This is a genomic window from Pseudomonas sp. A-B-19, from assembly GCF_019947515.1.
Taxonomy (GTDB): Bacteria; Pseudomonadota; Gammaproteobacteria; order Pseudomonadales; family Pseudomonadaceae; genus Aquipseudomonas.
In genome coordinates, this window is sequence record NZ_JAGYGN010000011.1 from 1 (window position 1) to 57194 (window position 57194).

The following is a 57194-nucleotide window of genomic DNA, read 5'->3' on the forward strand; positions in this document are numbered from 1 at the left end:
GACTGTGGACGCCGCAGGACTTCGCCTCAGCCCCTTGCTGAGCTGTTCAACCGCCGGATGCGGAAAACCGCACGTCCGGTGGTGTGGGAGGGGTAACGGGCGCAAGCCCGTTGCCTCCACCCAATCAGTTGTTTCTGGTGGCCTTAAGTTTTGTACGCATCCAGATAGATCCTGTCATTTCCCGTTTTTTTCACATCCGGTCTGGATAATTTCAGGGCTGTTGGCCTCTGAGCGGGCCCCAAATTGTGCTATTACCCCTAGCCTGAATTTCTGGAACGCATCCCTGATGGCCACTTCTCCGCTTTCCACGCTTGAACCTGTCCGCCGCTCACGCTTCGCCCTGCGTTGGCAAATCTGGCTGCTGCTGGTGGTCGTTGTCGCCTACGGCGTTGCGTTTGCCATGCACTGGGATGCGCGGGGCGTGCTCTGGGTGAAAGAGCAGTTCAAGAGCCCGGCCGAGCGTCAAGCCAGTATCTGGCTTCCCGACTATCGGGCGGTGATCGATGCCAAGCCGTTGCCGGGCATGGAGAAGGATGAAGCGTCGGACCTGGCCTACGACCCCCGGACCAAGACCCTGTTTTCGGTCATGGGCAAGAACCCGTTTCTGGTCGAATTGAACTTGCAGGGCGATGTTCTGCGCAAAATGCCGTTGGTCGGCTGGAGCAACCCTGAGGGCGTCACCGTGCTGGGCGACGGCCGACTGGCTATTGTCGATGAGCGCAACCACCTGATCGCCATCGTCAAGGTCAATGCCGACACTCGCGAGCTGAACATCACCGATTTCCCGACATACGACCTCGGGCCTTCCAAAGACCAGAACAAGGCTTTCGAGGGTGTCACCTGGGATTCGCGCAATCAGCAGTTGCTGCTGGGCGAAGAGCGCCCGCCGGCATTGTTTGCCTGGAAAGGTGACAGCAAGGTCCTTACCGGCGACAAGGTGAAGCTGGCCAGTCATGCGCTGGACATACGCAACCTGTCGGCGCTGGCGATTGACCCGCGCACTGGCCACATGCTGGTGCTGTCCGCCGACTCGCACCTGTTGCTGGAGATGGACAATAAGGGTGGGCAGGTCAGTTTCATTACTTTGCTGCGTGGCTTCAACGGCCTGAAAAATACCATTCCCCGTGCCGAAGGCGTGACCATGGATGAAGCGGGCACACTGTATATGGTGAGTGAGCCGAACCTGTTCTATCGCTTCGAAAAACAGAGATAGTGCCTCTGTGCAGGAGCTGCCGATGGCTGCGATCTTTAGTGATCTGGTTGACGCCAGAGTCAAGAGATCGCAACCTGCGGCAGCTCCTACGCTGATTGCGTATGCGTAAAAGGCTCACGGCCATTAAGCTGCAGTTCAGGCGGGCGTGATATTCCATCCGCCTGTCTTGACCCCGAGCCCACCCGAATGCGTCGATTTGCCCGCCTCAAATCCCTGATTCTGATCCTGTCGGTGGTCTCGCTGATTGCGTTGATTGCGCTTGGTCAGTACCAGCGCCTGTTCGAGCGTGCCTGGTTCAATCTGCAGACGCTGTGGCAGCCGGTGAGTTCCCGGTCCATGGGCCTGGACCAATATCAGGTCGTGACCGAAGCGCAGGTGATCGATAGCCAGGTTGACAACGTTTCCGCATTGACCTACGACCCGGTGCGCAAAAGCCTGTTCACCGTTACCAACAAGCGAAGCGAGTTGATCGAGTTGTCCCTCGACGGCAGGATCTTGCGCCGTGTGGCACTGGTCGGTTTCGGTGATCCTGAGGCGGTGGAGTTCATCAGCGAGAACACCTACGTGGTCACTGACGAAAGCCAGCAGCGGCTGATCAAGATCCGTCTGGAGCAAGGCACCACCTTCGTCGATGCGGCAGACGCCGAGCAGATGACCGTTGGCATACACAGGGGTGACAACAAGGGTTTCGAGGGCCTGGCTTACGATTCGGTGGGCAAGCGCCTGTTCGTCGCCAAGGAGCGCGACCCGATGCTGATCTACGAGGTGTACGGTTTTCCGCGATTCAATCCTGAAGAATCCTGGTCGGTGCACGTGGTCAACGACCCCAAGCGTGATGCCGGGATGTTTGTGCGCGACCTGTCGGGTTTGCAATACGACGAGCGCAGCAGGCATTTGCTGGCGCTATCGGATGAGTCGCGATTGATTCTGGAGCTGGATGTGGATGGGCGTCCGCTGAGCACGATGTCATTGAGCAAGGGGCAGCACGGCTTGCAGAAGAACGTACCGCAAGCGGAAGGGATCGCCATGGATGACGACGGTACGCTGTACCTCGTCAGTGAGCCAAACCTGTTTTACGTTTTCAAGAAACCGGCACAACCCTGAAGCTTGCCCTGCTTGTGTAGGAGCTGGCTTGCCAGCGAAAGCGATGTAACGGCCAACGTCGATGTTGAATGTTATGGCCTCTTCGCTGGCAAGCCAGCTCCTACAGAGTGCAAAAGGTGGTGTGTGGCTTACTGCGCGCGCAGTGCTTTTACACCTTCGCTGGTACCCAGCAGCAGTAGGTCCGCCGGGCGCGCCGCGAACAGACCATTGGTGACCACGCCGACGATCGCATTGATCTGCGTCTCCAGCTCCACCGGATTGGTGATCTGCATGTTGAACACGTCGAGGATGATGTTGCCGTTGTCGGTCAGTACGCCTTCGCGGTAAACCGGGTCGCCGCCGAGCTTCACCAGCTCGCGGGCCACGTGGCTGCGGGCCATCGGGATCACTTCCACCGGCAATGGGAAAGTGCCGAGGACCGGCACCAGTTTGCTGGCGTCGGCGATGCAGATGAAGGTCTTGGCCACGGCCGCGACAATCTTCTCGCGGGTCAGGGCGGCGCCACCGCCCTTGATCAGGTTCAGGTGCTCGTCGGTTTCATCGGCACCATCGACGTAGAACTCCAGGTCGCTGACGGTGTTCAGTTCGTACACCGGAATCCCGTGGCCCTTGAGGCGCGCGGCGGTGGCTTCGGAGCTGGCGACGGCGCCGTCGAACGCGCCTTTGTGCTGGGCCAGGGCATCGATGAAGCAGTTGGCGGTGGAGCCGGTGCCGACGCCGACGATGCTCTTGTCGTCGAGTTTCGGAAGGATGAAGTCGACGGCGGCCTGAGCTACTGCCTGTTTGAGTTGATCCTGGTTCATGCGGGCTCCGGGGTGCCGAGGAGGGAACGAAAGGCCGGCATTATAGGCTTCGGGACGGGGAAGGTCATTGCCCGATTGGCAGAGAGCAGGAGTATTGGCGCTGGATTGCTTTTGTGGCGAGGGAGCTTGCTCCCGCTCGGCTGCGAAGCGGTCGCAAAACCTGCTTGCACGGTGGGTCAGAAAAAATGCAGGGGAGCGCTTCGCACTCCAGCGGGAGCAAGCTCCCTCGCCACAGGGCTGTATCAGATCTTAAAACCACCGGTTTAGTGTGGTCGTGTGGCTAAAAGCCGGGTTAGACTCCGTGGTCCTGCCCAACCCGCTCAGTGATGCTTTCCGATGCTTGAACAGTACGTCAAAAAGATCCTCACCTCGCGCGTTTATGACGTTGCCGTAGAAACCCCGTTGCAGACTGCCCGCCAGCTCTCCGAGCGGCTGGGCAACAGCATTTGGCTCAAACGCGAAGACTTGCAGCCGGTGTTCTCGTTCAAGATTCGCGGCGCCTACAACAAGTTGACCCAGTTGAGCGAAGAAGAACGCGCTCGCGGCGTGGTCACCGCGTCGGCGGGCAACCATGCCCAAGGCCTGGCCCTGGCGGCGAAGGTGTTGGGCGTGAAAGCGACCATCGTCATGCCCAAGACCACCCCGGAGATCAAGGTCGAAGGTGTGCGCTCCCGTGGCGGCAAGGTGGTGCTGCACGGTGATTCCTTCCCGGAAGCCCTGGCTTACTCGCTGAAACTGGTCGACGAAAAAGGCTATGTCTACATTCACCCTTACGACGATCCCCACACCATTGCCGGGCAGGGCACCGTGGCGATGGAAATCCTGCGCCAGCACCCGCAGCCACTGGACGCGATTTTCGTCCCGGTGGGCGGCGGCGGCCTGATTGCCGGCATCGCGGCGTACGTGAAGTATCTGCGCCCGGACATCAAGGTCATCGGTGTCGAGCCGGATGATTCCAATTGCCTGCAAGCCGCCATGGCAGCCGGCGAGCGTGTAGTGCTGCCGACCGTGGGGCTCTTTGCCGATGGCGTGGCGGTTGCGCAGATCGGCCAGCATACCTTCGATATCTGCAAGGACTACGTAGACGAAGTCATCACTGTCAGCACCGACGAGATCTGTGCTGCAATCAAGGATATCTACGACGATACCCGCTCGATCACCGAACCTGCCGGCGCCTTGGGCGTGGCCGGGATCAAGAAATATGTCGAGCAGCGCGGCGTCAGCGGCCAGACCTTCGTGGCCATCGACTCCGGGGCCAACGTCAACTTCGACCGCCTGCGCCACGTTGCCGAGCGTGCGGAGCTGGGGGAGGGTCGCGAGGCTATCATCGCCGTGACCATTCCCGAAAAGCCGGGCAGCTTCAAGGCGTTCTGCGAGGCTATCGGCAAGCGCCAGATCACCGAGTTCAACTACCGCTACAACACCGGCAGCGAAGCGCACATCTTTGTCGGTGTGCAGACGCACCCGGAAAGCGACCCGCGCAGCGCGTTGATCGCAAGCCTTGGCGAGCAGGGTTTCCCTGTGCTGGACCTGACCGACAACGAACTGGCCAAGCTGCACATCCGCCATATGGTGGGTGGGCGTGCGGCGCATGTGGTCGATGAAGTGATTCTGCGCTTCGAATTCCCGGAGCGTCCGGGCGCGCTGTTCAACTTCCTCAACAAGCTTGGCGGGCGCTGGAACATCTCAATGTTCCATTACCGCAACCATGGCGCGGCGGACGGCCGGGTCGTCGCGGGCCTGCAAGTGCCCCACGACGAGCGTCACCTGGTGCCGGCGGCGCTGGAAGAAATCGGCTACCCGTACTGGGACGAAAGCGACAACCCGGCCTATCAGCTGTTTCTTGGCTGAACGGCTACGCTGACGGGCAGGCAATAAGGAAATCTGACAATGGAAACGTTAACTGCCCTGAAAATGGCGCACATGGTGGCAACTGTTGTACTGCTGGCCTGTGCGCTGGGTCTGGGCGTCTGGGTTTTGCTTGCGCGGCGCAAGGGTGATGCGACGGCGGGAAGCCGCACCCTGCAACGGCCACGTGTATTTGTCTGGCTGTTGATGGGGGTGGCGCTGCTGAGCATGCCGTTTACCGGCTGGTGGATGGTGCATCTGGTGGGCTGGCCGTTGGGGCAGACCTGGTTGCTGGCGTCCAGTGTGCTGTACACCGTGGCGGCGCTGGCTTGGTTCTGGTTGCTGGTGCGGCTCAATAAACTGCGCAAAGCGCCAGCGAGCGTGGGGAAATTCACCTTTGCCCTGGCGTTGTTCAGTTTTGTCTGTCTTGTGGCCATTTCCGGGTTGATGGGCGCCAAGCCTGTTTAAGGCTTGAGACTGCTTTCGCTGGCAAGCCAGCTCCTACAGGATAGCGTTGCCTTTGTAGGAGCTGGCTTGCCAGCGAAGGCGTAATCAGCCGCGCAGACTGATCACCGGCCAACCCCGCTTCTCGGCCTCGGCTCGCAGGTTCGGATCCGGATCGACTGCTACCGGATGGGTCACCTGCTCCAGCAACGGAAAATCATTCATCGAGTCGCTATAGAAGTAGCTGTCTTCCAGCGTATACCCGGTTTCCTTCAGCCAGCGATTCAAGCGCGTCACCTTGCCTTCGCGGAAGCACGGCACATCGGTGCTGCGCCCGGTGTAGCGGCCGTCGACCATTTCGCATTCGGTGGCGATCAGGGTTTCGACGCCCAGGCGCACGGCAATCGGCCCGGTAACGAAGCGGTTGGTCGCGGTGATGATCACCAGTTTGTCGCCGGCTGCGCGGTGTTTGGCCAAAAGGTCGATGGCCTTGGGCAGCACGATCGGTTCGATGCAGTCACGCATGTAATCGCTGTGCCACTGATCCAGCGTGGCCATTTCGGTGCGGCCGAGAACCTCCAGGCAGAAGTTCAGATAAGCGGCATTATCGAGTTTGCCGGCCAGGTAATCCTGGTAGAAAGCATCGTTGCGAGCCTTGTAGGCGACGGCGTCGAGAAAGCCGCGTTCGCACAGGTAATCGCCCCAAGCGTGATCGCTGTCACCGCCCAGAAGGGTGTTGTCCAAATCGAATAAAGCCAGGCGCATCGCAGTTACCCGCTGAAAAGTCAGTAAAAAGGCGACAAGAATACGGTCTTTTCACAAGAGTGCACATAAGGTAGGAACCTTCGTTGCCGCCTTCACAACCTTTGTGGAACAATGCGGCGACATGCGTTTGCGAGGTTGTTGCCGTGATCGACCCCGATGGTTTTCGCCCCAATGTCGGGATCATTCTGACGAATGACGCCGGCCAGGTGCTATGGGCTCGCCGAATCAATCAAGATGCCTGGCAATTTCCGCAGGGGGGAATCAACCCCGAAGAGACGCCGGAAGACGCCTTGTACCGCGAGCTGAACGAAGAAGTGGGCCTTGAGCGCGAAGATGTTGAAATTCTTGCCTGCACCCGGGGCTGGTTGCGCTATCGTTTGCCGCAACGTTTGGTACGTACCCACAGCCAGCCGCTGTGCATCGGCCAGAAGCAGAAATGGTTTCTCCTGCGCCTGATCTCCAACGAGCAGCGGGTGCGGATGGATTTGACCGGTAAACCGGAGTTCGATGGCTGGCGCTGGGTCAGCTATTGGTATCCGTTGGGCCAGGTGGTGACATTCAAGCGCGAGGTGTATCGACGCGCTCTCAAAGAGCTTGCCCCGCGCCTTTTAGCGCGCGACTGACGACGGAGTTCGACCCCGAGCCATGCTCAATACGCTGCGCAAGATCGTCCAGGAAGTTAACTCCGCCAAGGATCTCAAGGCGGCGTTGGGGATTATTGTGTTGCGCGTCAAAGAGGCCATGGGCAGCCAGGTCTGCTCGGTCTACCTGCTTGACCCCGAGACCAACCGCTTCGTGCTGATGGCCACCGAGGGCTTGAACAAGCGCTCGATCGGTAAAGTCAGCATGGCACCCAACGAAGGTCTGGTTGGCCTGGTCGGTACGCGCGAAGAACCCCTGAACCTCGAAAACGCTGCGGATCATCCGCGCTACCGCTACTTCGCCGAGACCGGTGAAGAGCGCTTCGCCTCATTCCTCGGGGCACCGATCATTCACCACCGCCGTGTTGTCGGCGTGTTGGTCATCCAGCAAAAAGAACGTCGCCAGTTCGATGAAGGTGAAGAAGCCTTCCTCGTGACCATGAGCGCGCAGCTTGCCGGTGTTATCGCCCACGCCGAGGCCACCGGTTCGATCCGTGGCCTGGGCCGTCAGGGTAAAGGCATTCAGGAGGCCAAGTTCATCGGTGTTCCGGGGTCGCCGGGTGCGGCAGTCGGTACGGCGGTGGTCATGCTTCCGCCCGCCGATCTGGACGTGGTGCCGGACAAGAACATCACCGACATCGACGCCGAACTCGGTTTGTTCAAGACCGCCATCGAAGGCGTGCGCGCCGACATGCGCACCTTGTCCGCCAAACTCGCCACGCAGCTGCGCCCTGAAGAGCGGGCCTTGTTCGACGTCTACCTGATGATGCTCGACGATGCCGCGCTGGGCAGCGAAGTGACCACCGTGATCAAGACCGGCCAATGGGCCCAGGGCGCGTTGCGCCAGGTGGTCACCGATCACGTCAACCGTTTCGAATTGATGGACGACGCCTACCTGCGCGAGCGGGCCTCGGACGTCAAGGACCTCGGCCGGCGATTGCTGGCTTACTTGCAGGAAGAGCGTCAGCAAACCCTGGTCTATCCCGACAACACCATTCTGGTCAGCGAAGAACTGACGCCGGCGATGCTCGGCGAGGTGCCGGAAGGCAAGCTGGTCGGCCTGGTGTCGGTGCTCGGTTCCGGCAACTCCCACGTCGCCATCCTGGCCCGCGCCATGGGCATTCCGACCGTTATGGGCCTGGTCGACCTGCCGTACTCCAAGGTCGACGGCATCCAGATGATCGTCGATGGCTTCCACGGCGAGGTCTACACCAACCCGAGTGAAGTGCTGCGCAAGCAGTTCGCCGAGGTGGTCGAGGAAGAGAAACAACTGGCCCTGGGGCTGGATGCGCTGCGCGATCTGCCGTGTGTGACGGTCGATGGCCACCGCATGCCACTGTGGGTCAACACCGGCCTGCTGGCGGATGTGGCAAGGGCGCAGAAGCGCGGCGCCGAAGGCGTGGGCCTGTATCGCACCGAAGTGCCGTTCATGATCAACCAGCGTTTCCCGAGTGAAAAGGAACAACTGGCGATCTACCGCGAACAGCTCGCCGCGTTCCATCCGCAACCGGTGACCATGCGCACCCTGGACATTGGTGGCGACAAGTCACTGTCATACTTCCCGATCAAGGAAGACAACCCGTTCCTCGGCTGGCGCGGCATTCGCGTCACCCTCGACCACCCGGAAATCTTCCTGGTGCAGACCCGCGCCATGCTCAAGGCCAGCGAAGGCCTGAACAACCTGCGCATCCTGCTGCCGATGATCTCCGGCACTCACGAACTGGAAGAAGCCTTGCACCTGATCCACCGCGCCTGGGGCGAAGTCCGCGACGAAGGCTGCGACGTGCCAATGCCGCCGGTTGGCGTGATGATCGAGATTCCGGCCGCCGTTTATCAGACCAAGGAGCTGGCGCGACAAGTCGATTTCCTTTCGGTCGGTTCCAACGACCTGACCCAGTACCTGCTGGCCGTGGACCGCAACAACCCTCGGGTGGCCGATCTTTACGACTACCTGCACCCGGCAGTGCTGCAAGCGTTGCAAACCGTTGTGCGCGACGCCCATGCCGAAGGCAAGCCGGTGAGCATCTGCGGCGAAATGGCCGGTGATCCGGCGGCGGCCGTGCTGTTGATGGCGATGGGTTTCGATAGCCTGTCGATGAACGCCACCAACTTGCCGAAAGTGAAGTGGATGCTGCGCCAGATCAATCTGAGCAAGGCCAGGGAGTTGTTGGCCGAGCTGATGACCATCGACAACCCGCAAGTGATTCACAGCTCGTTGCAACTGGCGCTGAAGAACCTTGGGCTGGCGCGGATGATCAATCCGGCGGCGATCAAGCCCCTCTGAAAGGCGGATGGCCTCTTCGCTGGCAAGCCAGCTCCTACAGGTTTCGTGGTGTTCGCAAAATACGCGAACGACTCGATTCCGTAGGAGCTGGCTTGCCAGCGAAGGGGGCGGTCCAGGCAACACACAACTAAAGCCTGATCTCCACTTCTCCAAGATGCCCACCAAGCGGCCCGAAACTCCTTTCGACCATATGTAACGTCCCATCCGCCTGCACAATCAACGCCGTACTCGCCCGCGTTCCATAACTCTGACTGGCAATGAATACGCTCGACAGCAACGTCTCGGTGGCCAGCCCCACGCCGGTATCCGGCAATTCGGCAAGCGGAGCGGTCTGCGCATCGCTCAATAACGCCAACAGTGCCTGGGGTTGCGGATCATCCAGCACCTCACTCAATGCCGCCTTGGCTTTGAGCAGTTTCGGCCACGGCGTATCCAGCCCTGCATTGGATAACCCGTAGATTCCCGGGGCCAACATCGCCGCTGCCGGTTCCCGGGCATTGAAGTGCCAGAGTTCATTGGCGTTGCCGACCAACAGGTTAAAACCGCCATATTCCTGCGAATGGTCGACAACGTCGGCTAAGTAGTCGTCAATTGGCATTTCCCCGGTTAGAAATCGCGCCACCAGTTCCCCTCGAGACTTGCGCCCTGGCGGTCGATCGGGATCCCGGATATTCGTCAGCGCCGCAAAACGTCCGTTGGCACCAATACCGAGCCAGGTGCCACCGGCCTCGAGGTCGCGTCCCGCATGTACGTGCGGCGCTTCGGGCCATGGCGCCAGAGGCAGGCTGGGGCGGGCGTAGAACTCATCGCGATTGGCCGCCACGACCAGCGGCTGGGCATGACCCGGGCGCCAGGCAAAAACAATCAGGCACATAAGGTTGTCCTTGTGTGTTTTTTGCTCACTCTACGCAGACATCGCTCATCGATCCATCGCCTTGCACAGTGGAGATCGAGGCCATGCATCCGTTACCATGCCGCTCCGGTTTTGGGGATGCGGGCGAGACGATCATGGAATTTCTGCTCTATCTGGCGCTCGGCGCCTGTGCAGGTGTACTCGCCGGGCTGTTTGGCGTGGGCGGCGGGATCATCATCGTCCCGGTGCTGGTGTTCAGCTTCAAAGCCCAAGGGTTCGATCCATCGATCCTCACGCACCTGGCAGTGGGTACCTCCCTGGCGACGATCATCTTTACCTCGGTCAACGCGGTACGCGAGCATCACCGCCGTGGCGCCGTGCGTTGGCCGATCTTCATGTGGATGACCGTCGGCATTCTGGTCGGTGCCGGATTCGGCGCGCTGACGGCGGAAGCGATTTCCGGCCCTAACCTGCAGAAGATCATTGGTGTATTCGCCCTGGTGATCGCCGCTCAACTGGCGCTGGAGATCAAACCCAAGGCCAGCCGAACCGTGCCGGGCAAATTCGGTCTGACCGTGGCCGGCAGCGCGATTGGCTGGGCTTCGGCGATTTTCGGCATCGGTGGCGGTTCGCTGACCGTGCCATTCCTGACCTGGCGTAGCGTGCCGATGCAGCAAGCGGTGGCCACTTCATCGGCCTGCGGTCTGCCGATTGCCCTGGCCAGTGCATTAAGTTTCATGATTCTGGGCTGGCACGATCCGTTGCTCCCGGCCCATAGTCTCGGTTTCATTTATTTGCCGGCGTTACTGGGCATAGCCCTGACCAGCATGGTGTTCGCCCGCTTGGGCGCGCGATTGGCCCACAGGTTGTCGCCAAAGTTGCTGAAAAGGCTGTTTGCCGCTTTGCTGTTCTGCGTCGGTCTGAACTTTCTAGTCTGAAGCATCTGCTCTGACGGGCGGCGCAATCCTGGCTTAATCCTGAGGTGGCAGCGTCGCCCGGGAATTCTTAAGATTTGAACTCTAACGAGGAGTCGCAATGCTGCCTTACCCGCAGATCGACCCGGTGGCCCTGGCCATCGGTCCGCTGAAAATCCACTGGTACGGTCTGATGTACCTGATCGGCATCGGCGGCGCCTGGCTGCTGGCGTCCCGCCGCATGAACCGTTTCGACCCGACCTGGACCAAGGAGAAACTCTCCGACATGGTGTTCTGGATGTCGATGGGGGTAATCGTCGGCGGGCGACTGGGTTACGTGCTGTTCTACGATCTGAGCGCTTATCTGGCCAACCCGACGCTGATTTTCGAAGTGTGGAAGGGCGGCATGTCATTCCACGGCGGTTTCATCGGTGTGATGCTGGCGGCGTTGTGGTTCGGTAAAAAGAACAACAAGTCGTTCTTCCAGCTGATGGATTTCGTTGCGCCGATGGTGCCGATTGGCCTGGGTGCCGGGCGTATCGGCAACTTCATCAACGCCGAACTGTGGGGCAAGCCGACCGACGTGCCGTGGGCAATGATCTTCCCGCCGTTCAGCGACCCGGCGCAGTTGCCGCGTCACCCGTCGCAGCTGTATCAGTTCGCCCTTGAAGGTGTGGCGCTGTTCCTGATCCTCTGGCTGTTCTCGCGCAAGCCACGGCCGACCATGGCGGTCTCGGGGATGTTCGCGCTGTTCTATGGCATTTTCCGTTTCATCGTCGAGTTCGTCCGCGTACCGGACGCGCAACTGGGCTACCTGGCCTGGAACTGGCTGACCATGGGGCAGGTGCTGTGCGTGCCGATGATCCTCGGTGGGCTGCTCTTGATCTGGCTGGCGTATCGCCGCGCTCCGTCGGCTCCAGCGGCAGCTGTATAAAATTCGAACCCCGCAGCGATGGTTGCGGGTTCAAGGACACAGGTAATTCATGAAGCAATATCTCGAACTGGTCGCCCACGTCATCAAGAACGGCACCAAGCAGGCCAACCGCACTGGCGTGAACACCATCAGTTTCCCTGGTGCGATGCTGCGTTATGACCTGCAGGAAGGCTTTCCGGCGATCACCACGCGCAAGATGGCGTTCAAGTCGGCCATCGGCGAAATGTGCGGATTCCTGCGTGGCGTGAACAACGCAGCCGAATTCCGTGCCCTGGGCTGCAAGGTCTGGGACCAGAACGCCAACGAAAACGCCCAGTGGCTGGCCAACCCGTTCCGCCAGGGCGAAGACGACCTTGGCGAAATCTACGGCGTGCAATGGCGCAAGTGGCCGGCGTACAAGCAGATTCCGCTCAGCAACCCGGCCGCCATCGAGCAGACCCTGAGCCAGGGTTATCGTCAGATCGCCGAGGGCGAAGAGGATGGCCAGGCTTATGTGGTGCTGTACAAGGCGATCGACCAGATCCGCCAGTGCGTCGACACCATCATCAAGGACCCGGGCAGCCGTCGCATCCTCTTTCACGGCTGGAACGTCGCCCAGCTCGATGAAATGGCCCTGCCGCCGTGCCACCTGCTGTACCAGTTCCACCCGAATGTCGAGACCAGGGAGATTTCCCTGACCCTCTACATCCGCTCCAACGACCTGGGCCTGGGCACGCCGTTCAACCTGACTGAAGGTGCTGCGCTGCTGAGCCTGATCGGTCGCCTGACGGGCTACACGCCGCGCTGGTTCACCTATTTCATTGGTGATGCCCACGTCTACGAAAACCACCTGGACATGCTCAACGAACAGCTCAAGCGCGAGCCGTTCCCGATGCCGAAACTGGTGATTTCCGAACGTGTGCCGGAGTTTGCCAAGACGGGTGAGTACCAGCCGGAGTGGCTGGAGTTGGTGGAGCCGGGCGATTTCTCGCTGGAAGGCTACGAGCACCACGCGCCGATGACCGCGCCGATGGCGGTCTGAAACCTGACGCCGCCCCCCTGTAGGAGCGAGCTTGCTCGCGATGGACGTGAACGATGACGCGTATTGTCTGAAAAAATGCGTCGTCCTTGAGTTCATCGCGAGCAAGCTCGCTCCTACAGGGGGTAGGTGGTGTTCTTAGTGGCCGTGACTACGGCCGACATGGGAATGCTCCACCTCCGTCGTCACAACCCCGCCATTCACTTCCAGCCGCTGCAAGATCCCGCATTGATCGATACCCGGCCCCTCGTCGCAGCGTTGGCGCAGGTCGAGCAGTTGTGTCTGCAAGGCCAGCAAGCCGTCGATCCGCGCCCTGACGTGATGGATGTGCTCGTCGATCAGTGCGTTGACGCTTTCGCACTGGTCCTGCGGGCTGTCGCGAAAGGCCAGCAGACTGCGGATTTCCTCAAGCGTCATGTCGAGGGTGCGACAGTTACGGATGAAGGTCAGGCGCTCGGCGTGGGCCTGGGTGTAGAGGCGATAATTGCCATCACTGCGAGCCGGTTCGGGCAGAAGGCTCTCGCGCTCGTAGTAGCGGATCGTTTCCACGGCGCAGTCCGTGAGTTTCGCCAATTCTCCAATTTTCATGACGCCAATCTCCAAAACTCCAGAAAGGGTGCTTGACCCTATAGTGGCTACAGGGTCTTTACTTGGCAACAGGCACTCTTATGGAAGCAACCAATGAGCGATTCCCTGCATTCCCACAAACCCGGGCCTGAACACGGGCACAACCACAAGCTCAAGCCCGTGCAAAAACATGACCACGGCGACTCCTGCTGTTCATCCGGGGCGACGGCGCCCGCGTTGATAAGACTCAGCGAATCGTCGACGCCCGGGGCCCGGCTGAGCAGTTTTCGCATCGAGGCGATGGACTGTCCAACCGAACAGACGCTTATCCAGAACAAGCTAAGCAAACTGACCGGTGTGCAGCAGTTGGAGTTCAATCTTATTAATCGGGTGCTCGGCGTGACCCACGATTTGCCCGATATAGAGCCCATCGTCGAAGCCATCAGGTCCTTGGGCATGCAGGCTGAGCCGATGGACCAGGGTGCTGAAACCCCGACACCGGTGCCCCGGAAAAAGCCATGGTGGCCCTTGGCGCTGTCCGGTGTTGGTGCATTGCTGGCAGAAGTTATCCACTTCACCGGTTCCGCACCGAACTCGGTGGTGGCGATCATCGCACTGATCTCGATCCTCAGCGGTGGCCTCGGTACCTACAAAAAAGGCTGGATCGCCCTTAAAAACCGCAACCTGAACATCAATGCGCTGATGAGCATTGCCGTGACCGGCGCGGTGCTGATCGGCCAGTGGCCGGAAGCGGCAATGGTGATGTTCCTGTTCACCGTGGCCGAGTTGATCGAGGCCAAATCCCTCGACCGTGCACGCAATGCCATAAGCGGCCTGATGCAGATGGCCCCGGACACTGCAACGGTGTTGCAGGCCGACGGCAGCTGGCTTGAGCAGGATGTCAAAAGCATCGGGCTCGGTGCACGTGTACGGGTTCGTCCCGGCGAGCGCATCGGCCTGGATGGCGAAGTGCTGTCCGGTCGCTCAACCATCGATCAGGCGCCGATCACCGGTGAAAGCATGCCGGTGGAGAAAACCGTCGGTGATAAAGTCTTCGCCGGCACCATCAATCAGGCCGGATCCCTGGAATATGAAGTAACCGCTGCGGCCGACAACTCGACCCTGGCACGCATCATCCATGCGGTCGAACAAGCCCAGGGCGCACGGGCGCCGACCCAGCGTTTCGTCGACAGCTTCTCGAAAATCTACACCCCGGCGGTGTTCGCCCTGGCCCTGGCAGTGGCAGTGATCCCGCCATTGTTCATGGGTGCGTTGTGGTTCGACTGGATTTATCGGGCGCTGGTGCTGCTGGTGGTGGCCTGCCCCTGTGCGCTGGTGATTTCCACGCCGGTGACCATCGTCAGTGGCCTCGCGGCGGCGGCGCGCAAAGGCATCCTGGTCAAGGGTGGCGTCTATCTGGAGGGCGGTTACAAGCTCGACTATCTGGCCCTGGACAAGACCGGCACCATCACCCACGGCAAACCGGTGCAGACCGATTACCTGTCACTGGACCCGACCGCCGACGATTCGGCGCCTGCCATTGCCGTCGCGTTGGCCAGGCGTTCGGATCACCCGGTTTCCCAGGCCATTGCCAAAGCGGCTGTGGATAACCAAACCGCGACGCTGGTTGTGGATAACTTCGAAGCACTGGGCGGGCGCGGTGTGCGCGGCGAGATCAACGGCCAGCTCTACCATTTGGGCAACCATCGACTGGTGGAGGATCTGGGTCTGTGCTCGCCAGCGCTGGAAGAGAAACTGTTCGCCCTGGAAAAACAGGGCAAGTCGGTGGTACTGCTGCTTGATCAGTCCGGGCCATTGGCGCTGTTCGCCGTCGCCGATACGGTAAAAGCGTCCAGCCGCGAAGCCATCCGGCAACTGCATGACATGGGCATCAAAACCCTGATGCTCACCGGTGATAACGTCCACACCGCGCAAGCCATTGCCGCGCAAGTCGGCATCGACGAGGCCAGGGGCGACCTGTTGCCGGGCGACAAATTGCAGGCCATCGATGCCCTTTATGCCCAAGGGCATAGGGTCGGCATGGTCGGCGATGGCATCAACGACGCGCCTGCACTTGCGCGTTCCGAGATCGGATTCGCCATGGCCGCCGCAGGCACCGATACTGCCATCGAAACCGCCGATGTCGCCCTGATGGACGACGATCTACGCAAAATCCCCGCATTCATTCGCCTGTCGCGGCAGACATCGAGCATCCTCAAACAGAACATCGCCCTGGCTTTGGTCATCAAGGCGATCTTTCTTGGGGTAACCTTCGCCGGGCTCGCTACCATGTGGATGGCGGTGTTCGCCGACATGGGCGTGAGTCTGCTGGTGGTGTTCAACGGTTTGCGCCTGCTGCGCAAGTAAAGGATGAGGGAAGGTTGTGCTGAGTGCGGAGCTGAAGGCGTTTTACATGGTGGCCCGTCTGGGCAGCATTACCCAGGCGGCCAAAAAGCTCGGCCTGAGCCAGCCGACGGTGACGACGCAGATCCGCAACCTCGAAAGTCAGTATTCGGTCGAGTTGTTCTACCGTGGCGGCCGGCGTCTCAGTGTCAGCGCAGAGGGCGCGCGGCTGCTACCGATGGTCAAGGTGCTGATGCAGCAGGAAGCCGACATCGAGTTTTTCCTGCGTAACTGTGGCCAGGTCCAGGGCGCATTGCGCATAGCCGCCACGGCGCCGTATTACATCCTCGACCTGGTGAAGACCTTTCGCGAGCGTTTGCCGCAGGTGGAGGTGTCGGTGGAAATCGGCAATTCCCAACAGGTGCTTGAAGCGCTGGAGGATTATCGGGTCGATGTCGCTGCGTCGTCACAGTTGCTCGATGACGCGCGGCTGATTCGTCGGGTGCTCGGCAGCGATCCGCTGGTGCTGGCGGTGCATCGCAATCATCCGCTGGCGGTTCACGACCACGTTCCGCTCAGTGCATTGGCCGGGCATACCCTGCTGATGCGCGAACCGGGTTCGACTACCCGTCGCCTGACCGAAGAATTGCTGGCCAGCGCCGGCGTGTGTTTCGGTCCGCTGCTGGAAATCGGCAGCCGCGAATCGATCCGCGAAGCGGTGCTGCGCAATATCGGTATCAGCATCATTGCCCGCCAGGAAGTGCCCCATGATCCGCAGCTGCGGGTGCTGACCATCGAGAATGCGCCGCAGATTCCCGAATACCTGTACTGCCTCAAGGAACGTAAAGGCGCGCGGCTACCGGCGGCGTTTCTGGGGTTGGCGCAGGAAATGGCCCCGGCCTGAATTCTGTGGTGCCTGTCCCGGCCTCATCGCGAGCAAGCTCGCTCCCACAGTGGGTTTGAGGTGAAACACACATTGTGTGAACACCCAAAATCCCTGTGGGAGCGAGCTTGCTCGCGATGAGGCCAGGTCAGGCAACACAGAACTTGAACCCAAATCCTTGAATACCACTATCGGCGGTTTTTGCCTTACTGCCACATGACGGACTCATTACAACCCTAGGATGGCCCCATCTGCCAGATGAGGTCCGTCCATGAATAACCCGATCGCAACTGCCCTGACCAACCCCGGCGCGCCGATGAAGGTGCGCGGTGTACGGAAGCGTTTTGGCGCCTTCACTGCGTTGGACAACGTGTCGCTCGACGTGGCGGCTGGTGAGCTGGTGTGTCTGCTCGGCCCGTCGGGCTGTGGCAAGACCACCTTGCTGCGCTGCATCGCCGGTCTGGAAAAACAGGACAGCGGCGAGTTGTACCTGGGCGATCGCGACGTTTCCCACCTGGCACCCCAGGCGCGGGACTACGGCATTCTGTTCCAGTCCTACGCCTTGTTCCCCAACCTCACCGTCGAAGCGAACATTGCCTATGGCCTCGCCGGCAGCGGTCGCGACGAAGTGCGCCGTCGTGTTGGTCAGATGCTGGAACTGGTCGGCCTGACTGGCAGCGAGAAAAAATACCCGGGCCAGCTGTCGGGCGGTCAGCAGCAACGTGTGGCACTGGCCCGCGCCCTGGCGCCTGCACCTTCGCTGTTGCTGCTGGACGAACCGATGTCGGCCCTCGATGCCCGGGTGCGCGAGCATCTGTGCACCGAATTGCGCCAACTGCAACGCAACCTCGGCATCACCACCCTGATGGTCACTCACAATCAGGACGAGGCCATGCTGATGGCCGACCGTATCGCCGTGATGAACAACGGCAAGGTCGAGCAGTACGCTACGCCGCAGGAAATCTACAACCGTCCGGCCACGCCGTTTGTGGCGGAATTCGTCGGCCAGGGTAACTGGTTGCCGTTCCAGCGCAGCAGCGACAGCCACGCCCAGGTCGGTGGGCTGAACATGCGTCTGGCCGAAGGTAGTGCCAAGACCGCGTCGGGCCGTTTGTTCTGCCGTCCGGAAGCGATCAACATCAACCCGCTGGTGCACGAGGAAAACCTGTTCCCGGCCAAGGTTCGCGAAATCACCTTCCTCGGCAACCGCTGCCGCATGAGCTTCGAACTCGATCAATTGCCGGGCCACGCACTGTTGGCGGAACTGGCGCCGGAAGCCATGCCGCGCCTTGGCGCCCAGCAGATCATGGTCGCCTTGCCGCCGCGCAGCCTGCAGGTGTTTGCCTGATGGGCGCGAACATCGCGCTGCCGCTGCCGCACAAGCAGGTTCGGCAGACCTCCTGCACCGAGATCGGCGACCGGTTGTTCGTGGTCGGCGGCAAAGTCCTCATGTTGGTGTTGTTGGGCGTTGCCGTATTGATGCCGTTGCTGGCGATCTTCTGGCGTGGTTTCAGCGCCGAGGCCGGGCAGGGTGGTGGCTGGGTCGCTGCGAAAGAGCTGATGACCAGCGAGAACTTCCACTGGCTCCTGGGCAATAGCCTGAAAGTTTCCCTCAGCGTCGCGGCCATCGTCGTACCGCTGGCCTACCTGTTTGCCTACGCCCTGCAACGCACTTTGATTCCGGCCAAAGGCATCTGGCGTGGCATTTCGCTTTTACCATTGATGGCGCCGTCGATGCTGCCTGGCATCGCGCTGGTTTACCTGTTCGGCAACCAGGGCATGCTGCGTGGCCTGCTCTCGGACAACATCTACGGTTTCTGGGGCATTGTGCTCGGCGAAGTCATCTACACCTTTCCCCACGCCTTGATGATTCTGCTGTCGGCCTTGTCCCTGGCCGATGCGCGGCTGTTCGATGCCGCCTCCAGCATGGGCGCGAGTCCCGCCAAAGCGTTCCGCAGCATCACCTGGCCGGCGACCCGTCAGGCCGTGTTCGCTGCGTTCTGCCTGGTGTTCACCCTGACCATCACTGATTTCGGTGTACCAGTGGTGGTCGGTGGCGACTATCAAGTGCTGGCGCTGGAGGCCTATAAAGCCGTGGTCGGCCAGCAACAGTTCGGTCGCGGGGCGTTGATCGGCATGGTTCTGCTGCTGCCGGCGCTGTGCAGTTTCGGCGTCGATGCCTGGTTGCGTCGGCGCCACGGCGACTCCATGAGCGGTCGCGCCCAAGTGTTCAAGCCCGCGCCGTCGAAGCTGCGCGACAGCTGCTACCTGGCCATCGTCCTGCTGATCTGCGCCGCGTTGCTGCTGGTGTTCGGCATGGCGGTGTTCTCGTCCCTGGTGACGTTCTGGCCGTACAACCTGTCGCTGTCGCTTAACCATTACCAGTTCAATGAAACCGCTGGCGGTGGCTGGCTTGCCTATGGCAACAGCCTGAAGATGGCTTTGGGCACCGCGTTGATCGGCAGCCTGCTGATTTTCACCGGTGCCTACCTGATGGAAAAAACCAGGGGCCAGCGCGCCCTGAACCTGAGCTTGCGCATGCTCAGTTTCGTACCGATGGCGGTGCCAGGCCTGGTGTTGGGGTTGGGTTACGTCTTCTTTTTCAACCTGACCGGCAACCCGCTGCACGTGCTCTACGGCAGCATGACGCTGCTGATCGTCTGCACCATTGCGCACTATTTGACCACCGCGCAAATGACCGCCACCACCGCGCTGCGTCAACTCGATGCCGAGTTCGAAGCCGCCGCGCTGTCGCTCAAGGCGCCGCTGTACCGCCACTACCTGCGAGTCACCGTGCCGATCTGCCTGCCGGCATTGCTGGACATCGTGCGCTACCTGTTCGTCTCGGCCATGACCACCGTGTCGGCGGCGATCTTCCTCTACAGCCCCGACAGCATCCTCGCGGCAGTGGCGGTGCTGAACATGGACGACGCCGGCAACGTCGGTGGTGCGGCAGCGATGTCGACCCTGATCCTGATTACCTCGGCGGGCGTGTCCCTGCTGCTGGCCTGGGCCTCGCGCGGTTTGCTGCGCCGCTCCCAGGCCTGGCGGCAGACTGCGCCCGGTTATTGAATCTGCACAACCCCTCAACTCAAAACAGGAAAAGATCATGTTCAAGCCTATGGCCCTGGCCGCCGCTGTCCTCACCGCTTTCAGCCTGAACGCCTTTGCGGCGAAAACCGAGTTGACGGTGTACACCGCCCTGGAAGCCGAACAACTGAAAACCTATAAAGAAGCGTTCGAAAAGGCCAACCCGGACGTCGAAATCAAATGGGTGCGTGACTCCACCGGCATCATCACCGCCAAACTGCTGGCCGAAAAAGCCCGTCCACAGGCGGACGCTGTGTGGGGTCTGGCCGCTTCCAGCCTGGCGATCCTCGATCAGCAAGGCATGCTGCAAAGCTATGCACCGAAAGACCTGGCCAAGATCGGCGCCAACTACCGCGACGCTGCCAACCCGCCAGCCTGGGTCGGCATGGACGTCTGGGCTGCGACTATTTGCTTCAACACCGTCGAAGCCGAGAAGCAGGGCCTGACCAAACCCGTGAGCTGGCAAGACCTGACCAAACCTGAGTACAAGGGCAAGATCGTCATGCCGAACCCGGCATCGTCCGGCACCGGTTTCCTCGACGTCAGCGCCTGGCTGCAAACCTTCGGCGAGAAGCAGGGCTGGGCGTACATGGACGGCCTGCACCAGAACATCGGCCAGTACGTTCATTCCGGTTCCAAGCCTTGCAAACTGGCAGCTGCTGGCGAATTCCCGATCGGTATTTCCTTCGAGTACCCAGCTGTTCAACTCAAACGCCAGGGTGCACCGCTGGACATCATCCTGCCGAAGGAAGGCCTGGGCTGGGAGATCGAAGCGACTGCCGTGATCAAGGGCACTGACCACGAAGAAGCGGCGAAGAAACTGGCTGATTTCTCCGCGAGCCCCGAGGCAATGGAGCTCTATAAAGAAAACTTTGCCGTACTCGCCCAGCCTGGCATCGCCAAGCCACAGACCGAACTGCCAGCCGACTACGAACAGCGCCTGATCAAGAACGACTTCGCCTGGGCTTCGAAGAACCGCGACGAGATCCTGACCGAGTGGCGCAAGCGCTATGACGGCAAGTCCGAGAAAGTGGCGGCCAAGTAAGATCTTTATCGGCTGACAGGGCCTCTTCGCTGGCAAGCCAGCTCCTACAGGTCCTGTGGCGGTCACAAAATTTGTGTCCACCACAAATCACTGTGGGAGCGAGCTTGCTCGCGATGGCGGCTTCAAAATCAGGACAAGACTCCATGACGCAACACAACGACATGCTGATCGTCGGCGCCGGCATCCTGGGTTTGTCCCACGCGTATGCCGCCGCCAAGCGCGGTCTGAAAGTCACGGTTTTCGAGCGCAGCGAAACGCCTGTCGGCGCTTCGGTGCGTAACTTCGGCCAGGCTCTTGTCACCGGCCAACCGCCGGGGCCGATGCTGGAACTGGCCCGCGCCAGTCGCGGAATCTGGGGCGACTGGGCACAGCTCGCCGGCCTGCAACTCAAGCGCAATGGCTCGTATTTGTTCGCCCGCACCGAAGCAGAAGAGCAACTGCTGGAAGCCTTCTGCGACGGCCGCGCGGTGGAGCACGGTTACCGTGTCGACCTGCTGCGTGGTGCTGCATTGCACGATTTGTACGGCGGCCAGTTCCGCCATCATCGCGCGGCCTTGCACGGCATGGATGACCAGCAACTGTATTCCCGCGAAGCGATTCCGGCGCTGATCGACTTCCTGCGCCGCGACCTGGGTGTCGAGTTTCACTTCTCCACCCTGGTGCGCGATATTGAACCGGGCCGCTTGCACAGCACCGCCGGCAGCTTCAGTGCCGAGCAGATCATCGTCTGCTCCGGCCATGATTATCAGACGTTGCTGGCCGAACAGATCAGCGAACTCGACCCGCAAATTTGCCGCCTGCAAATGCTCCGCGCCCGACCGCAAATCAACTTGAATCTGCAACATGCTTTGCTCACCGGTTTGAGTTGCGTGCACTACGGCGCCTTCGCCGATTTGCCGGAGGCCGCGGCGGTACAGGCAGAAATCCTGCAGTACGCGCCGCACCTGCATGAAAACGGCATCCACTTGCTGATCAGCCCGACGCCTTATGGCGAGCTGATCATTGGCGATTCGCACCATTACGGCAGCGATCCGTCGCCCTTCAATGCCGAGCAGGTCGATGACTGGATGATCGAACTGGCCGAGCAGACCCTGGGCTGCAAGGTGCAAGTGGTCGAACGCTGGCAAGGTGTCTATGGTTCCCGGGGGCCGGGACCGTTCTCGTTCCTGCGCCCGGCGAAAGGCCTGGGCGTGGCGTTGATGCACACCGGTGTCGGCATGAGCGTCGGGCCGGCGATGGCCGAGCGAAACGTCGCCTCAGTACTGGAGGAAATCTGATGGAGGGCAATAAGCAAGTGATTGCCGAGGTGTTCGGTTTGTACGAGCGCTTTGGCGACAGCGACTACATCGGTGAGCCGGTGTCGCAGATCGAGCACATGTCCCAGGCGGCGCAATTGGCCATGGCCGAAGGCTTCGACGATGAAGTGGTACTGGCGGCGTTCTTCCACGACATCGGGCATATCTGCACTGAAAGCGCGGAGAACATGGGCGGCTTCGGTGTGGTCAGCCATGAACGCCTGGGCGCGGATTATCTGCGCCGCGCCGGCTTCAGCGAACGCATGGCGCGGCTGGTCGAATACCACGTACAGGCCAAGCGTTATCTGACGCTAAAGGAGCCTGGCTACTACGAGCGCCTGAGCGAAGCCAGTCGCCGGACCCTGGAATATCAGGGCGGGGTGATGACGACTGTAGAGGCTGAGGCGTTCGAGCAGGACCCGCTGTGTGCCGTGAGTTTGCGCATGCGCCAGTGGGATGAACTGGCCAAAGAGATGCATGTGCCGGTGATTGATCTGGCGGTGTTGAAGGGCAAAGCGGTGCGGCTGTTGGCTGCATAAAGCCTTTGAACCGAGGCGCGGCCATCGCGAGCAAGCTCGCTCCCACATTGGATCTGTGTCTGGATACGGATTGATGTCCCAGCACAAAACCTTGTGGGAGCGAGCTTGCTCGCGATGGCGTCAGCCCAGGCAACACAAGTACTCCTGCCTCTACAGCTGTTGTGCCAGAACCTCAACCTGTTCCTGCCGCTCCGCCTGATTCAATTTGGGATGAGGATTGAGCGACGACCACTGCGGATGCGCCCGCGCCTTGTTCAAAGCCTCGGGCAGTTTGCCTTCGCGCCAGGTTTTATCCTGTGGCGTGGCCACCTGGATGCTGTCCATCGCCGCATGCCCACGGGCGTTGAGCGCTTGCAGCAATTGCCGCTGACGCAGCGCCAAAAGCCGCAGCACGTTGTCGTCCACCGTCAGTTCGCGCTGGCCCTTGAGCTTGCCGAGCAAGCGACTGCCATAACTGCGGGCGGTTTGCAGGGCGCCGCCAGCAATCGCTCCGGCCAATGCCGCCGCGCCTAAGGTGATGCCACCCACCAGCAGATCGACCCCTGCCCCGGCAGCCGCGCCGGCAGCGATACCTCCACCGACGCGCACGCCCAGTTGCTTGAGGGTTTCCGGATTGAACAGGTCATCACCCCAGCGACCGTCGAGCAGCGGCAAATCACTCGCCGCAGCGTCCTGGACGCGGAAAGCATAAAGCTTGAGCAACGCCTCGACGCAACGCTGCTCTCGTTGACGCACGGCTTTGCGCAGTTCGCTGATGGCTTGCTGTTCTTGCCCGGCATCGTTGACCACGCTACGTCGGCAGGCCGCGCAATCGATCAATAATTCGGCAATCAACCGCGCCGCACTTTGCTGGCGGGCCAGGCGTTGAGCCTGCTGATCAGCAATCAGGCGTTCCAGCTGCGGTCGGGCGTTTTCCAGCAGCAAGGCGAGACTTTCATAGAGCCGGCGTTCGCCATCCTCCGGCGGTGCAACACTGTCGAAGCGCACCAGGGCATGTAAGCCCAGCCGCGCCAGCGCTTCACGCCAGGCCGGTTCGCGGTGGTTGGCGCTGCTGACAAAATTCAGCACCGGCAGCAGCGGTTTGCCACAGCTGGCCAGTACTTCCAGCTCGTCGCGGTACTTGGCCAGCACCGGCTCCCGGGCGTCGATCACATAGAGTCCGGCGTCCGACGCCAGCAACTGGCGCAGCACCTTGGCCTCCTGTTCGAAGCGTTGCCGGGCTTCGCTGCCATCCAGGAAACGCGCCAGCCGCGCCGGACCGTCGAGGCGTTCGCCAGGTCGCTCCAGGCGTTCGAGGTAATCGAGCAGGGCGATGGCGTCTTCCAGTCCGGGGGTGTCATAGAGATCGAGCAACGGCTCGCCGTCCACCGACAACCGTGCGCCCTCGACATGCCGCGTGGTGCTGGGGCGATGGGACACTTCACCGAAGCCGACGTCGCGGGTCAGGGTACGCAGCAACGAGGTTTTGCCGACATTGGTGTGGCCGACCACGGCGAGTTTCAGAGGCTGTTTCCAGGCGTCAGTCATGACCTGTCTCCAGCCAGTTCATCGGTGCACAATCGGCAAATGGCAGCTCAAGCTGTTGCAGCGCCACGTGCCAGTCGCCCAGGCGTTCGGCGTCCAGCGCTTCACCGGGGGGCGCCTGCAACAACCACACGCGGGTGGCGCTGGCGTTGCGGGCCAGTTCGGCAATCAGCGCCAGGCTGCCACGGTCCGGCGAACGCCTTGGGTCGCAGGCGATGGCCAGGCGCGCCAGGGGGAAACGGCTCAATTGTTCGAGCAGTTTGTGTCGCGATTCGCGGCTGTCGAGGATGCCGGCGTCGCTCACGTTTTTCGGCAATTGCGGCGGCCACGGGCGTTGGTCGTCCAGCTCGATGGCGACCAGTAACGCGCCGTCGCTTGGCTGTTCAGTCGCGCCGCTTTCCACGCGATGCAGCTGCGCCGGTGCCATATCGCTGACGCCGAGGCGCTCGCTGGTGGGCATCAAGCGTTCGCGCAATTGTGCGTAGCCGGGCAGGTTCAAGTCCAGGCGCAGCGCCATTTGACCGGTCTTCCAGCGCCACAGACAAAACAGTGCCAGCAGCAGGCGTGGCACAACGCCGTAGACCAGCAAGACGCCGACCAGCCACGCGGCCCAGGCCTGACGGGCACTTTCGATGTTCAGGGCGGCATCGCCACTGGCGCGGATCATTTCCTCAGTCGGCACGCTGAAGCCAAGCAGGGCCGGCAGCACGCCAAGCGCCTGAGTGACGGCGATAAAAGTGTCGGCACTGAGGATCGTGGTTTCCCAGACGAAGCCGTAGCGCCGGGTCGCCATCAACATCAGAAGGAGCACCAGGGCGCTGAGCATCGCCAGTAGCCACAGACTGTTGACCAGCACGCCGATGGCCCAGCGATTGAGCTTCTGCCGTTGCAATAACAGGAGCAGGGCGGGGGCCAGTTGTGCGGCTTTGGCGTCCCGGGCAAGTTTTTCGCTAAGCCACAACCACAAGCGCCCGAGACTGGCGCCGTGTTCGCCGGCAAACATCAGGCCCAGGACCCAGCTCAACAGCAGAATCAGGTTCAGCCCGAGCAGACTGCCCAAAGCCCAGAACACATTTACCGGGGGCTGCCCGTCATTTAACGCAGCAAACGCCAGGCCGGCGCCGCTGATCACGGCCAGCACCGCCATAACGATCAGCGCCAGTCGCGCGCCTTGCAGCCAGTGTTTGAGGGCCGTAGCCAAGCCATCGCGTTCAGCCAGCCACAGGGCCCGGCGTTGAATGCGCGACGGTAAATCGCCGCCGGCGCTGCGGGCCAGTCGGTTGGCTTCAAGGTCTTCCAGGGGGCCGGCATACTCTTCGCGCAGGCGGATGGTTTCTGTCAGCCAGAGGGTATTCAGTTCAGTCACGCGGCATCCCGTCGCTTAATTGAGCTGTGAGCATAACTGCTGTGGCGCTGGTCGGGGTAAGTTGCGGGATGCCGAACCTCTGGTATCCTCACTCGAATGAACAATACTCTTCCTCTATGCCTGATCGCCGCACTTGGTGAAAACCGAGTAATTGGCGTCAACAACAGCATGCCTTGGCACTTGCCGGGTGATTTCAAGTATTTCAAAGAAAAAACGCTTGGCAAACCAATCATAATGGGGCGCAAGACTTGGGATTCTTTGGGGCGTCCGCTACCAGGACGTTTGAACATTGTTGTAAGTCGGCAGGCGGATCTGCACCTCGAGGGGGCAGAGGTTTTTCCCACACTTGAAACAGCCGTGGCTCGGGCGGAGGAGTGGGCGTTAGAACGCGGCGCAGATGAGTTGATGTTGATTGGTGGCGCGCAGTTGTATGCGCAAGCGCTACCACATGCAGATCGTTTGTATTTGACTCGAGTGAATCTAAGGCCAGAGGGTGATGCCTGGTTCCCGGAGTTCAGTCCATTCGACTGGGAGCAGGCTTCTTTCAAGCAAAATGATGCTGACGGTGACAAACCTGCGTACCGTTTCGAGATTTTCGATCGAGCCTAAAAGCATCGCGAGCAAGCTCGCTCCCACAGTGTTTTGAAGTGAATCACAAATTGTGTGAACACCACAGATCCCTGTGGGAGCGAGCTTGCTCGCGATAGCGGTCTCTCAGGTGCCGATCAAACGTGCGCCAACGCCAAATGCTCATCCGCATCCAGCAACGCCTTGTCGGTCTGCTGCATCACCTGACTGGTAATCGCCCCCGCCGTCATCGAACCACTGACATTCAACGCCGTACGCCCCATATCAATCAGCGGCTCGACCGAAATCAGCAACGCTACCAGTGACACCGGCAAGCCCATAGCCGGCAGCACGATCAACGCCGCAAACGTCGCACCGCCGCCAACCCCGGCCACACCGGCCGAGCTCAGCGTGACAATTGCCACCAGCGTCGCGATCCACAGCGGGTCCAGTGGATTGATGCCCACGGTCGGCGCCACCATTACCGCCAACATCGCCGGGTACAGGCCGGCACAACCGTTCTGGCCAATGGTTGCGCCAAACGAAGCGGCGAAGCTGGCGATGGATTGCGGGATGCCCAGGCGGCTGGTCTGGGCCTCGATGCTCAGCGGAATCGTCGCAGCGCTGGATCGGCTGGTGAAGGCAAACGTCAGCACCGGCCAGATCTTGCGGAAGAAACGCAGCGGATTGATCCCGGCAACCGACACCAGCACGCCATGCACCACGAACATCAGGCCCAGGCCGATATAGGACACCACCACGAAACTGCCGAGCTTGATGATGTCTTGCAGGTTGGAACCGGCGACCACTTTAGTCATCAGCGCCAGCACACCGTACGGGGTCAGCTTCATCACCAGGCGCACCAGACGCATCACCCAGGCTTGCAGGGTGTCGATGGCGTTGAGCACTTTCTGACCTTTCTCGGCATCATCCTTGAGCAATTGCAGGGCCGCGACACCCAGGAACGCGGCGAAGATCACCACGCTGATGATCGACGTCGGCTTGGCCCGCGCCAGATCGGCAAACGGGTTCTGCGGGATGAACGACAGCAGCAACTGCGGCACGTTAAGGTCAGCGACCTTGCCGGCGTAATCGGTCTGGATGGTTTGCAGGCGCGCCATTTCCTGGGTGCCGGCCACCAGGCCTTCGGCGGTCAGGCCGAACAGGTTGGTCAGGCCGATGCCGATCAGCGCTGCAATGGCCGTGGTGAACAGCAGCGTGCCGATGGTCAGGAAGCTGATCTTGCCCAGCGACGAGGCGTTGTGCAGACGGGCCACGGCGCTGAGGATCGAGGCGAATACCAGCGGGATCACGATCATTTGCAGTAACTGCACATAACCGTTGCCCACCAGATCGAACCAGCCGATCGAGGCTTTCAGCACCGGGTTGCCGGCACCGTAAACGGTGTGCAGGGCCACGCCGAACGTCACGCCCAGCACCAGTGCGAGCAGGACTTTTTTCGCCAGGCTCCATGTCGTGTGGCGGGTTTGCGCCAGGCCGAAGAGCAGGGCGAGGAACACCAGCAGATTGAGGATCAGCGGCAGATTCATTGGAACTCCCATTAGACTTTTGCCAACTGCCTTCCGGGGCAGCTGCGAACTGGCAAGCCTAACAGCTTGAAAACTAATGAATTAATATCAAAAACGCATGGTATTCGTCGCTTTTGGAATAAGCGGATGTCGCTTTCAGAAATGCAACTGGCGCGAAAGGGACGCAGGCGGTCGCTGACAGGCGAGGACTGTCACACTTATTTGTTAGCGTCGATCTCCTTTGATCAGGGAGATTTGCATATGAAGTTCGCACCGAAGTTTCTTGCCGCAGCACTTTGTCTCGGCCTCGCCGGCCAAGTCCTCGCAACGGATCTGAAACACTGGCCGGCCGATCAGGCCAAGGCGCTGGACGCGATGATCGCCGCCAACGCCAACAAGGGTAACTACGCGGTGTTCGACATGGACAACACCAGTTACCGCTACGACCTGGAAGAGTCGTTGCTGCCGTTCATGGAGAACAAGGGCCTGATCACCCGCGACAAACTCGACCCTTCCCTGAAGCTGATGCCGTTCAAGGACACCGCCGACCATAAGGAAAGCCTGTTCAGCTACTACTACCGCCTCTGCGAAGTCGACGACATGGTTTGCTATCCATGGGTCGCCCAAGTGTTCTCCGGCTTCACGCTCAAGGAACTCAAGGGCTATGTCGACGAGATGATGGCGTCCGGCAAACCGGTGCCGGCCACTTATTACGAAGGCGATGTGGTCAAGAAACTCGACGTCAACCCGCCGAAAATCTTCACCGGCCAGCAAGAGCTGTACAACAAACTGATGGAGAACGGCATCGAGGTCTACGTAATGACCGCTGCCTCCGAAGAACTGGTGCGCATGGTCGCGGCCGATCCGAAGTACGGCTACAACGTCAAACCGCAGAACGTGATCGGCGTGTCGCTGCTGCTCAAGGACCCGAAGACTGGCGAGCTCACCACCGCGCGCAAGCAGGTCACCGCCGGCAAATATGACGAGAAGGCCAACCTCGGCCTGGAACTGACCCCGTACCTGTGGACCCCGGCGACCTGGATGGCCGGCAAGCAGGCGGCAATCCTGACCTACATCGACGAGTGGAAAAAACCGGTGCTGGTGGGCGGCGACACCCCGAGCAGCGATGGTTACATGCTGTTCCACAGTGTTGACGTGGCCAAGGGCGGCATCCACCTGTGGGTCAACCGCAAGGACAAGTACATGACCCAGATCAACGGCATGATGGCCAAGAACGCCGCGGCCCAGACCAAGGAAGGCTTGACCGTAACTGCCGACAAGAACTGGGTGATCGTCAAGCCTGAAGAAATCCAGTAAGACCGGGTGCAACTATTGTAGGAGCGAGCTTGCTCGCGATGGTCGTTTGAACGATGACGCGTGCTTTCTGGTGCAGCGCGTCGTCCTTGCATCCATCGCGAGCAAGCTCGCTCCTACAAAGATCTCGGGTGAAGCACAAATTGTGTGAGCGCTCGGGACCCCTGTGGGAGCGGGCTTGCCCGCGATGGGGCCAATCGGTGCAATGAAAGCCTCCGCTTGAACGACATCTCCTTACAGTCGCAACCTACGCATTCTTGCGTAAGGGACTACGACTACGCCAGAATCCGCCGGCTTGTGCGCCTGGGGGGCGGCTTCTATCGTTTTCGCGTCACTGAATATCAGTGATCGGGTTTGGTAGCCCGTGTTCACCTCGGCGCATTGCGCCACCCTTTGCAGGGGTCGTTTCTGTCTCTGCTCATATGGTGGCCATGCGCAGGGCATCTTCGGACGCGCCGGGTTCCTGGTGACCGGTCTACCAACCTGCGTATGGCCGCCACCCATCGTTTGGTAGCGAGGGTGATGGCTCCTTTTTTCTCACCCGGAGTTCCATCAATGCTGAAAATTACCCCCGATCCCCCAAATACCGACAACCTCTGCGCCCACATCAACACCACCCCGCGCAAACCCAGCCGAACATTCGTCATCGCACCGGGCCTCGACACCGAAACCCTGTTGGCTCACGCCTGCGAATCCCTCGCCTCGGCCAATGTCATGGCCAGCGATTTCGCCGCACTGCTGGAAGGCTCGCAACGCAGCACAATGCTGGGGATTGCGCAGGTCATCATGTTGGGCGAGCTGGCGGTGAATCAGGCACTGGATAACCTCGACCCACAGGATTAACGCTCGCAAAAAATGCCCCGTACTTGGCGGGGCATTTTCATGTTCGACGGTTAACGCCAGCACACCGACGTCCATATCCAGTCTCATTTCAGAATTGACCTACATCAATCAAGGAAGCGTCTGATTTTTCCTTCGCTTCGCCTCTTCTAGCGTGCGTCCTTTCGATCTGAAAAGGACACATTTCGCATGAAGCGTTACTACATCACCGTCGGGGCCAAAACCACCGTCAAGGGAACCGTCGTCAGCGGCTGGCATCGCGGCAGTATCAATGGCCAGGCCATGGTCCGCGAAGGCGATGAGGTCAAATGCCCTGAATGCGACAGCACCGGGACCATTATCTGCATCGGCCCACGCCTGTCGGAGGAGTGGGATGGACGCAAGCCAGCCCTGGACGGCGACCTGTGCAAGTGCAAGTGCGATCCACCGCCCAAGCTGATTGCCAGCCAGACTTTCAGGAGCCAGCGGATAGAAACCGGCAATGTTGCGCCACCTGCCCGAGCTGCCACCCAACCCGCCAAGCCGGCCGAAGCACGACAACCGACAGCCGAACCGCGCCCCTCCAGCTTCACCCCGCCGACGGGCCGTCCTGTAACGAGCTACAACGAGCAGTCTGGAGAGCTCTGCCAGAACCTTTGGCGAAGCTATCAGCAAAGAGCCGAAGCCATCGTGGCGCCAAGCGGCATCCTGATCGCCGACCCAAAGGCGCGTAATCGCGCGATCAATGCGGCGTACGCCCGATTGTGGCTGGAGGATCAGCGTTTCCAATGGGCGGGCCTCGCGGCGTTCGCCTCCAAGCAGGTGGGTTGTGGATTGCTGCATGCGGCTGATTCGATCGACAAGATCCAGACCGAACATGACGCGCAATTACGCTGGAAGGATGCGATCAGGAGAGGATTTTCCGGGTTGTTCGACAAGCGAAGCGAGCATGAACGGCAGCAGAGCGCTCAACGAAGTGAGAAAGCGCGACAAGAATACGAACAAGCCCGCCGCAACAACCCGCTGCCTGGCGGTAAGCGGAACGAGGGTGAGTCGTTGTCGTATGTGCAGAAGCAGCTCCATTACGTGCACGACATGCTGGCGCTTGGTAATACCACGCTGTTTTTGGATGTGTTTCCGCTACACGCTTTTTACAAAGAGCGTGGGTAGTCGGCGCTCAGGACTTGCTTGGGCGCTCGTCAAGATATTTATGAACATGATCAGTATCCAGTCCTGTGGCCGATCGAGCAGAAGAAGGTGACATTTGGTTATAACCACAAGGAAATCCTGCAAGCCTTCGAAGCCATTGATGCAGGCAACATCACCGAGAGTGTTGTTTTTCTTGCCGAACATGAACAGAAGAACATCCTGCAGCCAGCAATGTACAGTGACCTGAATCTGGTGGCTTTGCTACTTGGCAATCAGTTCTCTTATGTTACGAACTTACCGTCCGGTGCCGCTGCAGCCGTCGAACTGACCCTGGCCAGCCAGTGCCGTCCCAGTGACGATGGACGTACAGTTGGTTTCAGCAGCGATTACTTTGCCAATCTGGCCGACATCCATCAACGCATGCCCTTCGTACTTAAGGCCGCGACGCAATTTGATGAGCTGCTGCGGCGCTCTGATCGCCACCTCATCGAACAGGCGATTCTTGACATTGCCGCAGGCCGGGGCGTGCGATGAGGTCAGATTATTTAACTCGGCGAGTTACTTTAATGGAGTAGATGTACATGGTGGTACGCATTCTTTGGTCAGCTATATATTTGGTTGGAGGTGTTCTGCCAGCTGTTGGGTTGGCTCTACTCAGTCTGTTTTTTACGATGTTTGGTGACCTGTTTGGCATATTGCTAAGCACACTCGCATGGCTGGGGACTATCGGGCTTTTATTGGCGTCGTTCAACTGGCCTAGTGGCATCAGGCCGTGTCGCAGGCTGGTTATATCAGTAATGTTGGTAATGGGCTTGATTGTAATATTTCCTGTGCTGATATATTCATTAGCTCACCCTAGCAGCAAGATGTGGTTTGGTGCGGTAGTTCTTGGGCCGACATTGTTAGCGCTTCACTACCTGTGGCAAGTTGCGCGGAGCTCTCGCTCCCGCGAATAAGGATCTCTTGCTTTTTGATTCCCTGATATAGGGTGTTTTTATATGGAAAGTTAGAAGTGCCAAGGATCGATATGATCGACTGATAATTGATCCAAAAAAATACCCCGCACATGGCGGGGCATTTTTTGTTCAACGGTTAAGCTTTACAGCCCGTCAAGCATCGCCTTGTTACGCACAGCACCCTTGTCGGCGCTGGTGGCCAGCAGGGCGTAAGCCTTCAACGCGGTGGTCACTTTACGTGGCCGCACTTCCACCGGTTTCCAGCCTTTCTTGTCCTGCTCGACTCGGCGTGCCGCCAGTTCTTCATCGCTGACCAACAGGTTGATCGAGCGGTTCGGAATGTCGATCAGCACCTTGTCGCCGTCCTGCACCAGGCCTATTGCGCCACCGGCAGCCGCTTCAGGCGAAGCGTGGCCGATGGACAGACCGGACGTACCGCCGGAGAAACGGCCGTCGGTGAGCAGGGCGCAGGCTTTGCCCAGGCCTTTGGATTTCAGGTACGAGGTCGGGTAGAGCATTTCCTGCATGCCCGGGCCGCCTTTCGGGCCTTCGTAGCGAATGATGACGATGTCACCTTCTTTCACTTCGTCAGCGAGGATGCCGCGTACGGCGCTGTCCTGGCTTTCGAAGATCTTCGCGTTGCCTTCGAACACGTGGATCGACTCGTCGACGCCAGCGGTTTTCACCACGCAGCCGTCCAGGGCGATGTTGCCGTAGAGCACGGCCAGGCCGCCTTCTTTCGAGTAAGCGTGCTCGACACTGCGGATGCAGCCGTTTTCACGGTCGTCGTCCAGGGTTTCCCAGCGGGTCGACTGGCTGAACGCGGTTTGCGTCGGAATGCCTGCCGGACCGGCCTTGAAGAAGTGGTGCACGGCTTCGTCGGTGGTCTGGGTAATGTCCCACTTGGCGATGGCTTCTTCCATGCTGCGGCTGTGCACGGTCGGCAGCTGGGTGTGCAGCAAGCCACCACGGGCCAGTGAACCGAGGATGCTGAAGATGCCGCCAGCGCGGTGCACGTCTTCCATGTGGTACTTCTGGATGTTCGGCGCGACCTTGCACAGTTGCGGCACGTGACGGGACAGGCGGTCGATGTCGCGCAGGTCGAAATCGATCTCGGCTTCCTGGGCAGCGGCCAGCAAGTGCAGGATGGTGTTGGTGGAACCGCCCATGGCGATGTCCAGGGTCATGGCGTTTTCGAACGCTTCGAAGTTGGCGATGTTGCGCGGCAACACCGACTCGTCGTTCTCGCCATAGTAACGCTTGCACAGCTCGACGATGGTGCGCCCGGCCTGCAGGAACAGCTGTTCGCGGTCGCTGTGGGTGGCCAGGGTCGAACCGTTGCCCGGCAATGCCAGGCCCAGGGCTTCGACCAGGCAGTTCATTGAGTTGGCGGTGAACATGCCGGAGCACGAACCGCAGGTCGGGCAGGCGCTGCGCTCGTACTCGGCGACTTTCTCGTCAGAAGCGCTGGAGTCGGCGGCGATCACCATGGCATCGACCAGGTCGAGACCGTGGGAAGCGAGTTTGGTCTTGCCGGCTTCCATCGGGCCGCCGGAGACGAAGATCACCGGGATGTTCAGGCGCAGGGCGGCCATCAGCATGCCAGGGGTGATCTTGTCGCAGTTGGAGATGCACACGATTGCATCGGCGCAGTGGGCGTTGACCATGTACTCGACGGAGTCGGCGATGATCTCGCGGCTCGGCAGCGAATAGAGCATGCCGTCGTGGCCCATGGCGATGCCGTCGTCGACAGCGATGGTGTTGAATTCCTTGGCCACGCCACCAGTGCGTTCGATCTCGCGGGCGACCAGTTGCCCCAGGTCTTTGAGGTGCACGTGGCCCGGTACGAACTGGGTGAACGAGTTGGCAATGGCGATGATCGGCTTCTTGAAGTCGTCATCTTTCATCCCCGTGGCGCGCCACAGTGCGCGGGCACCGGCCATGTTGCGGCCATGGGTGGATGTTTTCGAGCGGTAATCAGGCATGAAGCACTCCGGGCGGCTAGTCAGGTATCAAAAGGGAAGTGAGCTTCTATTGACGTCTGGAACACCCAGAAATGGCCGCGTGTCCGGAAGTTGCCGATAACTTTGCGGGATCGCCGCGCGCTTCAGCTTGAGCTCATAAACCCGCCGGGGATGACTGGCGATGAATGTTCGCGATTCTACACGGCTGGCGGCTGGAGGGAATGGTTGCGAGCGTGGATACAGCCCTCACGAGACGTGCGGCCTACACCGTCGTTGTTACTTTTCCGCTGCACAGCGCGCGCCGACTGATCAATGCGTTCAATCCCAGCCCTACCGCGCTCAGGGTCAAAAAGCACAAGCCCAGCGCGGTGGTCAGGTATTCGTTGGCCAGATTGATCACGGCACTGATCAGGCCGCCACACATGAAAATCAGCAGACTACCGGCAGAGGTCGAGGTGCCGGCGTGTTGCGGGTAAAGGCTCATCGCTCTGGAGTTGGCTATGGGCCGGGAAACGGTGGTGCCAGCGGTACAGATCAGCATGGGGATCAGTACAGTGGCAGCCGACAGGCCGAACTGCCAGGCCAGCCACAGCATCACCAGCCCCGACAGGGCGATCAAACCCAGGCCGATTATGATTTGCGTGCCGCCTTCCAGATAGCGATGCAAGATGCTGGCAACAATCCCGCCGACCACATAGGCCGCACCATATAGCAACAGTGCCCAGGCGAACTGGTAGGCGGAAAGGTTCAGGTGCTCCATGAAAATGATCGGTGAGATGACGAGAAACGAGAAATGGCAGGCGAAGGCGAGGGCGGAAATCAGCCAGTAACCGGTAAAGCGGATGTCCGAAAGGAGTAACCAGTAAGCGCCGAAAAATCGCCGTGACGCGCGCTCGCTACTGCGGCTTTCTCTAAGCAGAAACCAGGATCTCAACCAGACGATGATCGCAAGACTGATGAACACATAAAAACTGCCCTGCCAGCCCAGATGCAACTGCAACCAGGTGCCCATCAGCGGCGAACTGGAGATGAAAATCCCGCCGGCGGTGGTCATCCAGATCCGCAGGCGTTCCAGCTCCCGGCCGGCGAACAGATCCTGAACCAGCGCCTGAGACAACGCAAACGACCCGCAACCCACTGCCTGAACCACGCGAAATACCAGAAACCAGGCGAAATCCCTGGCGAACAGACAGCCCGTTGCGCCCACTGCTGCCAGGGCTATTCCTCCCAGCAACAGCTTCTTGCGCCCGAACATATCGGACAGCGGCCCGATCAACAGCAGCGAAAACGCCAGGCCGACGGCAAAGAGGCTGACAGACAAGGCGATATCGGTGGGGGAGGTACGAAAGTGCTCGGAAAGCGCGGGAAACGAGGGCAGGACCACGTCGAGTGGGAAAACGGCGAGGAGCGTCATGGCCATCAACAACAGGATGAACGACGATTTTTCTTTGGCGTGAATGGCGCGAGTCATCAAACTTCGCTCTCGATCCGCGAGGGGGGAGGCGAGGATTGATTTGATGAGGGGGGCAAGTCAATGCGAGTGGCGAAGGACTATTCTGAAACTGTTGTAGGAGCGATCTGACTCGCTCCTGCAACAGATCACGATCAGCTGTTTGGCAGCAACCGGCAGGTGATGCTCTTGATGTAACGAGTCTCGGCAATCGCCGGGTGCACCGGATGATCCGGCCCCTGACCGCCACGCTCAAGCATCTGGATATTGCGGTCCAGGTGGCGGGCGCTGGTCAGCAGGATGTTCTGCAGGTCGTCTTCCGGCAGGTGCATCGAGCAGGATGCGCTGACCAGGATGCCGTCCTTGGTGAGCAGGCGCATGGCTTGCTCGTTCAGGCGGCGGTAGGCGCCTTCGCCGTTCTTCATGTCTTTCTTGCGTTTGATGAACGCCGGTGGGTCGGCCACGATCACGTCGAAGCGTTCTTCGCTGGCTTTCAGTTCTTTGAGGGCTTCGAACACGTCGCCTTCGATGCAGGTCATTTTTTCGGCGAAACCGTTCAGTGCGGCATTGCGCTCGACACCGTCGAGGGCGAAGGCCGAAGCGTCGACGCAGAACACTTCACTGGCGCCGAACGCGGCAGCCTGCACGCCCCAGCCGCCGATGTAGCTGTACAGGTCCAGTACGCGTTTGCCTTTGGCGTACGGCGCCAGGCGTGCGCGGTTCATGCGGTGGTCGTAGAACCAGCCGGTTTTCTGGCCCTGAATGACTGGCGCTTCGAATTTCACGCCGTTCTCTTCGAGGGCAACCCACTCCGGCACCAGGCCGAACACGGTTTCGACGTAGCGGGTGAGGCCTTCGGCGTCACGGGCGGCGGAGTCGTTTTTGAACAGGATGCCGCTTGGCTTGAGCACTTGGGTCAGCGCTGCGATCACGTCGTCTTTATGGGCTTCCATGGTGGCCGAAGCGATCTGTACTACGAGGATGTCGCCGAAACGGTCGACCACCAGGCCCGGCAGCAGGTCGGAGTCGCCGTAGACCAGGCGGTAGAACGGCTTGTCGAACAGGCGATCGCGCAGCGACAGGGCTACGTTCAGGCGGTGTACCAGCAGCGATTTGTCCAGCGGCAACTTGATGTCGCGCGACAGCACACGGGCACAGATCAGGTTGTTCGGGCTCATGGCAACGATGCCCAGCGGCTTGCCGCCAGCGGCTTCGAGGATCGCCTGGTCGCCGGCCTTGAAACCGTGCAAAGGCGTAGCGGCTACATCGATTTCGTTGCTGTAGACCCACAAGTGACCGTTGCGCAGACGACGGTCGGCGTTGGCTTTGAGGCGCAGGCTAGGCAGGGACATGTCGTCGCTCCGGAAAAAAGAGCGGGAGTATAGCGTGTTGAGGCCCCGGATTGGCCTGCAAGTGGATATGTGGCGAGGGTTGTCTTGCGATTTGGTATGTCGGATCCAACTTCATAAAGGTTAGAATCGGCGCCTGACCCAGAGCGTGCACAAATGTCCCAAGAGCTGACCTCCGAACAGATCCAGCAAGCCCTGCAGGGCATCAGCGTACCGGCCCAGCCGCAAATCATGGTGGATTTGCAGATGGAGCAGTACATGCCCGACCCGGATCTGGAAGTCATCGCCAGGCTGATTTCCCAGGACCCGGGACTTTCCGGTTCCCTGCTGAAGATCGTCAATTCGCCGTATTATGGCCTGAGCAACAAGATTGCCTCGATCCAGCGCGCGGTAAATCTGTTGGGCAGCCGCTCGGTCATCAACCTGATCAACGCGCAGTCGATCAAGGGCGAGATGAATGACGACACCATTGTCACCCTGAACCGTTTCTGGGACACCGCCCAGGACGTGGCCATGACCTGCCTGACCCTGGCCAAGCGCATCGGTGTTGAAAATGGCGACGAAGCCTATGCCCTGGGCTTGTTCCACGACTGCGGCGTACCCCTGATGCTCCAGCGTTTCCCCGACTACATGGGCGTTCTTGAGCGGGCCTATGCCAGCGCCAGTGCCGAATGCCGGGTGGTGGATACGGAGAACCAGGTGTTCAATACCAATCACTCGGTGGTCGGGTATTACACGGCCAGGTCCTGGCGCCTGCCGGAACACGTGAGCGCTGCGATCGCCAATCACCACAATGCCCTGGCGATCTTCAGTGATGAGTCGTCGCGCAACAGTTCGCTGAAGAACCTGCTGGCGATACTGAAAATGGCCGAGCATATTTGTGCTTCTTATCGGGTACTGGGCAACCAGACCGAAGATCACGAGTGGAACAGCATCGCGGCGCTGGTGCTCGATTATGTCGGCCTCTCGGACTACGACTTCGAGACCCTCAAGCAGACGATCCGCGACCTCGGCACTCATCGCTGAGTGTCGCAACTTTCTTCTTTCAAGAGCGCACCATGCCGGAACTGCCAGAAGTCGAAACCACCCGTCGCGGCATCGCGCCGTACCTGGAAGGCCAGCGCGTCAGCCGGGTGATCGTGCGTGACCGGCGCCTGCGTTGGCCGATTCCCGAAGACCTCGATGTGCGCCTGTCCGGGCAGCGCATCGTACTGGTGGAGCGGCGCGCCAAGTACCTGCTGATCAATGCCGAAGTCGGCACCTTGATCAGTCATTTGGGCATGTCAGGCAATTTGCGTCTGGTGGAGGTCGGGCTGCCGGCGGCCAAGCATGAGCATGTGGACATCGAACTGGAGTCAGGCCTGGCGCTGCGTTACACCGACCCGCGGCGCTTCGGCGCAATGCTCTGGAGTCTCGATCCGCTCAATCATGAATTGCTGATCCGCCTGGGGCCTGAGCCGCTGACCGACCTGTTCGATGGTGAGCGCCTGTTCCAGCAGTCCCGTGGCCGCTCGATAGCGGTCAAGCCGTTCATCATGGATAACGCGGTGGTGGTGGGTGTGGGCAATATCTACGCGACCGAAGCGTTGTTCGCCGCCGGGATCGACCCGCGCCGCGAAGCCAGGAGCATTTCCCGTGCGCGTTACTTGAAGCTGGCCATCGAGATCAAGCGCATCCTGGCGGCTGCCATCGAGTGTGGCGGTACCACGCTGCGGGACTTTATCGGTGGCGATGGTCAGCCCGGTTATTTCCAGCAGGAACTGTTCGTGTACGGCCGTGGCGGTGAACACTGCAAGGTCTGTGGCACGGGGCTGCGGGAAGTGAAACTCGGGCAGCGCGCCAGCGTTTTTTGCCCGCGTTGTCAGAGCTGAAGAGCTTCGCCGGCAAGCCGGCTCCTACAGGTTTCGCGAACATCTGTAGGAGCTGGCTTGCCAGCGAAGGCGGTCTGACAGGCGCCGAATGGCTCAAGCCTTGCCGGTAATTTTCCGATACTTCTCCATCAACTGTTCTTCAGTCTCCGGATGAGCTTCGTCCAGTGGAATGCAATCCACCGGGCAGACCTGCTGGCACTGCGGTTCGTCGTAGTGGCCGACGCACTGGGTGCACAGGTTCGGGTCGATCACGTAGATCTCTTCGCCTTGGGAAATGGCGGCGTTCGGGCACTCGGGTTCGCAGACGTCGCAGTTGATGCAATCGTCGGTGATGATCAGGGACATGCTAACTCCAGCCGGGGCGGCAAGCCCGGGCGCAATAAACCAATGCGCATAATTGTGCCGCATTGGCGCCTGCGTTGCACGCAGGTGCGACGTACTGTAGGAGCCAGCCTGCTGGCGATGAACCCGAGAACGCCGCGGGGCGTCAGGTTTCCCGCGTTATTGTTGGCGTCCATCGTCGGAACGCCGCCCGGAGCAGGCTCGCTCCTACAGTTTGCGGGGGTTATTTCTTCTTGAAGCGCTCGGTCAGGGCGTCCGCCACCACAGGGTGGACGAACTTGGTGATATCGCCACCCAGGGCTGCGATTTCACGGACCAGCGTCGAGGAAATGAACGAGTAACGCTCTGAAGGGGTCAGGAACAGGCTTTCCACGTCCGGCGCCAACTGGCGATTCATGTTGGCCAGCTGGAACTCGTATTCGAAGTCCGACACCGCGCGCAAACCACGCAGGAACACGTTGGCGTTCTGCTCTTTGGCGAAGTGCGCGAGCAGCGTCGAGAAGCCGACGACTTCAACGTTCGGCAGATGTTTGGTGACCTCGCGCGCCAGTTCTACCCGTTGTTCCATTGGAAACAGCGGGTTTTTCTTGGGGCTCGCGGCAACGGCAATGATTACGTGGTCGAACAGGCGCGAGGCGCGTTCGACCAGATCGCCATGGCCCTTGGTAATAGGGTCGAAGGTACCTGGGTACAACACTCGGTTCATCGCGTCGTCCTGGCGGGAATCCGTTGGGGAGTCGGATGGTATCGCAGCCTTCCCGGTCGGCCAAGTCGCCTGTTGGGTAAGAAAGCACTATAGACGATGGGAATAATCGTCATTTTCATGGGTTTTTTAAACGTTCGGCCAGGGATGTCGCCAGTTGCGCGGTCAGTCCATAGACCGACAGCTGCGGATTGGCGCCAATGCTGGTGGGGAACAGCGAACCGTCGTGAATCGACAGATTGCCCAGTTGATGATGCCGGCCGAGGCTGTCGGTCACCGCGTTCGTCGGGTCTTCCCCCATGGCGCAACCGCCCATCACATGAGCGCTGCCCAGGCGCGTGCGATACAACTCCAGGCTCAGGCCATCGATCAGCGTGCGGGCTTCGACGAGGGTCTTTACGTAGTGTGCGTCGGCGTGCATCGGCATGATTGCCTTGGCGCCACCGGCAAACTGAATTTCGGCCATGGTATGGAACGCCCGGCGCAATCCATCCCAGGCGTAAGGCGAAAGCTGATAATCCAGCACCGGCGTGTCATCGCTGCGCAATTCGACGCTGCCACCGGGGCTGTCCGGGTGAAAACCGTCGCGCAGTAACGCCAGCATGGCGTGGGTATGCGGCAGATTGGCCATGTGCTGCGAGTTTTCCTGGCCGAACCCGCCGAGCAACGTCGTGGCCAGCGCCGGGTGCAGGGGCGGGACTTCCAGTTTGAAGGACATCTTGCCGGTGGTGCCGTCCTGCCATTGGAAATGGTCGGAGTAAATCGACTGCGGCGCGCCGTAGAACGGGTTGACCACTTCGTCGAACAGCGCGGCGGACATGTTCACCGGGTGCAGGAAGGTGCGTTTGCCCAGGCGCTTGTGCGGGTCGGGTACCCCGGAGCGCATCAGCAAGGCCGGGCTGTTGATGCCGCCACCGGACAGCACGAAATGCCGCGCCTTGACCGTGATGATGCGCCCGGTCGGTGCGACGCAGCGTTCATCCATTGCTGAACATTGCAGGCCGGTGACCTTGTCGCCGCTGATGTTAAGTTTTTCGGCGCGGGCCAGGTAAAGCAGCTCGCCACCTTTTTCCAGGGTCGCCGGAATGGTCGTAACCATCATCGATTGCTTGGCGTTGGTCGGGCAGCCCATGCCGCAGTAGCCCAGGTTCCAGCAGCCGCGAACGTTGCGCGGGATGACGTGCCATGAGTAATTCAGTGCTTCGCAGCCCTTGCGGATCACATCATTGTTGGCGTTGGGCGGCACCATCCACGGTGCGACGCCCAGGCGTTGCTCCATTTTTTCGAACCATGGCGCCATTTCCGCCGGGCTATGGCCCTTGACGTTGTGCTCTTTGGCCCAGTGTTCCAGGGTCGGCTCCGGGGTGCGGAAACTGGAAGTCCAGTTGATCAGCGTGGTGCCGCCCACCGCCCGGCCTTGCAGGATAGTGATCGCGCCATCCTTGCTCATGCGGCCGATGCCTTCCTGATAAAGGCTGCTGTAGGCCTGGTCTTCGAGCAGCTTGAAGTCGCTGCTGGTCTTGAGTGGGCCTTCTTCGATCAGCAGCACTTTGTAGCCGGCCGCGCTGAGGATTTCAGCCGTGGTGCCGCCGCCGGCTCCGCTGCCGATGATCGCCACGTCCGCTTCGAGTGTCAGGTCCTGGGTCAGTTGCGAGCCATTGTAGGTTTTCCAGCCTCGGGCCATGCCTTCGCGGAACGGATCGGGTACGGGCATCTTCGGATTCTCTTTTTATTGTTGGAGTAGGCGGTGAAGCGGCTGGCCCCATCGCGAGCAAGCTCGCTCCCACATTGGTTCTGCGTCGTTCACATATCCCCTGTGGGAGCGAGCTTGCTCGCGATGGGGGCGCCACAGTCTCAAACGGTAGGCGGCCCGGGATACCCGCAATGCGCCCACGATTCCTTGCGCCCGTACCAGGCCATCATCACCAGTTGCAGCAAGGAACTATGGCCCATGCGCAACAGGCTCAACGAGCTGTTTTCCCAGCGATCGAGAAAGGCTCGGATGTCGTTGGCGCTGGCGTTTTCCCAACTGCCCCAGACCCCGGTCAGCGGTCCGCGGGTCACGGCCATGCCCAGCACATCGAACAGTTGCCGGGTTAACTTGAGCATTTCCGGGGACAAGTGAGCGAGGTTGTAATCAAGGCTATTCAGTGTGCCCTCGACAGCCTCGGGCATCCGTTCGGTGGTCACGGCACCCTCGAGCATGACCGGAATCAACGCCCGCAAAAACAGCAGGTCGCCGCTGTGTAACGTGACGAAACCACTGGCCGGAACACTCGACGAGCAGCCGCTGAGGCTGGCGCCCAATCCGGCAGTGGCGAGAAAGGCGCTGGCGCCGAGGCTGAATTTAAGCAGCCCGCGCCGTGACAGCGCGGGTGTATCGGAAAAGCTGGGGTTCATTATTGTTATTACCCGATGGTGAGATCGTTAGCGGATGAACAGCTTCTGGATCAGCTTCTGGATCGATTTGCCATACGGCGGGTAAATCAGTTTCGCCACGTTGAAGCGCTGCTTGATCAGAACGCCCTTGGCCTTGCTGAAGGTCAGGAACCCTTCGTGGCCATGATAGTGACCCATGCCCGAGGCTCCGATTCCGCCGAACGGCATGTCGTCCTGAGCGACGTGCAGCAGCGTGTCGTTCAGGCACACTCCACCGGAATGGGTTTCGTGCAGTACGCGCTGTTGTTCGCGCTTGTCGTAGCCGAAGTAATACAGCGCCAGCGGGCGCGGGCGTTGGTTGATGTAGGCAAATGCCTGGTCCAGATCCTTGTACGGCACGATCGGCAGTAGCGGTCCGAAAATCTCGTCCTGCATCACCGTCATCTCGTCGGTGACATTGAGCAGCAGGCTATGGCCCATGCGGCGGCCCTGGCCCTGGTCGAACAGCGGCATCAGCAACGCACCCTTGCTGGTGGCATCGCTGACGTAGCCGTTCAGGCGCGCCAGTTGTCGTTCATTGATGATCGCGGTGTAGTCCGGGTTGTCGGCCAGCGTCGGATAAAACCCGCGGACGGCTGTGCGATAGGCTTCGACGAAACCTCCGATGCGATTCTCTGGCACCAGCACATAGTCAGGGGCCACGCAGGTCTGGCCGGCATTCAGGGTTTTGCCGAAGGCGATGCGCTCGGCGGCGTCCTTGAGCGGCACGTCGCGGGAAACAATGGCCGGGGACTTGCCGCCCAGTTCCAGGGTTACCGGGGTCAGGTTTTCTGCGGCGGCGCGCATGACGTGTTTGCCGATGCTAGTGGCGCCGGTGAACAGCAGGTGATCGAACGGCAGGCGCGAAAACGCCACGCCCATATCAGCCTCGCCCAGGACCACGCAAACCAGGTCTTCGGGGAAGATGCGCGCCAGCAGTTGCTTCATCAGCAGGCCGGTCGCGGGGGTCGACTCACTGAGCTTGAGCATCACCCGATTGCCTGCCGAAAGCGCGCCGACCAGCGGGCCGATGGCCAGGTACAGCGGGTAGTTCCACGGCACGATGACACCGACCACGCCTAGCGGTTGGAAAACCACTTTGGCCGCAGCGGGCTGGAAGGCTAAACCCACCTTGCGCCGCGAGGCTCGCATCCAGCCCTTGAGGTGTTTGCTGGCGTAATGGATGCCGTGCAGGCTGGGCATCAGTTCGGCGAGCAGGGTTTCATCGGCGCTGCGATGGCTGAAGTCCTGGCTGATCGCATCGATCAGGGCCTGACGTTCATTGTTCAACAAATCCTTCAGCGCCTTGAGCCATTGTTGGCGCTGCGCGGCCGGTGGCATCGGGTTGGCGGCGTAGGCGGCACGCTGGGCGTTGAACAGGGCCTGAAGCTCTTCCAACGGCTGCTGTAGGTTCTGCAGGTAGGAGATTTCAGCAGTCATGGTCGGCTCCGGATTTATTGTAATGGGGCATTTTTTAGAGTCTATGCTCTAAAAAGTCAAATGACATCCTGTAACAGCTTTGTTTTATCCACTCGCGGATAGATCTAAGATGCCCGTCAACGCACTCTGAATTAAAGCTCAAGCCATGGCCCCACGGATCAAAACCAGCGAGCGCATCGTGCAGAACAGCCTGGAGCTGTTCAATCAACAGGGCGAGCGCAGCATCAGTACCAACCACATTGCTGCCCATATGGAAATTTCTCCGGGCAACCTGTACTACCACTTCCCTAACAAGCAGGCGATCATCGCTGTGCTGTTCAGCGAGTACGAAAGCCTGGTGGACAGCTTCCTGCGCCCGCCCCAGGGCCGTGCTGCCACGGTGGAAGACAAACGCTTCTACCTCAAGGAGCTGCTGGCAGCGATGTGGCGTTACCGGTTTCTGCATCGCGATCTCGAACATTTGCTCGACAGCGATCCGGACCTGGCCGACCGTTATCGACGTTTCTCCCAGCGCTGCCTGATCCAGGGTTCGGCGATCTACGAAGGTTTCGTCGCTGCCGGTATCCTGAAGATGGACAAGGTGCAGATCGAATCCCTGACCCTCAATGCCTGGATCATCCTCACGTCCTGGGTACGCTTCCTGTGCACCACGCGAGAGAATTCCAGCCACTTGAGCGAGCAAGCCATTAAACGCGGGGTGTATCAGGTGTTGGTGCTTGAGGCCGGGTTCGTCACGGATGAGGCCCGCGATGCGGTCAACGCCTTGTTCGAAGAGTTTTACGTGCCTCTGGCCCAGGCGCTTGAGGAAGTGTCGTAGGATCGAAGTCCGATAAAAATCACAGGAGCCCGCTATGCCCATTGCGCAACTGATCAGCCCGCAAGCACTGGACCTGAAAAAGGACCAGCCGGGGCTGGTGATTCTGGATTGTCGTTTTGCCCTCGAAGACCCGGATTACGGTCAGCGCAGCTATGCCGAAGGGCACATTGCCGGTTCGAGCTATGCCGACCTTGAGCGTGATCTGAGTGGCGCGGTGGTCAAGGGCGTGACCGGACGTCATCCGTTACCTGAACCTGCGCAACTGATCGAACGCCTGCAAGCCTGGGGCGTCAATGCCGATAGCGAAGTGGTTCTGTATGACGACGGTCCTGGCGCCTATGCGGCGCGGGCCTGGTGGTTGCTGGCCTGGCTGGGCAAGCGCGATGGCGTGTTCATCCTCGATGGCGGGCTCAAGGCCTGGCATGCAGCGGGGTTGCCGTTGAGTCTGGATGCGCCGACGATCACCCGTGGCACCTTTACCGGCAGTCCTGACACAGCGTTGCTGATCAGCGCCGAGCAACTGCAAAAACGTCTCTCCCGGCCGGAACTGACCCTTCTCGATGCCCGTGCACTGCCGCGTTTCAAGGGGGAAGTGGAACCGATCGATCCGGTGGCCGGGCACATTCCCGGCGCCCAGTGTGCGGCGTTTACCGACAACCTGGGTGCAGACGGGCGCTTCCTGCCGGCCGATCAGCTCAGGCAGCGTTTCGCTGCGAAACTGGGCGATCGCTCGCCAACCGATCTGGTGGCGTACTGCGGTTCCGGCGTGACGGCGTGCCACAACCTGTTTGCGTTGTGCCTGGCCGGTTATCCGTTGGGTTCGTTGTATGCCGGGTCGTGGAGCGAATGGATCAACGAGCCCGCGCGGGGCGTCGCCACCGGCGAATAGACAAAAGAAAGATCAAAAGATCGTCCGAAGGCTGCGATCTTTTTGTGTCTAAAGTCGAGCACTGCGATACGCCCCCGGCCCGACCCCGTACACCTGCTTGAACTGCCGGCTCAGATGGCTCTGGTCGGCAAACCCCAGTTGCATCGCGACTTCCAGCGGCAGACAGCCACTTTGCAGCAACGTCCGCGCCCGGGCGATGCGCTGTTGCATCAGCCAGGTGTGCGGCGGCATGCCGGTGGCGCGGCGGAATACCCGGGCGAAATGGAATGGCGAAAGATTGACCGCCGCTGCCAGCGCCTCCAGTGAGGGCGGTGCTGCCAGTTGCGCCTGCAGCAATTCCTTGGCCAGGCTCACGGCCCTGTGTTCCTTGCCGGGTTTGCCGGCATCGGGCACCGCCGCATGACGCTGCAATAGCGACAGCACCAGTTCGCGCCAGACCGTTTGTTGCTGCAATGCCGTGGCGGGGCTTTCCAGCAGGCGGTGGAGTTGGCAGAAACCGTTCACCAGATCCTGATCGCGATACAGCGTGGCACCGAAGGCCGGCAATTGGTGGTTGGGCAATTCGAGTTCGGCCAGCAGCGAGGATATCTGTGTGCTGTCCGGATAAAACGCCCGGTAAAGCCAGCCATCCTCGGAACCTTTATGACCGGTGTGCAATTCATCGGGGTTGATCAGCACCAGTGTGCCGCTGCCCGCCAAGTGTTCGACACCGCGATAGCGATAACGCTGGGCGCCGGCCATGATCATGCCGATCACATAGCCGTCATGCACATGGGGCGCGAAACGATGATCGATGTAGCGGGCGGACAATAACTCGACCCCGGCCAATGGTGCGGTTTGCCAGAAATGAATCGACTCGCCCTGATCGTTGATCATGGTTTCACTTGCGAGCCACGGCGGTCAGCCATTCGGGGATGCGCCGTTCCAGGTAATAACCCGGTTGCCGGAGCGTGCCGTCTACGAAACCGACGTGCCCGCCCTTGGCTTGCAGTTCAAATTGCGTACAGGCGGACAATTCATCGACGTGCGGCAGGCTGTGGGGAAATACGAAGGGGTCGTCGGCCGCCTGAATCATCAGGGTCGGCGTGCGAATTTCGCCGAGGAAGTAGCGGCTCGATGCGCGGCGATAATAATCCTCGGCATCGACAAAGCCGTTCAGCGGTGCGGTAACCCGACCATCGAAATCCCAGAACGTGCGCATGTTTTCCAGCGAGCCAAGTGCGGCCAATGCGGCCAGGCCATCCTCCCGTCCGTCATGCTGGAACTGTCGCTGTTTGTTCTTGATGTAGGCGAGCATCTCACGCATGAAATGCGCCTGGTAAACCTTGGAGAAGCCCTGGCCGATGCGGTCGGCGCACTGGTCCAGGCGAAACGGCACCGACACCGCCACGGCGGCCGTCACGCCGCTGTCGCTGCCGGTTTCGCCCAAATGCTTGAGCAGGACATTACCGCCCAGGGAATAACCTACAGCATACAGTGGCGCCAGAGGTCGTTTGGCCCGCAAGTGCCTGATGGTTTCGGCCAGGTCTTCGCTGGCGCCGGAATGGTAGCTGCGCGGCAACAGGTTGGGTTCACCCGAACAGCCGCGCCAGTTCAGCGCAGCGCTGGCCCAGCCTCGGTCGCCCAAGGCTTTTTGCATGCCGGCGACATAAGGCGAATTCGAGGAACCGGTGAGCCCGTGCAGCACGAGCACCAAGGGGGCGTCGGCACTGTGCGGGCCATGCCAGTCGAGATCGAGAAAATCGCCGTCTTCAAGCCAAAGACGTTCGCGTTCGCGGTCGATGTGCACGGTTTTACGCCACAGAGGCCCCCACAAGGTTTGCAAGTGCGGATTACCAATGCCAAAGGCGGGGGTAAAGGACGGCGGTGAGGCCAGTGCGGGGTGCGATTGCACAATCATTCTCGGTGGAAGTGTTCATGAGTCTGCCCGAAGACGCGGCGCGACAGCACCGCGACCGCGTCATCATGGCTGTCTAACTTGCCACAATCTCGCCAGGTGCGCGACACATGGCGTTGGTTGTGCTTTCGCTGGGAGCTGGCAGTGGTTGTTGATCTGCCTTCGGCCCCAGGATGACAGCGCGCCATTGGTCGGCGTGGTAATGCCGGTTGAGTGCGTTTTTGATTGATACAAGGTTCAGCTTCAAGGCGGCTTGCGTAGCAAAGTCGAGGTCTAGCGGCAGATTGTGGGTGCCGATAGCGTGCAACTGTCCCAGAATCTGCGCATTGGTAGCTCTGTTCAATGGCGCGCTACCGGTCAGTTGCTGTTGGGTGTCTGCGAGTTCCTGTTGGGTCGGTCCTTGGGCGAGGAAGTCGCTGAACATCGTCTTGATATGGGCCAGCACGGCATCGGCCTGCTCTGGTCGGGTCTGCAATTCAATGGTCAACGATCCTTGTGCCTGAAGGGCTGAAAGGTCGGCTTCAACGTGGTAGGTCAGGCCTCGGCGTTCACGCAGTTCATTGCTCAGTCGGTTAGTGAATATCCGCATGGCCATCTGTAGCGCGACGTAGTCCGGACTGTTTCGCAGGACACTTGGCTGGGCAAGGCGCAGGTAAGCCTGGGTCGATGGTCGCTCAACGCGCAGCAGGCCTGGAGCGGCTGGACTAGTCACCGGCTGGATCGCGGCAGTGGCCGGTCCCGGGGGCAAGGCCGCGGATATCTGCGCACCAATGCGCTGGGCTTCTTCCTCGGTGAGGTCTCCGACCAGTGTGATCTGGGCATTGCCCGCGGAATAAGCCTTGCGATGAAAGTCTTGCGCCTGGGTACGAGTGACGGAGGCAAGCCCGGCCCGGGTTCCGTAGAAGGATTGAGCATAACCGTGGTCGGGAAACAGCTGGCCGAGATTGGCTTTTTGGGCTTGAGCGGCATGGGACTGATCTTCAAGGTCCAGAAAGTACTGCAATTGGGATTTCACCACAGGCAGGGACTCTTGCGGCAACAGCGGTTTGCCGAGTACCTGGGCAAACAGTTCCAGGGCTGGAGTGCGCCGTGGTTCGTCACTCAGGCTACGCAGGGAAAACAAGGTCCGGTCCTGGCTGATACCCATACCCATCCTGGCACCCAGATTTTCGAATGTCGCCTGTATGGCATTGACGTCCTTGCCAGCTACGCCCTCATTCAAAAGGCTATAGGTGACCGCGGCCAAGCCGGGTTGATGCGGGGTGTAGGCGCTGCCGGCAGCAAAGCTCACCAAGGCATCAAACATTGGCAGGCCAGGGGTGCGGATGAACAGGATCTTCGTTCCACTGAGCGTTTTGTAACCCTTGATCGACAGCGTGCGCTGGGTCGCTGGAGTCTGTGGTTCATTGAGCGATTGCAGCACTGGTTTCTGGGGCGCGGTGGTTGCAACGGCGGGGGCCTGTGCACTCAACAGTATGCCGGCCAGGATCAGTCCATTGATGAGGCCTTTGAGCTTATCCATTGTTTTTCTCCGGCAGGATTTTCGCGGTACTCAAGCGCTCACGCGTCAGGTAAGTCTTTGCGACTTGTTGAATATCCAGGGGCGTGACCTTGTTCAGCTCATCCGTATCCTGATCGGCCAGCCGCCAGTCCAGGCCGATGGTTTCCAGCAGGCCCAAGGTGCTGGCCTGCCCTTCCAGATCATCCTGCGCATAAACCGAGTCAGCGATCAGGAGGTTTTTCGCGCGCGCAAGTTCTGCTGGTTCCGGTGCCTTGCTCTTGAGTGATTCGATCACTTGCCACAGACGGGCGAGGGCTTCGTCAGCGTCATTGAGCTTGTCCGGGTTGAGCTGGGTGCTGATGGTCAGTAACGAATCGCCGCGATTGAAGGCGTCGTACTCTGAGTCGACCTCGGTGAATATCGCCTCGCTCAGTTGCAGTTGCTGTTTGATCCGCGCGCTACTGGACCCGGCCAGTAACCTGTCGAGCAGGCGTAGGGCATGGGCGGTCCGACGATCCGGTGCCGTGGTCAGGCTGGGCGCGTTGAAACTCATGATCAGGCGCGGGGACGCTACCGGTGCGCGCAGGGTCAGTGAACGTTCACCGGCAGAAGCCAGCTCGACGGGTGCAGGCGCCACAGGTATCGCGCGCCGCTCAATATGGCCGAAGTGCTGCTGTGCCAAGGCCTTGATCCGCTCAGGTGCAACATCGCCAACGACCACCAGCGTCGCATTGTTCGGCGAATACCAGGCCTGATACCACTGCTGCAATTGCACGGTGTTCATGCGTTGCAGATCGTGCATCCAGCCGATCGTTGGGGTGCCATAGCCGCTGGCCGGGTAGGCGATGCTGTTCAGTCGTTCGTGAGCCAGCGCGATGATGTAATCATCAACGCGCATCCGACGTTCCTCCTGAATGACCTTGAGCTCCGGTGCGAAGTCCTGTGCATCCAGCTTGGCCGTGCTCATCAGGTCGGCCAGTATTTCGAACGCGACGCTAGTGCGGCCGGAAGGCAGTGTCTGGTAAAAAACCGTGAAATCAGTGCCGGCAGATGCGTTTTGGCTGGCGCCCAGTTTTTCCAGTATCGCCGCGAACTCTCCGGCGCAGGCCTTGCTGCTGCCTTTGTAAACCATATGTTCGAGGGCGTGGGACAGGCCGGACTGGCCGGGCGGTTCGTAGCTTGAACCAGCCTTGATCCAGAGTTGGGCGGTGACGATGGGGGAGCGGTGGTCCTCGCGTACGACAACCTTGAGGCCGTTATCCAGTACGAAGTCTTGTGTTGCAGGGGGTGTCGCCGCGCCGGCCATGAGCGGCAGACAGGCGATAAAGGGCAGCATAAGCAGGCTGCGGGAGACGTTCATCCTTGTTCATCCTCAGTGGTTTGCAGGTAATTGCGCAAGCCACTGTGGATGATCCGTAAGGATGTCAGGCGGTAACTATGTAATGCACCTCACAACCAGGTTGGGGGCAGTCGTTTCACCGAAACGTCAGGCGCTGCGCTGCCACAACGAGTAATACACCCGTCCGGATTTCTGCTCGCGATGCAGGCGCCAGTTCTCCGGCAGGCCCAGGGTCGACGGCGCGGACTCGCTTTCGGTGTACACCCAGGCATCTTCGGCCAGCCATTGGCGCTCTTCGAGCAACTTGCAAACGGTGGGCAGCAGGTTCTGGTTGAACGGCGGGTCGAGGAACACCAGGTCGTAGGCCGTCGCGGTCTGGGTTTCCAGGTAGCGCAGGGCATCGGCGGTCTGGACCTGGCCGTTGGTGCACCGCAGCGTCCCCAGGTGCTCTTTCAGGCTGGACACCGCGATGCTGCTGGCGTCCAGCGCCTGACCCATGGCCGCGCCACGGGACAGTGCTTCGAGGAACAGCGCGCCGCTGCCGGTGAACGGGTCGAGCACCTTGGCGCCCGGCACGTAAGGCGCAAGCCAGTTGAACAGGGTTTCACGCACGCGATCCGGCGTCGGGCGCAGGCCCGGGGCGTCGGGGAAGCTCAGCTTGCGGCTGCGCCATTCGCCGCCAATGATGCGCAGCTGGTTCACGCCATTGTGGACGTTTTTGGCGGGTTTTTTTGGACTTGCCATTAATGCTCCGGAACCCCGAGCGGCTGCTCGGAAGGTTTGTCAGTAGGGGCCGGTAACGGCTTTTGCGGCACGGTCGGGCCAACGCTGACGATGACCATTTTGTCCGTGCCCAGGTGTTTGTTCATGGCGGCTTTGACCTGCTCGACGGTCAAGGCCTGGGATTGTTGCATGAAGTCCTCCAGGTGACTCAACGGCAAGTTGTAGAAACCGATGGCGCCCAGTTGGCCGACGATATCGGCGTTGCTCGCGGTGGACAGCGGGAAACTGCCGGCGAGTTCGCGCTTGGCGTCGTCGAGCTCTTTTTCGGTCGGGCCGGTTTCAAGGTAGTCGGCCAGCACATCCTGCACCAGTTTCAGGGTGCCTTCGCTCATCTCGGCGCGGGTCTGCAGGTTGATCATGAACGGACCACGGGCCTGCATCGGGGTGAAGCCCGAATACACGCCGTAAGTCAGGCCACGCTTCTCGCGCACTTCGCTCATCAAACGGGTGCCGAAGCCGCCGCCACCGAGTATCTGGTTACCCATGGACAATGCCGCGTAGTCCGGGTCATCACGGTCGATGCCCAGTTGCGCGAGCATCAGGTTGGTCTGCTTGGACGGGAACTCGATATGGCCGACGCTGGCCTTGGGCTCGACCGGTTGCGCGATTTTCGCCAGGGCCGGGCCTTTGGGCAGGGCACTGGACACCTGGGCGGCAATCGCTTCGGCTTGCGCACGGGACAGATCGCCAACCAGCGCGATCACCACGTTACCGGCTGCGTAGGCTTTCTCGTGAAAGGCACGCAGTTGGGCCACGGTGATCGCCGGGACGGTTTTCGCCGTGCCGTCACTGGCATGTGCGTACGGGTGATCACCGTACAAGCGGTTCATCAGTTCCAGGCTCGCCAGTTTGCCCGGGTTCTGTTTCTGGTATTCGAAACCGGCGAGCATCTGGTTCTTGATGCGGGCAAACGAGTCGGCGGGGAAGGTCGGTTTGCCGACGACTTCGGCGAACAGCTTCAGGGCCGACTCGCGCTTGTCCCTGTCGCTGAGGCTGCGCAGCGACGCGATGGCCATGTCCTTGTAGGCACCGTTGCCAAAGTCGGCGCCCAGGCCTTCGAAGCCCTGGGCAATGGCACCGACGTCTTTGCCGGCCACGCCTTCGTTGAGCATGGCGTTGGTCAACAGCGCCAGACCAGGCGTATCGCCGTCCTGGCTACTGCCGGCGGCGAAGATCAGGCGCATGTCGAACATCGGCAACTCATGGGCCTCGACGAACAGCACTTTCGCACCTTCGGCAGTGTTCCAGGTTTGTACGTCCAGCTTGCGGTGGTCCGGCACCTTGCCGTTGAGTTCGGTCAGCGATTGCAGTTTCCGGCTGGCCTTGGCCTTATCCAGGGCTTCACTGGCACTGGTTTCGCCAGAGCGCGACAGATAGAACGCGGCGGAACCGAAAACGGCAACGGCGATCAGGCCGATCAGGGCCAGGCGGGAGGGTTTACGCTCACTCATGAGTCGTCTCCAGAGGCAGTACATGGGCGACGCTGAGACGTTCGCGGGTGAAATACAGCTTGGCGGCTTTCTGGATGTCTTGCGGTGTCACGTTTTCCAGGTCGGCCAGTTCGGTGTCCATCAGCTTCCATGACAGGCCGACGGTTTCCAGTTGGCCGATGGCGGTGGCCTGGCTGGTGATCGAGTCACGCTCGAAGACCAGGCCGGCGATGACTTGTGCACGTACGCGTTCCAGCTCTTCAGCGGTTGGCGCCGTGGTTTTCAGCTGGTCGAGCAGCTTCCACAAACCGGCTTGCGCCTGGGCGATGGTCTTGTGTTTCTGTGAGTTTGGCGATGCCGACAGGGTGAAGAGGCTGTCGCCACGGGTATAGGCGTCGTAACTCGACGAGCCGCCGGACACCAGTTCTTCTCCACGCTCCAGTTGCGTCGGGATGCGTCCGCTGTAGCCGCCGTCGAGCAGCGCCGACATCAGGCGCAGGGCATTGACCAGGCGTTTGTCGTCGGTGGTGGCGATGCTCGGCACGTTGAAGGCCAGCATCAGGCTCGGCAGTTGGGTCTGCACATGCAGGGTAATCTGACGCTCGCCCGGTTCGGCCAGTTCCAGCGGTTTTTTCGCGGCTGGCACATCGCGCCTGGCGATCGGGCCGAAATAGCGTTGGGCCAGGGTCTTGACTTCGTCCGGGGTGACATCGCCAACCACCACCAGCGTGGCATTGTTGGGCACATACCAGGTTTCGTACCACTGGCGCAGTTCTTCGACTTTCATCCGTTCAAGGTCGGCCATCCAGCCGATGGTCGGCGTGTGGTAGCCGCTGGCCGGGTAGGCCATGGCCTTGAAGCGCTCGTAGGCCTTGGACATCGGCTTGTCGTCGGTGCGCAGGCGACGCTCTTCCTTGATGACTTCGATTTCCTTGGCAAACTCGTCGGGCGGCAGGCGCAGGCTGGCCATGCGGTCGGCTTCCAGCTCGAAGGCTACGCCCAGGCGATCCCGGGCCAGCACCTGGTAGTACGCGGTGAAGTCGTCGCTGGTGAATGCATTCTCTTCGGCGCCGAGGTCGCGCAGGATCAGCGAGGCTTCGCCTGGGCCAACCTTCTCGCTACCCTTGAACATCATATGTTCCAGTGCGTGGGACAGGCCGGTATTGCCCGGCGTCTCGTAGCTGGAGCCGACCTTGTACCAGACCTGGGAAACCACCACGGGCGCACGGTGGTCCTCACGCACGACCACCTTCAGGCCATTGTCGAGGGTGAATTCGTGGGTGGGTTGCGGATCGGCGGCCAAGGCCGAGAGAGGCAGGCAAACTGTGCTGAGCAGCAGGCCTGCGGCGCGGCGGGCAAGAGCATTCATTCGTTTTTAAACCTTTGGGGCTGCCCGCTTGGTCTTAGCCTAGGCGGGCGAGGAGGTGCTAGGATACTGATCCGTTTTAGCGGCGGCCACGCCTATCAGGCCTTTATGCTTGATCAGGTTGTATGGGTTTGCGACGGAAGGTGGGTGTTTATTAACTGAGTTCCGTTTTTTCGCCGATTTTGCTGCTTTAGTCCTATGAGAAATCGATTGCTTGAGGTGCCGTTGAGCACTTCGACAAAATGTTGCGCGTGAACAAGCTGGGTCAATCGCAGTCTGTTCTGCATCGAATATTTATTTGCCGGGGCGCCATTGGCGCGTCGCTACCGTGAGATAGCCGTCCTCCATGTTTGGTTCCAACGACGACAAGAAGACCCCAGCTGCGGCTGGCGAGAAAAAAAGCCTGTTCGGATGGCTGCGCAAAAAGCCGCAGGAACCCGTCGTCGAACAGCCACAAGCCATTCCTGAGCCAGAGCCGGCACCGGTCCCGGTAATAGAAGAAGCGCCTGCACCGGTTGCTCTGCCGATTGCCGAGCCAGTGCTGCAGACGCAGGCCGAAGTCGTCGCCGAACCTGCCCGTGAAATCATCGAGCAACCGCTGACCACCGCTGCCGAGCCATGGCTGACATTGCCCGTGGCGGAAGAGCCGGTGGCACTGGTCGAGAATGACCAGGTCCCTCACATGACACCGCCGATTCCGGCTCCGGCTGAGTTCGCGCCGGCCCCGGTTCATGCGCCTGTGATAGAGCCGGTGGTGGCGCCAGTCGTTGTGGCTGAGCCTGCACCTGCACCGGTTGTAATCGAGCCGGCAGCCCCGATTGTTGCAGCACCTGCTCCTGCTCCTGCTCCTGCTCCTGCTCCTGCTCCCGTCGAAACCCCGGCCCAACCAGTGCGCACCGAAGAAACCAAAGCCGGTTTCTTCGCCCGTCTCAAGCAGGGCCTGTCCAAGACCAGCGCCAGTATTGGCGAAGGCATGGCCAGCCTGTTTCTGGGCAAGAAGGTCATCGATGACGAACTGCTGGAAGACCTCGAAACGCGCTTGCTGACCGCCGACGTCGGTGTCGAAGCCACATCGGTGATCATTCAGCGCCTGACGCAGAAGGTCGCACGCAAAGAGCTGGCCGACGCCGATGCCCTGTACAAATCCCTGCAGGCTGAGCTTGCGGCCATGCTCAAGCCTGTCGAGCAGCCGCTGAAAGTCGTCTCGCAGAACAAACCGTTCGTGATTTTGGTTGTCGGCGTTAACGGTGCCGGCAAGACCACCACCATCGGCAAGCTGGCGAAGAAGCTGCAGCTGGAAGGCAAGAAAGTCATGCTCGCTGCCGGCGACACCTTCCGCGCTGCGGCGGTGGAGCAATTGCAGGTCTGGGGTGAACGCAACAAGATCCCGGTGATCGCGCAGCACACTGGCGCCGACTCGGCTTCGGTGATCTTCGACGCCGTACAGGCCGCCAAGGCCCGTGGTATCGACGTGTTGATCGCTGACACCGCCGGCCGCCTGCACACCAAAGACAACCTGATGGAAGAGCTGAAAAAGGTTCGCCGGGTGATCGGCAAGCTTGACGCCGACGCACCTCACGAAGTGCTGCTGGTACTTGACGCCGGCACCGGTCAGAACGCCATCAACCAGGCCAAGCAATTCAACCAGACCGTCGAACTGACCGGCCTGGCGCTGACCAAGCTCGACGGCACCGCCAAAGGCGGTGTGATTTTCGCTCTGGCCAAGCAATTCGGCCTGCCGATCCGCTACATTGGCGTCGGCGAAGGCATCGACGATTTGCGTACCTTTGAAGCAGAACCCTTTGTCCAGGCCTTGTTTGCCGAGCGGGAGCGTTCATGATTCGTTTCGAACAGGTCGGTAAGCGCTACCCGAACGGTCACGTCGGCTTGCATGAGCTGAGCTTTCGAGTCCGTCGTGGCGAGTTCTTGTTTGTCACCGGTCATTCCGGCGCCGGCAAATCCACGCTGTTGCGCCTGTTGCTGGCCATGGAGCGTCCGACCAGCGGCAAGCTGCTGCTCGCCGGGCAAGACCTGAGCACCATCAGCAATGCGCAGATTCCTTTCTTGCGCCGGCAGATCGGCGTGGTGTTCCAGAATCACCAGTTGCTGTTCGATCGCACGGTGTTCAATAACGTCGCGTTGCCTTTGCAGATCCTGGGGCTGTCCAAGGCCGAGATCGCCAAGCGCGTGGACTCGGCACTGGAGCGCGTGGCGCTGTCGGATAAAACCGATCTGTACCCGGGCGACCTGTCCACCGGTCAGCAGCAGCGCGTCGGCATCGCCCGCGCCATCGTTCATCGTCCGGCCTTGCTGCTGGCGGACGAACCGACCGGTAACCTCGACCCGCGTCTGGCTGCCGAGATCATGGGTGTGTTCGAAGACATCAATCGCCTGGGTACCAGCGTGCTGATCGCCAGCCACGACCTGGCCCTGATCGCCCGCATGCGCCATCGCATGCTGACGCTGCAACGCGGTCGACTGATCGGTGACGGGGAGGCGGCCGTATGAGCGCAACACGTAGCCCAAAGGTTTCCGAGCGCGTGGCCCCGAAAGCCGCCGATCCGCAGCCGCAAAAGAAAAAACGCGACGATGACGACGGGCCGGACTTCGCCACGTTGTTCCGTGCCTGGATCGAAAGCCATCGCGCCAGCCTGATGGACAGCCTGCGCCGCCTGGGCAAGCAACCCATCGGCAGTTTTTTCACCTGCATGGTGATGGCGGTGGCCCTGAGTTTGCCCATGGGGCTGTCACTTTTGCTAAGTAACGTCGAGCGTCTGGGTGGTTCCTGGCAGCGTGCGGCGCAGATTTCCCTGTATCTGGACCTTGAGGCCAAGCCGGCCGAAGGCGAATCACTGCGCGATCAGATCAAGGGCATGCCTGGCGTCGCCGATGCCGAATACGTTGGTCGGGATCAGGCGCTGGAGGAGTTCCAGCAACAGTCCGGGCTGGGCGAGGCGCTCAAGGAGTTGCCGGAGAACCCGCTGCCGGGCGTGGTGCTGGTGACGCCGACCGAAGTCGACAAGCCGGCCCTTGAAGCATTAAGACAAAAACTATCCGAGCTGCCGAAGGTACAACAGGCGCAACTTGATTTAGTCTGGGTCGAGCGTCTGGCAGCCATCCTCAAGCTGGGTGATCGATTTGTCTTCGGTCTGACCGTGCTGCTGGTTTCTGCATTACTTTTGGTGATAGGCAATACCATTCGGCTTCATATTGAAAACCGCCGCACAGAGATAGAAGTGATTAAACTGGTCGGCGGCACTGACAGCTATGTACGCAGGCCCTTTCTGTATATGGGCGCGCTGTATGGCTTCGGTGCGGGGATTCTATCTTGGGGTGTGCTCGCGTTCGGCCTTGATTGGCTGAACGACGCGGTGGTAGGGCTGGCCGGGTTGTACGGCAGTGATTTTGCACTGGCTGGAGTGCCAGTTGCCGACGGTCTGTCTCTCTTGCTTGGCGCGGTGCTGTTGGGGTATATCGGTGCATGGATTGCAGTCGCACGCCACCTGAGGGAGCTTGCGCCTAAGTAGTATCATTTTGCTCGTATTGACCTTTCAGCGTTTTTGGGTTTTGGGAACTTGTCCTTCGGTTTCCGGTCAATTTTCGCAGTGCTGAACTGCACGAGTTTGTAAGTTGGAGGTTTTTTCGTATGACCAATTCTTTGCAACCTGCATATGCTCTGGTCCCGGGTGCGAACCTGGAGGCCTATGTGCACACCGTCAACAGCATTCCATTGCTGTCGCCGGAGCGGGAGCGTGAACTGGCCGAGAGTCTCTATTATGAGCAGGATTTGGGGGCGGCTCGGCAGATGGTGCTCGCCCACCTGCGTTT

49 protein-coding genes and 1 pseudogene (1 of these 50 running past the window's edge) are annotated in these 57194 nt (G+C 60.4%); 28 read left to right on the forward strand and 22 right to left on the reverse strand.

The window, feature by feature from the left end:
• Positions 1-286 precede the first annotated feature (286 nt).
• Complete coding sequence (locus tag KGA81_RS14230; RefSeq protein WP_223546819.1) at positions 287-1213, forward strand: SdiA-regulated domain-containing protein; 927 nt, start codon at positions 287-289, stop codon at positions 1211-1213.
• Between the two features lie 186 nt (positions 1214-1399).
• Entirely contained in the window at positions 1400-2317 is a 918-nt protein-coding gene (locus KGA81_RS14235; RefSeq protein WP_223546821.1) for an SdiA-regulated domain-containing protein, read from the forward strand.
• 128 nt (positions 2318-2445) lie between these two features.
• Here the strand turns inward: KGA81_RS14235 and rpiA are convergent, their stop codons facing one another.
• The gene (rpiA, locus tag KGA81_RS14240; RefSeq protein WP_223546823.1) at positions 2446-3120 is read right to left on the reverse strand and encodes a ribose-5-phosphate isomerase RpiA; all 675 of its coding nucleotides are present in this window, start codon (positions 3118-3120) and stop codon (positions 2446-2448) included.
• A 336-nt stretch (positions 3121-3456) separates the two neighbouring features.
• Between rpiA and ilvA the strand changes: the two genes are divergently transcribed.
• A complete protein-coding gene (gene ilvA / locus KGA81_RS14245; RefSeq protein WP_223546825.1) occupies positions 3457-4971 on the forward strand; it encodes a threonine ammonia-lyase, biosynthetic in 1515 nt (504 codons plus the stop codon).
• A 39-nt stretch (positions 4972-5010) separates the two neighbouring features.
• Positions 5011-5436 (forward strand): DUF2269 domain-containing protein, encoded by a 426-nt coding sequence (locus KGA81_RS14250; protein WP_223546827.1) that lies wholly within the window; start codon positions 5011-5013, stop codon positions 5434-5436.
• Between the two features lie 84 nt (positions 5437-5520).
• Here KGA81_RS14250 and KGA81_RS14255 read toward each other — a convergent pair whose 3' ends face one another.
• The gene (locus KGA81_RS14255; protein WP_223546830.1) at positions 5521-6177 is read right to left on the reverse strand and encodes an HAD family hydrolase; all 657 of its coding nucleotides are present in this window, start codon (positions 6175-6177) and stop codon (positions 5521-5523) included.
• A gap of 143 nt (positions 6178-6320) precedes the next feature.
• Between KGA81_RS14255 and KGA81_RS14260 the strand changes: the two genes are divergently transcribed.
• Complete coding sequence (locus KGA81_RS14260) at positions 6321-6800, forward strand: RNA pyrophosphohydrolase (protein WP_003229203.1); 480 nt, start codon at positions 6321-6323, stop codon at positions 6798-6800.
• Positions 6801-6822: 22 nt separating this feature from the next.
• Complete coding sequence (ptsP, locus tag KGA81_RS14265) at positions 6823-9102, forward strand: phosphoenolpyruvate--protein phosphotransferase (protein WP_223546832.1); 2280 nt, start codon at positions 6823-6825, stop codon at positions 9100-9102.
• Between the two features lie 127 nt (positions 9103-9229).
• Here the strand turns inward: ptsP and KGA81_RS14270 are convergent, their stop codons facing one another.
• The gene (locus KGA81_RS14270; protein ID WP_223546834.1) at positions 9230-9976 is read right to left on the reverse strand and encodes an NRDE family protein; all 747 of its coding nucleotides are present in this window, start codon (positions 9974-9976) and stop codon (positions 9230-9232) included.
• A 134-nt stretch (positions 9977-10110) separates the two neighbouring features.
• On the opposite strand from KGA81_RS14270, the gene KGA81_RS14275 reads away from it, so the two are divergent.
• From KGA81_RS14275 to KGA81_RS14285, 3 genes are all read left to right on the forward strand, one after another.
• On the forward strand, positions 10111-10893 hold the full coding sequence (locus KGA81_RS14275) for a sulfite exporter TauE/SafE family protein (protein WP_223546990.1): 783 nt from the start codon (positions 10111-10113) through the stop codon (positions 10891-10893).
• Between the two features lie 97 nt (positions 10894-10990).
• Positions 10991-11803 carry a prolipoprotein diacylglyceryl transferase gene (lgt, locus tag KGA81_RS14280; RefSeq protein WP_223546836.1) on the forward strand — a complete coding sequence of 271 codons (813 nt, stop codon included), beginning with the start codon at positions 10991-10993 and terminating at the stop codon, positions 11801-11803.
• A 49-nt stretch (positions 11804-11852) separates the two neighbouring features.
• Positions 11853-12824, forward strand: a complete 972-nt coding sequence (locus KGA81_RS14285) for a thymidylate synthase (protein ID WP_223546838.1) — start codon at positions 11853-11855, stop codon at positions 12822-12824.
• A gap of 135 nt (positions 12825-12959) precedes the next feature.
• On the opposite strand, the gene cadR is transcribed toward KGA81_RS14285, so the two are convergent.
• On the reverse strand, positions 12960-13409 hold the full coding sequence (gene cadR, locus KGA81_RS14290) for a Cd(II)/Pb(II)-responsive transcriptional regulator (protein ID WP_108217099.1): 450 nt from the start codon (positions 13407-13409) through the stop codon (positions 12960-12962).
• A gap of 93 nt (positions 13410-13502) precedes the next feature.
• On the opposite strand from cadR, the gene KGA81_RS14295 reads away from it, so the two are divergent.
• From KGA81_RS14295 to KGA81_RS14325, 7 genes are all read left to right on the forward strand, one after another.
• Positions 13503-15755, forward strand: a complete 2253-nt coding sequence (locus tag KGA81_RS14295) for a heavy metal translocating P-type ATPase (protein ID WP_223546840.1) — start codon at positions 13503-13505, stop codon at positions 15753-15755.
• Positions 15756-15771: 16 nt separating this feature from the next.
• Complete coding sequence (locus KGA81_RS14300) at positions 15772-16635, forward strand: LysR family transcriptional regulator (protein ID WP_223546842.1); 864 nt, start codon at positions 15772-15774, stop codon at positions 16633-16635.
• Between the two features lie 250 nt (positions 16636-16885).
• The gene (locus KGA81_RS14305) at positions 16886-17962 is read left to right on the forward strand and encodes a putative 2-aminoethylphosphonate ABC transporter ATP-binding protein (RefSeq protein ID WP_223546844.1); all 1077 of its coding nucleotides are present in this window, start codon (positions 16886-16888) and stop codon (positions 17960-17962) included.
• Positions 17962-19686, forward strand: a complete 1725-nt coding sequence (locus tag KGA81_RS14310) for a putative 2-aminoethylphosphonate ABC transporter permease subunit (RefSeq protein WP_223546846.1) — start codon at positions 17962-17964, stop codon at positions 19684-19686. The genes KGA81_RS14305 and KGA81_RS14310 overlap by 1 nt, the downstream gene beginning before the upstream one ends.
• A 37-nt stretch (positions 19687-19723) precedes the next feature.
• A complete protein-coding gene (locus KGA81_RS14315) occupies positions 19724-20749 on the forward strand; it encodes a putative 2-aminoethylphosphonate ABC transporter substrate-binding protein (RefSeq protein ID WP_223546848.1) in 1026 nt (341 codons plus the stop codon).
• A gap of 143 nt (positions 20750-20892) precedes the next feature.
• The gene (locus tag KGA81_RS14320; protein ID WP_223546849.1) at positions 20893-22026 is read left to right on the forward strand and encodes a TIGR03364 family FAD-dependent oxidoreductase; all 1134 of its coding nucleotides are present in this window, start codon (positions 20893-20895) and stop codon (positions 22024-22026) included.
• Complete coding sequence (locus tag KGA81_RS14325) at positions 22026-22583, forward strand: phosphonate degradation HD-domain oxygenase (protein ID WP_223546851.1); 558 nt, start codon at positions 22026-22028, stop codon at positions 22581-22583. The genes KGA81_RS14320 and KGA81_RS14325 overlap by 1 nt, the downstream gene beginning before the upstream one ends.
• A 150-nt stretch (positions 22584-22733) precedes the next feature.
• On the opposite strand, the gene KGA81_RS14330 is transcribed toward KGA81_RS14325, so the two are convergent.
• A complete protein-coding gene (locus KGA81_RS14330; RefSeq protein ID WP_223546853.1) occupies positions 22734-24110 on the reverse strand; it encodes a GTPase/DUF3482 domain-containing protein in 1377 nt (458 codons plus the stop codon).
• Positions 24103-25473, reverse strand: a complete 1371-nt coding sequence (locus KGA81_RS14335; RefSeq protein ID WP_223546855.1) for a DUF2868 domain-containing protein — start codon at positions 25471-25473, stop codon at positions 24103-24105. Before KGA81_RS14335 ends, KGA81_RS14330 begins: the two co-directional genes overlap by 8 nt.
• 96 nt (positions 25474-25569) lie before the next feature.
• Between KGA81_RS14335 and KGA81_RS14340 the strand changes: the two genes are divergently transcribed.
• Positions 25570-26082, forward strand: coding sequence for a dihydrofolate reductase (locus tag KGA81_RS14340; RefSeq protein ID WP_223546857.1), 513 nt, complete (start codon positions 25570-25572; stop codon positions 26080-26082).
• Between the two features lie 116 nt (positions 26083-26198).
• Here the strand turns inward: KGA81_RS14340 and KGA81_RS14345 are convergent, their stop codons facing one another.
• Positions 26199-27590, reverse strand: coding sequence for an L-cystine transporter (locus tag KGA81_RS14345; RefSeq protein WP_223546859.1), 1392 nt, complete (start codon positions 27588-27590; stop codon positions 26199-26201).
• Positions 27591-27830: 240 nt separating this feature from the next.
• Here KGA81_RS14345 and KGA81_RS14350 point away from each other — a divergent pair, with 240 nt between their 5' ends.
• From KGA81_RS14350 to KGA81_RS14360, 3 genes and pseudogenes are all read left to right on the forward strand, one after another.
• Positions 27831-28886 carry a haloacid dehalogenase-like hydrolase gene (locus tag KGA81_RS14350; RefSeq protein WP_223546861.1) on the forward strand — a complete coding sequence of 352 codons (1056 nt, stop codon included), beginning with the start codon at positions 27831-27833 and terminating at the stop codon, positions 28884-28886.
• 552 nt (positions 28887-29438) lie between these two features.
• Positions 29439-29726 (forward strand): DUF6124 family protein, encoded by a 288-nt coding sequence (locus KGA81_RS14355; protein WP_223546863.1) that lies wholly within the window; start codon positions 29439-29441, stop codon positions 29724-29726.
• 186 nt (positions 29727-29912) lie between these two features.
• Positions 29913-31385, forward strand: a pseudogene (locus KGA81_RS14360) (PAAR domain-containing protein).
• A gap of 565 nt (positions 31386-31950) precedes the next feature.
• On the opposite strand, the gene ilvD reads toward KGA81_RS14360, so the two are convergent.
• The 3 genes from ilvD to KGA81_RS14380 all read right to left on the reverse strand — a co-directional run bounded on the left by ilvD (position 31951) and on the right by KGA81_RS14380 (position 36573).
• On the reverse strand, positions 31951-33792 hold the full coding sequence (gene ilvD / locus KGA81_RS14370) for a dihydroxy-acid dehydratase (RefSeq protein WP_223546869.1): 1842 nt from the start codon (positions 33790-33792) through the stop codon (positions 31951-31953).
• 241 nt (positions 33793-34033) lie between these two features.
• The gene (locus KGA81_RS14375; protein WP_223546871.1) at positions 34034-35242 is read right to left on the reverse strand and encodes an MFS transporter; all 1209 of its coding nucleotides are present in this window, start codon (positions 35240-35242) and stop codon (positions 34034-34036) included.
• A gap of 134 nt (positions 35243-35376) precedes the next feature.
• Positions 35377-36573: a class I SAM-dependent rRNA methyltransferase gene (locus tag KGA81_RS14380; RefSeq protein WP_103395796.1), complete on the reverse strand. Its 1197-nt coding sequence runs from the start codon at positions 36571-36573 to the stop codon at positions 35377-35379.
• A 153-nt stretch (positions 36574-36726) separates the two neighbouring features.
• Here KGA81_RS14380 and KGA81_RS14385 point away from each other — a divergent pair, with 153 nt between their 5' ends.
• Both KGA81_RS14385 and mutM read left to right on the forward strand, forming a co-directional pair.
• Entirely contained in the window at positions 36727-37596 is an 870-nt protein-coding gene (locus KGA81_RS14385; RefSeq protein WP_223546873.1) for an HDOD domain-containing protein, read from the forward strand.
• Between the two features lie 32 nt (positions 37597-37628).
• Positions 37629-38441 (forward strand): bifunctional DNA-formamidopyrimidine glycosylase/DNA-(apurinic or apyrimidinic site) lyase, encoded by an 813-nt coding sequence (gene mutM / locus KGA81_RS14390; RefSeq protein WP_223456647.1) that lies wholly within the window; start codon positions 37629-37631, stop codon positions 38439-38441.
• Between the two features lie 93 nt (positions 38442-38534).
• Here mutM and KGA81_RS14395 read toward each other — a convergent pair whose 3' ends face one another.
• The 5 genes from KGA81_RS14395 to KGA81_RS14415 all read right to left on the reverse strand — a co-directional run bounded on the left by KGA81_RS14395 (position 38535) and on the right by KGA81_RS14415 (position 43344).
• Positions 38535-38786 (reverse strand): YfhL family 4Fe-4S dicluster ferredoxin, encoded by a 252-nt coding sequence (locus tag KGA81_RS14395; protein WP_003195146.1) that lies wholly within the window; start codon positions 38784-38786, stop codon positions 38535-38537.
• Positions 38787-39006: 220 nt separating this feature from the next.
• Positions 39007-39489: a pantetheine-phosphate adenylyltransferase gene (gene coaD, locus KGA81_RS14400; RefSeq protein WP_108217078.1), complete on the reverse strand. Its 483-nt coding sequence runs from the start codon at positions 39487-39489 to the stop codon at positions 39007-39009.
• 115 nt (positions 39490-39604) lie between these two features.
• Positions 39605-41200 (reverse strand): GMC family oxidoreductase, encoded by a 1596-nt coding sequence (locus KGA81_RS14405; RefSeq protein ID WP_223546875.1) that lies wholly within the window; start codon positions 41198-41200, stop codon positions 39605-39607.
• Between the two features lie 140 nt (positions 41201-41340).
• Positions 41341-41886 (reverse strand): twin-arginine translocation pathway signal protein, encoded by a 546-nt coding sequence (locus KGA81_RS14410; protein ID WP_223546877.1) that lies wholly within the window; start codon positions 41884-41886, stop codon positions 41341-41343.
• A gap of 27 nt (positions 41887-41913) precedes the next feature.
• On the reverse strand, positions 41914-43344 hold the full coding sequence (locus tag KGA81_RS14415; RefSeq protein WP_223546879.1) for a coniferyl aldehyde dehydrogenase: 1431 nt from the start codon (positions 43342-43344) through the stop codon (positions 41914-41916).
• 145 nt (positions 43345-43489) lie between these two features.
• Here KGA81_RS14415 and KGA81_RS14420 point away from each other — a divergent pair, with 145 nt between their 5' ends.
• On the forward strand, positions 43490-44161 hold the full coding sequence (locus tag KGA81_RS14420; RefSeq protein WP_223546881.1) for a TetR/AcrR family transcriptional regulator: 672 nt from the start codon (positions 43490-43492) through the stop codon (positions 44159-44161).
• A 34-nt stretch (positions 44162-44195) separates the two neighbouring features.
• Entirely contained in the window at positions 44196-45050 is an 855-nt protein-coding gene (locus tag KGA81_RS14425) for a sulfurtransferase (protein ID WP_223546883.1), read from the forward strand.
• Between the two features lie 48 nt (positions 45051-45098).
• Here the strand turns inward: KGA81_RS14425 and KGA81_RS14430 are convergent, their stop codons facing one another.
• The 7 genes from KGA81_RS14430 to KGA81_RS14460 all read right to left on the reverse strand — a co-directional run bounded on the left by KGA81_RS14430 (position 45099) and on the right by KGA81_RS14460 (position 53369).
• Positions 45099-45926 carry an AraC family transcriptional regulator gene (locus tag KGA81_RS14430; RefSeq protein ID WP_223546884.1) on the reverse strand — a complete coding sequence of 276 codons (828 nt, stop codon included), beginning with the start codon at positions 45924-45926 and terminating at the stop codon, positions 45099-45101.
• 4 nt (positions 45927-45930) lie between these two features.
• A complete protein-coding gene (locus tag KGA81_RS14435; RefSeq protein ID WP_411736556.1) occupies positions 45931-46950 on the reverse strand; it encodes a hydrolase in 1020 nt (339 codons plus the stop codon).
• Between the two features lie 73 nt (positions 46951-47023).
• Positions 47024-48469: a M16 family metallopeptidase gene (locus KGA81_RS14440; protein WP_223546885.1), complete on the reverse strand. Its 1446-nt coding sequence runs from the start codon at positions 48467-48469 to the stop codon at positions 47024-47026.
• Positions 48462-49808: a M16 family metallopeptidase gene (locus tag KGA81_RS14445; protein ID WP_223546886.1), complete on the reverse strand. Its 1347-nt coding sequence runs from the start codon at positions 49806-49808 to the stop codon at positions 48462-48464. The genes KGA81_RS14440 and KGA81_RS14445 overlap by 8 nt, the downstream gene beginning before the upstream one ends.
• Before the next feature lie 126 nt (positions 49809-49934).
• Positions 49935-50531, reverse strand: coding sequence for a 16S rRNA (guanine(966)-N(2))-methyltransferase RsmD (rsmD, locus tag KGA81_RS14450; RefSeq protein WP_223546887.1), 597 nt, complete (start codon positions 50529-50531; stop codon positions 49935-49937).
• A complete protein-coding gene (locus KGA81_RS14455) occupies positions 50531-52021 on the reverse strand; it encodes a M16 family metallopeptidase (RefSeq protein WP_223546888.1) in 1491 nt (496 codons plus the stop codon). The genes rsmD and KGA81_RS14455 overlap by 1 nt, the downstream gene beginning before the upstream one ends.
• Positions 52014-53369 (reverse strand): M16 family metallopeptidase, encoded by a 1356-nt coding sequence (locus KGA81_RS14460; protein ID WP_223546889.1) that lies wholly within the window; start codon positions 53367-53369, stop codon positions 52014-52016. The genes KGA81_RS14455 and KGA81_RS14460 overlap by 8 nt, the downstream gene beginning before the upstream one ends.
• Before the next feature lie 343 nt (positions 53370-53712).
• Here KGA81_RS14460 and ftsY point away from each other — a divergent pair, with 343 nt between their 5' ends.
• From ftsY to rpoH, 4 genes are all read left to right on the forward strand, one after another.
• On the forward strand, positions 53713-55206 hold the full coding sequence (ftsY, locus tag KGA81_RS14465) for a signal recognition particle-docking protein FtsY (RefSeq protein ID WP_223546890.1): 1494 nt from the start codon (positions 53713-53715) through the stop codon (positions 55204-55206).
• A complete protein-coding gene (gene ftsE / locus KGA81_RS14470) occupies positions 55203-55874 on the forward strand; it encodes a cell division ATP-binding protein FtsE (protein ID WP_007975383.1) in 672 nt (223 codons plus the stop codon). The genes ftsY and ftsE overlap by 4 nt, the downstream gene beginning before the upstream one ends.
• Positions 55871-56893 carry a permease-like cell division protein FtsX gene (ftsX, locus tag KGA81_RS14475; protein ID WP_223546891.1) on the forward strand — a complete coding sequence of 341 codons (1023 nt, stop codon included), beginning with the start codon at positions 55871-55873 and terminating at the stop codon, positions 56891-56893. Before ftsE ends, ftsX begins: the two co-directional genes overlap by 4 nt.
• Before the next feature lie 119 nt (positions 56894-57012).
• On the forward strand, positions 57013-57194 hold the start of the coding sequence (gene rpoH / locus KGA81_RS14480) for an RNA polymerase sigma factor RpoH (protein WP_223546892.1). The gene runs 673 nt beyond the window's last position; only the first 182 of its 855 coding nucleotides appear in the window; it begins with the start codon at positions 57013-57015; the stop codon falls past the right edge of the window.

Coding starts and splice junctions, on each gene's coding strand:
- KGA81_RS14230 (WP_223546819.1), top strand. CDS start 287: ATGGCCACTTCTCCGCTTTCCACGCTTGAACCTGTCCGCCGCTCACGC.
- KGA81_RS14235 (WP_223546821.1), top strand. CDS start 1,400: ATGCGTCGATTTGCCCGCCTCAAATCCCTGATTCTGATCCTGTCGGTG.
- rpiA (WP_223546823.1), bottom strand. CDS start 3,120: ATGAACCAGGATCAACTCAAACAGGCAGTAGCTCAGGCCGCCGTCGAC.
- ilvA (WP_223546825.1), top strand. CDS start 3,457: ATGCTTGAACAGTACGTCAAAAAGATCCTCACCTCGCGCGTTTATGAC.
- KGA81_RS14250 (WP_223546827.1), top strand. CDS start 5,011: ATGGAAACGTTAACTGCCCTGAAAATGGCGCACATGGTGGCAACTGTT.
- KGA81_RS14255 (WP_223546830.1), bottom strand. CDS start 6,177: ATGCGCCTGGCTTTATTCGATTTGGACAACACCCTTCTGGGCGGTGAC.
- ptsP (WP_223546832.1), top strand. CDS start 6,823: ATGCTCAATACGCTGCGCAAGATCGTCCAGGAAGTTAACTCCGCCAAG.
- KGA81_RS14270 (WP_223546834.1), bottom strand. CDS start 9,976: ATGTGCCTGATTGTTTTTGCCTGGCGCCCGGGTCATGCCCAGCCGCTG.
- KGA81_RS14275 (WP_223546990.1), top strand. CDS start 10,111: ATGGAATTTCTGCTCTATCTGGCGCTCGGCGCCTGTGCAGGTGTACTC.
- lgt (WP_223546836.1), top strand. CDS start 10,991: ATGCTGCCTTACCCGCAGATCGACCCGGTGGCCCTGGCCATCGGTCCG.
- KGA81_RS14285 (WP_223546838.1), top strand. CDS start 11,853: ATGAAGCAATATCTCGAACTGGTCGCCCACGTCATCAAGAACGGCACC.
- cadR (WP_108217099.1), bottom strand. CDS start 13,409: ATGAAAATTGGAGAATTGGCGAAACTCACGGACTGCGCCGTGGAAACG.
- KGA81_RS14295 (WP_223546840.1), top strand. CDS start 13,503: ATGAGCGATTCCCTGCATTCCCACAAACCCGGGCCTGAACACGGGCAC.
- KGA81_RS14305 (WP_223546844.1), top strand. CDS start 16,886: ATGAATAACCCGATCGCAACTGCCCTGACCAACCCCGGCGCGCCGATG.
- KGA81_RS14310 (WP_223546846.1), top strand. CDS start 17,962: ATGGGCGCGAACATCGCGCTGCCGCTGCCGCACAAGCAGGTTCGGCAG.
- KGA81_RS14315 (WP_223546848.1), top strand. CDS start 19,724: ATGTTCAAGCCTATGGCCCTGGCCGCCGCTGTCCTCACCGCTTTCAGC.
- KGA81_RS14320 (WP_223546849.1), top strand. CDS start 20,893: ATGACGCAACACAACGACATGCTGATCGTCGGCGCCGGCATCCTGGGT.
- KGA81_RS14325 (WP_223546851.1), top strand. CDS start 22,026: ATGGAGGGCAATAAGCAAGTGATTGCCGAGGTGTTCGGTTTGTACGAG.
- KGA81_RS14330 (WP_223546853.1), bottom strand. CDS start 24,110: ATGACTGACGCCTGGAAACAGCCTCTGAAACTCGCCGTGGTCGGCCAC.
- KGA81_RS14340 (WP_223546857.1), top strand. CDS start 25,570: ATGAACAATACTCTTCCTCTATGCCTGATCGCCGCACTTGGTGAAAAC.
- KGA81_RS14345 (WP_223546859.1), bottom strand. CDS start 27,590: ATGAATCTGCCGCTGATCCTCAATCTGCTGGTGTTCCTCGCCCTGCTC.
- KGA81_RS14350 (WP_223546861.1), top strand. CDS start 27,831: ATGAAGTTCGCACCGAAGTTTCTTGCCGCAGCACTTTGTCTCGGCCTC.
- KGA81_RS14355 (WP_223546863.1), top strand. CDS start 29,439: ATGCTGAAAATTACCCCCGATCCCCCAAATACCGACAACCTCTGCGCC.
- ilvD (WP_223546869.1), bottom strand. CDS start 33,792: ATGCCTGATTACCGCTCGAAAACATCCACCCATGGCCGCAACATGGCC.
- KGA81_RS14375 (WP_223546871.1), bottom strand. CDS start 35,242: ATGACTCGCGCCATTCACGCCAAAGAAAAATCGTCGTTCATCCTGTTG.
- KGA81_RS14380 (WP_103395796.1), bottom strand. CDS start 36,573: ATGTCCCTGCCTAGCCTGCGCCTCAAAGCCAACGCCGACCGTCGTCTG.
- KGA81_RS14385 (WP_223546873.1), top strand. CDS start 36,727: ATGTCCCAAGAGCTGACCTCCGAACAGATCCAGCAAGCCCTGCAGGGC.
- mutM (WP_223456647.1), top strand. CDS start 37,629: ATGCCGGAACTGCCAGAAGTCGAAACCACCCGTCGCGGCATCGCGCCG.
- KGA81_RS14395 (WP_003195146.1), bottom strand. CDS start 38,786: ATGTCCCTGATCATCACCGACGATTGCATCAACTGCGACGTCTGCGAA.
- coaD (WP_108217078.1), bottom strand. CDS start 39,489: ATGAACCGAGTGTTGTACCCAGGTACCTTCGACCCTATTACCAAGGGC.
- KGA81_RS14405 (WP_223546875.1), bottom strand. CDS start 41,200: ATGCCCGTACCCGATCCGTTCCGCGAAGGCATGGCCCGAGGCTGGAAA.
- KGA81_RS14410 (WP_223546877.1), bottom strand. CDS start 41,886: ATGAACCCCAGCTTTTCCGATACACCCGCGCTGTCACGGCGCGGGCTG.
- KGA81_RS14415 (WP_223546879.1), bottom strand. CDS start 43,344: ATGACTGCTGAAATCTCCTACCTGCAGAACCTACAGCAGCCGTTGGAA.
- KGA81_RS14420 (WP_223546881.1), top strand. CDS start 43,490: ATGGCCCCACGGATCAAAACCAGCGAGCGCATCGTGCAGAACAGCCTG.
- KGA81_RS14425 (WP_223546883.1), top strand. CDS start 44,196: ATGCCCATTGCGCAACTGATCAGCCCGCAAGCACTGGACCTGAAAAAG.
- KGA81_RS14430 (WP_223546884.1), bottom strand. CDS start 45,926: ATGATCAACGATCAGGGCGAGTCGATTCATTTCTGGCAAACCGCACCA.
- KGA81_RS14435 (WP_411736556.1), bottom strand. CDS start 46,950: ATGATTGTGCAATCGCACCCCGCACTGGCCTCACCGCCGTCCTTTACC.
- KGA81_RS14440 (WP_223546885.1), bottom strand. CDS start 48,469: ATGGATAAGCTCAAAGGCCTCATCAATGGACTGATCCTGGCCGGCATA.
- KGA81_RS14445 (WP_223546886.1), bottom strand. CDS start 49,808: ATGAACGTCTCCCGCAGCCTGCTTATGCTGCCCTTTATCGCCTGTCTG.
- rsmD (WP_223546887.1), bottom strand. CDS start 50,531: ATGGCAAGTCCAAAAAAACCCGCCAAAAACGTCCACAATGGCGTGAAC.
- KGA81_RS14455 (WP_223546888.1), bottom strand. CDS start 52,021: ATGAGTGAGCGTAAACCCTCCCGCCTGGCCCTGATCGGCCTGATCGCC.
- KGA81_RS14460 (WP_223546889.1), bottom strand. CDS start 53,369: ATGAATGCTCTTGCCCGCCGCGCCGCAGGCCTGCTGCTCAGCACAGTT.
- ftsY (WP_223546890.1), top strand. CDS start 53,713: ATGTTTGGTTCCAACGACGACAAGAAGACCCCAGCTGCGGCTGGCGAG.
- ftsE (WP_007975383.1), top strand. CDS start 55,203: ATGATTCGTTTCGAACAGGTCGGTAAGCGCTACCCGAACGGTCACGTC.
- ftsX (WP_223546891.1), top strand. CDS start 55,871: ATGAGCGCAACACGTAGCCCAAAGGTTTCCGAGCGCGTGGCCCCGAAA.